At 58.5% G+C, this 57671-nt stretch carries 55 protein-coding genes and 3 tRNA genes (2 of these 58 cut by a window edge); 30 read left to right on the top strand and 28 right to left on the bottom strand.

Annotated elements, in window-relative coordinates; all coding sequences use genetic code 11:
- Both trxA and L1C91_RS07905 read left to right on the top strand, forming a co-directional pair.
- A protein-coding gene (gene trxA, locus L1C91_RS07910; RefSeq protein ID WP_234858783.1) for a thioredoxin crosses the window boundary here: on the top strand, positions 1–60 show its final stretch. The gene continues 264 nt to the left of window position 1, outside the view; 60 of the gene's 324 nt are visible here — the last part of the coding sequence; its start codon lies beyond the left edge, outside the window; its stop codon occupies positions 58–60.
- Positions 61–181: 121 nt separating this feature from the next.
- On the top strand, positions 182–1351 hold the full coding sequence (locus L1C91_RS07905) for an N-acetylmuramoyl-L-alanine amidase (protein ID WP_234858782.1): 1170 nt from the start codon (positions 182–184) through the stop codon (positions 1349–1351).
- 16 nt (positions 1352–1367) lie between these two features.
- On the opposite strand, the gene L1C91_RS07900 is transcribed toward L1C91_RS07905, so the two are convergent.
- The 7 genes from L1C91_RS07900 to rpmH all read right to left on the bottom strand — a co-directional run bounded on the left by L1C91_RS07900 (position 1368) and on the right by rpmH (position 6118).
- The gene (locus L1C91_RS07900; protein ID WP_234858781.1) at positions 1368–2528 is read right to left on the bottom strand and encodes a ParB/RepB/Spo0J family partition protein; all 1161 of its coding nucleotides are present in this window, start codon (positions 2526–2528) and stop codon (positions 1368–1370) included.
- A 2-nt stretch (positions 2529–2530) separates the two neighbouring features.
- A complete protein-coding gene (locus L1C91_RS07895) occupies positions 2531–3475 on the bottom strand; it encodes a ParA family protein (RefSeq protein ID WP_234858780.1) in 945 nt (314 codons plus the stop codon).
- 84 nt (positions 3476–3559) lie between these two features.
- A complete protein-coding gene (rsmG, locus tag L1C91_RS07890; RefSeq protein WP_046205007.1) occupies positions 3560–4195 on the bottom strand; it encodes a 16S rRNA (guanine(527)-N(7))-methyltransferase RsmG in 636 nt (211 codons plus the stop codon).
- 12 nt (positions 4196–4207) lie between these two features.
- Complete coding sequence (gene yidC, locus L1C91_RS07885) at positions 4208–5167, bottom strand: membrane protein insertase YidC (protein WP_234652915.1); 960 nt, start codon at positions 5165–5167, stop codon at positions 4208–4210.
- Between the two features lie 19 nt (positions 5168–5186).
- Positions 5187–5414, bottom strand: a complete 228-nt coding sequence (gene yidD, locus L1C91_RS07880; RefSeq protein ID WP_021012426.1) for a membrane protein insertion efficiency factor YidD — start codon at positions 5412–5414, stop codon at positions 5187–5189.
- Complete coding sequence (rnpA, locus tag L1C91_RS07875; protein ID WP_234858779.1) at positions 5415–5891, bottom strand: ribonuclease P protein component; 477 nt, start codon at positions 5889–5891, stop codon at positions 5415–5417. It lies immediately after the preceding gene.
- A gap of 83 nt (positions 5892–5974) precedes the next feature.
- Positions 5975–6118 (bottom strand): 50S ribosomal protein L34, encoded by a 144-nt coding sequence (rpmH, locus tag L1C91_RS07870; protein WP_081761677.1) that lies wholly within the window; start codon positions 6116–6118, stop codon positions 5975–5977.
- A 935-nt stretch (positions 6119–7053) separates the two neighbouring features.
- Here rpmH and dnaA point away from each other — a divergent pair.
- From dnaA to gyrB, 5 genes are all read left to right on the top strand, one after another.
- Positions 7054–8697 carry a chromosomal replication initiator protein DnaA gene (gene dnaA / locus L1C91_RS07865; RefSeq protein ID WP_234858778.1) on the top strand — a complete coding sequence of 548 codons (1644 nt, stop codon included), beginning with the start codon at positions 7054–7056 and terminating at the stop codon, positions 8695–8697.
- A gap of 561 nt (positions 8698–9258) precedes the next feature.
- Positions 9259–10437: a DNA polymerase III subunit beta gene (dnaN, locus tag L1C91_RS07860; RefSeq protein WP_234858777.1), complete on the top strand. Its 1179-nt coding sequence runs from the start codon at positions 9259–9261 to the stop codon at positions 10435–10437.
- A 13-nt stretch (positions 10438–10450) separates the two neighbouring features.
- Positions 10451–11656, top strand: a complete 1206-nt coding sequence (gene recF / locus L1C91_RS07855; RefSeq protein WP_234858776.1) for a DNA replication/repair protein RecF — start codon at positions 10451–10453, stop codon at positions 11654–11656.
- Positions 11649–12254, top strand: a complete 606-nt coding sequence (locus L1C91_RS07850; RefSeq protein ID WP_234858775.1) for a DciA family protein — start codon at positions 11649–11651, stop codon at positions 12252–12254. Before recF ends, L1C91_RS07850 begins: the two co-directional genes overlap by 8 nt.
- Positions 12255–12389: 135 nt before the next feature.
- A complete protein-coding gene (gene gyrB, locus L1C91_RS07845) occupies positions 12390–14456 on the top strand; it encodes a DNA topoisomerase (ATP-hydrolyzing) subunit B (protein WP_234858774.1) in 2067 nt (688 codons plus the stop codon).
- Between the two features lie 227 nt (positions 14457–14683).
- Here gyrB and L1C91_RS07840 read toward each other — a convergent pair whose 3' ends face one another.
- Together L1C91_RS07840 and L1C91_RS07835 are read right to left on the bottom strand one after the other, a co-directional pair.
- Positions 14684–14977: a TetR family transcriptional regulator gene (locus tag L1C91_RS07840; RefSeq protein ID WP_234858773.1), complete on the bottom strand. Its 294-nt coding sequence runs from the start codon at positions 14975–14977 to the stop codon at positions 14684–14686.
- Positions 14964–15200: a CopG family transcriptional regulator gene (locus L1C91_RS07835; RefSeq protein WP_234858772.1), complete on the bottom strand. Its 237-nt coding sequence runs from the start codon at positions 15198–15200 to the stop codon at positions 14964–14966. The genes L1C91_RS07840 and L1C91_RS07835 overlap by 14 nt, the downstream gene beginning before the upstream one ends.
- A 284-nt stretch (positions 15201–15484) precedes the next feature.
- Between L1C91_RS07835 and gyrA the strand changes: the two genes are divergently transcribed.
- The 4 genes from gyrA (at position 15485) to L1C91_RS07815 (ending at position 18577) form a co-directional block, all read left to right on the top strand.
- A complete protein-coding gene (gene gyrA, locus L1C91_RS07830) occupies positions 15485–17977 on the top strand; it encodes a DNA gyrase subunit A (RefSeq protein ID WP_234858824.1) in 2493 nt (830 codons plus the stop codon).
- The gene (locus L1C91_RS07825) at positions 17977–18333 is read left to right on the top strand and encodes a DUF3566 domain-containing protein (RefSeq protein WP_234858771.1); all 357 of its coding nucleotides are present in this window, start codon (positions 17977–17979) and stop codon (positions 18331–18333) included. Before gyrA ends, L1C91_RS07825 begins: the two co-directional genes overlap by 1 nt.
- A gap of 86 nt (positions 18334–18419) precedes the next feature.
- Positions 18420–18493 (top strand) — tRNA-Ile (locus L1C91_RS07820).
- Between the two features lie 11 nt (positions 18494–18504).
- Positions 18505–18577: transfer RNA gene (locus L1C91_RS07815), tRNA-Ala, on the top strand.
- A gap of 197 nt (positions 18578–18774) precedes the next feature.
- On the opposite strand, the gene L1C91_RS07810 is transcribed toward L1C91_RS07815, so the two are convergent.
- Positions 18775–19623 carry a hypothetical protein gene (locus tag L1C91_RS07810; RefSeq protein WP_234858770.1) on the bottom strand — a complete coding sequence of 283 codons (849 nt, stop codon included), beginning with the start codon at positions 19621–19623 and terminating at the stop codon, positions 18775–18777.
- 123 nt (positions 19624–19746) lie between these two features.
- On the opposite strand from L1C91_RS07810, the gene L1C91_RS07805 reads away from it, so the two are divergent.
- Together L1C91_RS07805 and L1C91_RS07800 are read left to right on the top strand one after the other, a co-directional pair.
- Positions 19747–20268 carry a peptidylprolyl isomerase gene (locus tag L1C91_RS07805; protein WP_234858769.1) on the top strand — a complete coding sequence of 174 codons (522 nt, stop codon included), beginning with the start codon at positions 19747–19749 and terminating at the stop codon, positions 20266–20268.
- Between the two features lie 157 nt (positions 20269–20425).
- A complete protein-coding gene (locus L1C91_RS07800; protein ID WP_234858768.1) occupies positions 20426–21007 on the top strand; it encodes a rhomboid family intramembrane serine protease in 582 nt (193 codons plus the stop codon).
- Between the two features lie 429 nt (positions 21008–21436).
- Here the strand turns inward: L1C91_RS07800 and crgA are convergent, their stop codons facing one another.
- The 8 genes from crgA to L1C91_RS07760 are packed head-to-tail and all read right to left on the bottom strand — an operon-like array spanning position 21437 to position 30581.
- Positions 21437–21700: a cell division protein CrgA gene (crgA, locus tag L1C91_RS07795; RefSeq protein ID WP_020975356.1), complete on the bottom strand. Its 264-nt coding sequence runs from the start codon at positions 21698–21700 to the stop codon at positions 21437–21439.
- Between the two features lie 29 nt (positions 21701–21729).
- Positions 21730–23766: a Stk1 family PASTA domain-containing Ser/Thr kinase gene (pknB, locus tag L1C91_RS07790; RefSeq protein ID WP_234858767.1), complete on the bottom strand. Its 2037-nt coding sequence runs from the start codon at positions 23764–23766 to the stop codon at positions 21730–21732.
- Complete coding sequence (locus tag L1C91_RS07785; RefSeq protein ID WP_234858766.1) at positions 23763–25274, bottom strand: serine/threonine-protein kinase; 1512 nt, start codon at positions 25272–25274, stop codon at positions 23763–23765. The genes pknB and L1C91_RS07785 overlap by 4 nt, the downstream gene beginning before the upstream one ends.
- Positions 25271–26674 (bottom strand): penicillin-binding transpeptidase domain-containing protein, encoded by a 1404-nt coding sequence (locus L1C91_RS07780; protein ID WP_234858765.1) that lies wholly within the window; start codon positions 26672–26674, stop codon positions 25271–25273. Before L1C91_RS07780 ends, L1C91_RS07785 begins: the two co-directional genes overlap by 4 nt.
- Positions 26671–28035, bottom strand: a complete 1365-nt coding sequence (locus L1C91_RS07775; protein WP_234858764.1) for an FtsW/RodA/SpoVE family cell cycle protein — start codon at positions 28033–28035, stop codon at positions 26671–26673. Before L1C91_RS07775 ends, L1C91_RS07780 begins: the two co-directional genes overlap by 4 nt.
- A complete protein-coding gene (locus L1C91_RS07770; protein WP_234858763.1) occupies positions 28035–29396 on the bottom strand; it encodes a PP2C family protein-serine/threonine phosphatase in 1362 nt (453 codons plus the stop codon). Before L1C91_RS07770 ends, L1C91_RS07775 begins: the two co-directional genes overlap by 1 nt.
- A gap of 1 nt (position 29397) precedes the next feature.
- Complete coding sequence (locus tag L1C91_RS07765) at positions 29398–29892, bottom strand: FHA domain-containing protein FhaB/FipA (RefSeq protein WP_234858762.1); 495 nt, start codon at positions 29890–29892, stop codon at positions 29398–29400.
- Between the two features lie 23 nt (positions 29893–29915).
- The gene (locus L1C91_RS07760; RefSeq protein ID WP_234858761.1) at positions 29916–30581 is read right to left on the bottom strand and encodes a DUF3662 and FHA domain-containing protein; all 666 of its coding nucleotides are present in this window, start codon (positions 30579–30581) and stop codon (positions 29916–29918) included.
- A 244-nt stretch (positions 30582–30825) separates the two neighbouring features.
- On the opposite strand from L1C91_RS07760, the gene L1C91_RS07755 reads away from it, so the two are divergent.
- Positions 30826–30908 (top strand) — tRNA-Leu (locus L1C91_RS07755).
- Positions 30909–30994: 86 nt separating this feature from the next.
- On the opposite strand, the gene L1C91_RS07750 is transcribed toward L1C91_RS07755, so the two are convergent.
- Together L1C91_RS07750 and L1C91_RS07745 are read right to left on the bottom strand one after the other, a co-directional pair.
- Positions 30995–32323: a cryptochrome/photolyase family protein gene (locus L1C91_RS07750; RefSeq protein WP_234858760.1), complete on the bottom strand. Its 1329-nt coding sequence runs from the start codon at positions 32321–32323 to the stop codon at positions 30995–30997.
- Entirely contained in the window at positions 32320–32742 is a 423-nt protein-coding gene (locus L1C91_RS07745) for an aldehyde dehydrogenase family protein (RefSeq protein WP_234858759.1), read from the bottom strand. Before L1C91_RS07745 ends, L1C91_RS07750 begins: the two co-directional genes overlap by 4 nt.
- 65 nt (positions 32743–32807) lie before the next feature.
- Here L1C91_RS07745 and L1C91_RS07740 point away from each other — a divergent pair, with 65 nt between their 5' ends.
- On the top strand, positions 32808–33383 hold the full coding sequence (locus L1C91_RS07740) for a gamma carbonic anhydrase family protein (RefSeq protein WP_234858758.1): 576 nt from the start codon (positions 32808–32810) through the stop codon (positions 33381–33383).
- Positions 33380–34426: a TIGR00730 family Rossman fold protein gene (locus tag L1C91_RS07735; protein WP_234858757.1), complete on the top strand. Its 1047-nt coding sequence runs from the start codon at positions 33380–33382 to the stop codon at positions 34424–34426. Before L1C91_RS07740 ends, L1C91_RS07735 begins: the two co-directional genes overlap by 4 nt.
- 7 nt (positions 34427–34433) lie before the next feature.
- Here the strand turns inward: L1C91_RS07735 and L1C91_RS07730 are convergent, their stop codons facing one another.
- On the bottom strand, positions 34434–35531 hold the full coding sequence (locus L1C91_RS07730) for an AbrB family transcriptional regulator (protein WP_234858756.1): 1098 nt from the start codon (positions 35529–35531) through the stop codon (positions 34434–34436).
- Between the two features lie 288 nt (positions 35532–35819).
- Here L1C91_RS07730 and L1C91_RS07725 point away from each other — a divergent pair, with 288 nt between their 5' ends.
- On the top strand, positions 35820–37217 hold the full coding sequence (locus L1C91_RS07725) for a dihydrolipoyl dehydrogenase family protein (RefSeq protein ID WP_234858755.1): 1398 nt from the start codon (positions 35820–35822) through the stop codon (positions 37215–37217).
- Positions 37218–37247: 30 nt separating this feature from the next.
- On the opposite strand, the gene L1C91_RS07720 is transcribed toward L1C91_RS07725, so the two are convergent.
- The gene (locus L1C91_RS07720) at positions 37248–37904 is read right to left on the bottom strand and encodes a phosphatase PAP2 family protein (RefSeq protein WP_234858754.1); all 657 of its coding nucleotides are present in this window, start codon (positions 37902–37904) and stop codon (positions 37248–37250) included.
- A 203-nt stretch (positions 37905–38107) separates the two neighbouring features.
- Positions 38108–39688 carry a GntP family permease gene (locus L1C91_RS07715; RefSeq protein ID WP_234858753.1) on the bottom strand — a complete coding sequence of 527 codons (1581 nt, stop codon included), beginning with the start codon at positions 39686–39688 and terminating at the stop codon, positions 38108–38110.
- Between the two features lie 54 nt (positions 39689–39742).
- On the opposite strand from L1C91_RS07715, the gene L1C91_RS07710 reads away from it, so the two are divergent.
- Positions 39743–40324: a TetR/AcrR family transcriptional regulator gene (locus tag L1C91_RS07710; RefSeq protein ID WP_020975370.1), complete on the top strand. Its 582-nt coding sequence runs from the start codon at positions 39743–39745 to the stop codon at positions 40322–40324.
- Between the two features lie 107 nt (positions 40325–40431).
- Here the strand turns inward: L1C91_RS07710 and mmsB are convergent, their stop codons facing one another.
- Together mmsB and L1C91_RS07700 are read right to left on the bottom strand one after the other, a co-directional pair.
- Complete coding sequence (gene mmsB, locus L1C91_RS07705; protein ID WP_419178729.1) at positions 40432–41337, bottom strand: 3-hydroxyisobutyrate dehydrogenase; 906 nt, start codon at positions 41335–41337, stop codon at positions 40432–40434.
- 27 nt (positions 41338–41364) lie between these two features.
- On the bottom strand, positions 41365–42882 hold the full coding sequence (locus tag L1C91_RS07700; RefSeq protein WP_234858751.1) for a CoA-acylating methylmalonate-semialdehyde dehydrogenase: 1518 nt from the start codon (positions 42880–42882) through the stop codon (positions 41365–41367).
- 338 nt (positions 42883–43220) lie between these two features.
- Between L1C91_RS07700 and L1C91_RS07695 the strand changes: the two genes are divergently transcribed.
- The 3 genes from L1C91_RS07695 to L1C91_RS07685 all read left to right on the top strand — a co-directional run bounded on the left by L1C91_RS07695 (position 43221) and on the right by L1C91_RS07685 (position 44828).
- Positions 43221–43562, top strand: a complete 342-nt coding sequence (locus tag L1C91_RS07695; protein ID WP_234858750.1) for a hypothetical protein — start codon at positions 43221–43223, stop codon at positions 43560–43562.
- A complete protein-coding gene (locus L1C91_RS07690) occupies positions 43559–43879 on the top strand; it encodes a YbjQ family protein (protein ID WP_234858749.1) in 321 nt (106 codons plus the stop codon). Before L1C91_RS07695 ends, L1C91_RS07690 begins: the two co-directional genes overlap by 4 nt.
- Before the next feature lie 70 nt (positions 43880–43949).
- On the top strand, positions 43950–44828 hold the full coding sequence (locus tag L1C91_RS07685) for a hypothetical protein (protein ID WP_234858748.1): 879 nt from the start codon (positions 43950–43952) through the stop codon (positions 44826–44828).
- Between the two features lie 218 nt (positions 44829–45046).
- Here L1C91_RS07685 and L1C91_RS07680 read toward each other — a convergent pair whose 3' ends face one another.
- On the bottom strand, positions 45047–48052 hold the full coding sequence (locus L1C91_RS07680; RefSeq protein ID WP_234858747.1) for an ATP-dependent RNA helicase: 3006 nt from the start codon (positions 48050–48052) through the stop codon (positions 45047–45049).
- 149 nt (positions 48053–48201) lie between these two features.
- On the opposite strand from L1C91_RS07680, the gene L1C91_RS07675 reads away from it, so the two are divergent.
- The 6 genes from L1C91_RS07675 to L1C91_RS07650 all read left to right on the top strand — a co-directional run bounded on the left by L1C91_RS07675 (position 48202) and on the right by L1C91_RS07650 (position 52594).
- Positions 48202–48696, top strand: a complete 495-nt coding sequence (locus L1C91_RS07675; RefSeq protein WP_234858746.1) for a methylated-DNA--[protein]-cysteine S-methyltransferase — start codon at positions 48202–48204, stop codon at positions 48694–48696.
- Between the two features lie 475 nt (positions 48697–49171).
- Positions 49172–49807, top strand: a complete 636-nt coding sequence (locus tag L1C91_RS07670; protein ID WP_234858823.1) for a DNA-3-methyladenine glycosylase I — start codon at positions 49172–49174, stop codon at positions 49805–49807.
- A gap of 85 nt (positions 49808–49892) precedes the next feature.
- Positions 49893–50396: a hypothetical protein gene (locus L1C91_RS07665; protein ID WP_234858745.1), complete on the top strand. Its 504-nt coding sequence runs from the start codon at positions 49893–49895 to the stop codon at positions 50394–50396.
- Positions 50397–50551: 155 nt separating this feature from the next.
- Positions 50552–51277 carry an SDR family oxidoreductase gene (locus L1C91_RS07660; RefSeq protein ID WP_234858744.1) on the top strand — a complete coding sequence of 242 codons (726 nt, stop codon included), beginning with the start codon at positions 50552–50554 and terminating at the stop codon, positions 51275–51277.
- Positions 51278–51372: 95 nt separating this feature from the next.
- Positions 51373–51720 (top strand): RNA-binding S4 domain-containing protein, encoded by a 348-nt coding sequence (locus L1C91_RS07655; protein ID WP_082091829.1) that lies wholly within the window; start codon positions 51373–51375, stop codon positions 51718–51720.
- Positions 51721–51790: 70 nt separating this feature from the next.
- Positions 51791–52594 carry a VOC family protein gene (locus L1C91_RS07650; protein WP_234858743.1) on the top strand — a complete coding sequence of 268 codons (804 nt, stop codon included), beginning with the start codon at positions 51791–51793 and terminating at the stop codon, positions 52592–52594.
- A 12-nt stretch (positions 52595–52606) separates the two neighbouring features.
- Here the strand turns inward: L1C91_RS07650 and L1C91_RS07645 are convergent, their stop codons facing one another.
- Positions 52607–53536 (bottom strand): alpha/beta hydrolase fold domain-containing protein, encoded by a 930-nt coding sequence (locus tag L1C91_RS07645; RefSeq protein ID WP_234858742.1) that lies wholly within the window; start codon positions 53534–53536, stop codon positions 52607–52609.
- A 182-nt stretch (positions 53537–53718) separates the two neighbouring features.
- Entirely contained in the window at positions 53719–55704 is a 1986-nt protein-coding gene (locus L1C91_RS07640; RefSeq protein ID WP_234858741.1) for a M13 family metallopeptidase, read from the bottom strand.
- A 19-nt stretch (positions 55705–55723) separates the two neighbouring features.
- Between L1C91_RS07640 and L1C91_RS07635 the strand changes: the two genes are divergently transcribed.
- The 3 genes from L1C91_RS07635 to L1C91_RS07625 all read left to right on the top strand — a co-directional run.
- Positions 55724–56389 (top strand): hypothetical protein, encoded by a 666-nt coding sequence (locus L1C91_RS07635; protein WP_234858740.1) that lies wholly within the window; start codon positions 55724–55726, stop codon positions 56387–56389.
- The gene (locus tag L1C91_RS07630) at positions 56386–57195 is read left to right on the top strand and encodes a PrsW family intramembrane metalloprotease (RefSeq protein ID WP_234858739.1); all 810 of its coding nucleotides are present in this window, start codon (positions 56386–56388) and stop codon (positions 57193–57195) included. Before L1C91_RS07635 ends, L1C91_RS07630 begins: the two co-directional genes overlap by 4 nt.
- Before the next feature lie 188 nt (positions 57196–57383).
- Positions 57384–57671: the 5' end (the start) of a glycoside hydrolase family 25 protein gene (locus tag L1C91_RS07625; protein WP_234858738.1), read on the top strand. Its footprint extends 786 nt past the window's final position; 288 of the gene's 1074 nt are visible here — the first part of the coding sequence; the start codon lies at positions 57384–57386; its stop codon lies off the right edge, out of view.

The raw sequence follows: 57671 nt of genomic DNA, 5'->3' as shown, positions 1-57671 counted from the left end.
CAGGTCACCGGCGTGCAGCCCAAGAGCACCATCGTTTCTAAACTTGAAAGCCTCATGTAGCTGGTAGTCTGGCCTGTTAGAAACATTAAGGTACAAGACCTAGAATGATACGGCTGTAAGCACCCGCGCACCTTGTGGGTGCTTCGTGCCCGCTTGAGCCCATGGAAGGGATGCGTCAGCAGTGACTGAGGTTTTGCGTGTTGGTGACTCGGATCCCCGAGTCGCAGAGGTTCGAGCAACCCTCGCTCGACTCGGCCAACTCGACGGATTCGACGGTGCCGACACACAGTCCTTTTCCGCCAGCGACACCCACTTTGACGCCCACTTGGCCCAAGCGTTGCAGGCCTTCCAGCAGTCCCGCGGCATCATCGCCGACGGTGTGATCGGCGAGGTCACCCTGCGTGCACTTCGCGAGGCCTCCTACACGCTTGGCGCGCGCGTCCTGCAGTACCAACCGGGCAAAGTACTGGTTGGCGATGATGTCGCTGAACTTCAAGATCAACTGCACGAACTAGGCTTCTATTCTTCCCGCGTCGACGGGCAATTCGGCCCCGCCACCCACGAAGCCGTCATGAACTACCAGCTCAACTACGGCCTGAACACTGATGGTATCTGTGGGCCAAACACCGTCCGCGCCCTGTCCTACCTGGGGCTGCGCATCACTGGTGGTTCGCCCAATGCCATCCGCGAAATGGAGCAAGTCCGCCGCGCAGGCCCCCGCCTGACCGGCAAACGCGTCGTCCTCGACCCGGGCCTGGGTGGCCAGAACAAGGGCCTCACCGTCAAGGGCCCCTACGGCGACATCACGGAAGAGGAGATCCTCTGGGACATCGCCAGCCGCATCGAAGGCCGCATGGTCGCCGCCGGTGTGGAGACAATCATGTCCCGTCCCCGCATGGACGACCCCACCTTTGAGGACCGCGCAGAAATCGCTAATGCTTTTGGCGCCGACCTGATGCTCTGCCTCCAGTGCGACCGCTACCCCAACGACAAAGCCAATGGTGTCGCTACGTTCTACTTCGGCTCCGAGAAGGGCAGCAACTCCATCACGGGTGAGAAACTCTCTGGTTTTATCCAGCGTGAGATTTCTGCCCGCACGGAATTAACGAACTGCGGAAATCATGGCCGCACCTGGGATATTCTGCGCCTGACGTACATGCCGGCGATCGACGTTGTGCTTGGGTACCTCACCAATCCCAATGACGTCGCGATCCTCACGGATCCGCAGGCCCGTGACGCTATCGCAGAGGCCATTGTTGTTGCCGTGAAGCGCCTTTACCTTCTCGACGATGACGATCAGCCGACGGGCACCTACAAGTTCTCGGAACTCCTAGAACAAGAAGTGCTTTAGCTGCCCCCTCGATCGGCTAGCGCTCGTCGCTTCCCCGGAGCAACCCGATGATTCGTTCAAAATCATCCTTATCACCGAACTCCACCACAATCCGGCCCTTACGCTTACCAACGCTCACAGACACCCGAGTATCCAAACCATCAGCCAAAGACTCCGCCGCCTGAGTGAAAAACTCCGGCGTCGGAGCCTTCTCACGCTTCGCCTTCTTCGCTGGCTCATCGCCGCGATTAATCAGCACCACAGCCTCTTCTGTAGCCCGGACCGACAAGCCTTCCGCAACGATCCTGTCAGCCAAAGCCTCCTGCGCTTGCGCACCGGCCTTCAAACCCAACAAAGCGCGGGCATGACCAGCACTAATAACACCGGAAGCGACCTTACGCTGCGCCCCCACAGGCAGCTGTAGAAGACGCAACATATTGGTGATCAACGGACGCGAACGACCAATCTTATCCGCCAACTCAGTTTGGGTAACACCGAACTCCTCCAGCAATTGCTGATAGGCGTGCGCTTCTTCCAAGGGGTTCAACTGCACACGGTGGATATTTTCCAGCAACGCGTCGCGCAGCATGTCCGCGTCATCAGTCTCACGAACAATCGCCGGGATACGCTTCAGCCCAGCCTTCGTCGCCGCCCGCAAGCGACGCTCACCCATGATCAGCTCATAAGTGCCATGCGGGGCGCGACGCACCACGATCGGCTGCATCAAACCAAACTCACGGATCGAATGGATGAGCTCCTCAAGCGCGGCCTCATCAAAAACCTGACGAGGCTGCTTTGAGTTCGGCGCAATCGCACCAATCGGAAGCTCCTCGTAAACCGCACCAAAACTATCCACGTTCGTGCCAGCCTTAGCGGCAGCCTCCGCAGCACGGCCCGAAGAAGCAGTATTCTGCGGGCCATCGCCCAATAACACACTCGCGGCACCACTACTTAAACGAGGCTTCGACTTACCCCCCGGCACCACATTGGTCATATCTACCTTGCGTTCCGAAGAAGCCGCCTTCGAAGACTGTGCTCCCCGCGCCCCCTTCGACTTCCCAGCAGATTCAGCACCAGAAGCCGCCTTGTCAGCAGCGGTTGGCGCGACGTCATTATCCACAGGATCGCCCTGAGGAATAAGCGCCGCCAAACCACGACCCAAACCACCCGTACGCTTTGCTGGACGCTTAGACGCCATGGCTACTTCTCCTCACCATCATCAGCCGAAACCGAACCCTGCGGGGCAGCACCCACAGGAGAATCACCCCTAGCCGGGTAATCACCGCGAGTCGCGATCTCCTTCGCCGCATCAAAATAAGCCATCGCACCACGCGAACCCGGGTCATATTCCAACACCGTCTGCCCATAACCCGGAGCCTCGGAAACCTTCACCGAACGAGGAATCACCGTTCGCAACACGACGTCACCGAAATGACCCTTGACCTCGTCAGCGACCTGCTCAGCCAACTTTGTGCGGGCATCAAACATCGTCAACAAAATACAAGAAATATGCAGCTCAGGGTTCAAATGCTGACGGATCATCGTGATGTTGTTAAGCAGCTGACCCACACCCTCCAGCGCGTAATACTCGCACTGGATCGGGATCAATACTTCGGTCACTGCAGTCATCGCATTAATCGTCAAGAGCCCCAGTGACGGGGGACAATCGATAAAGACATAATCGAAACCGTGGTCGCTCAAGAACTTCTCGTTTAACGCATCCGACAAGCGGTACTCGCGGCGCACCATCGACACGAGCTCGATTTCCGAACCAGCCAAATCAATAGTCGCTGGAATGCAGAACAAATTCTCATTGAAAGGGGAGGGCTGCATAGCTTCAGCCGGAGTGCACTCACCAATGAGCATCTCGTAACTCGACAGGGTGCCTGCCCGGTGCTCCGCCCCCAAAGCAGTCGACGCATTACCCTGCGGATCAAGGTCAACCACCAGGACCTTCAACCCACACACCGCAAGGCCCGCGGCGAGGTTCACCGAAGACGTCGTCTTGCCGACGCCACCCTTCTGGTTGGCCACAGTCAGCTTACGGACCTTATCGGGCCGGGGCATGCTCAAGGTATTTGACTGCACCTGGGCAGCCCTCTGAGCTGCGGCTGCGATAGGGGTGTCGTCCCAAACCTCGTCCATTAAAGCCCCTCAAAAGTGCGAAGAAGATTCATAAAGCGTACCCGTTAACCCTATCGCACATCGCGGACTAATCCACGGCCGGGGTTAACGCCTGCGCTCAATACTGATCAACGTCGTCGGCTGAGGCAACAAGCCCTCGCCAACCACAAAGATTTTGGACGCCCCCGCGCCTGCTTTCGCGATAATCGCGGCGTCACGATCCAATTCTTCCGCCACGCTTTCGCCCTTCATCGCCGTCATCCGGCCGCCAACCTTCGCCAACGGCAAGGACCAGTGCGCCAGCTTGCCCAGGGGAGCGACCGCGCGGGAGGTCACGACGTCAGCGAGACCAACCTGCTTACGGATAGCTTTGTCCTCGGCGCGGCCACGCACCACAGTCACGTTGGGCAGCTCCAACTGGTCGACGATCTCAGCCAGGTAAGTGCTGCGCTTGAGCAACGGCTCAATCAGGGTGATGTCGAGATCTGGGCGGGCGATCGCCAAGGGAATGCCCGGCAGGCCCGCCCCAGAACCGATGTCGGTGACCTTGATGCCGTGGCGCATGGCTTCCCCAATCACGGCGCAATTGAGGATGTGACGATCCCACAGTTTCGGAATCTCACGAGGCCCCATAAATCCGCGGATGTTTCCATCAGTGGCGAGGGACTCGTGATAGCGGATTGCCTTCGGGAGGTTGTCTCCGAAAATTTCTTCAGCTGCTGCTGGGACGTCTTGTTTCACGTGAAACGCTGCCTACTTCTTCTTTTTCTTGTTCTTAGCGTTCTGAGGGCGCTGACCCGGCTTCGGGGCGCTGGCGCGCTTAGCCTCACGCTTGGCTGCGAGCTCTTCTTCCTCTTCACGGTCCATCTTCGCGAAGACGTAACGCTGCTGGAAGAAGGTCCAGATGTTGTTGGAGAGCATGTAGAACAGCAGGCCGATGTGCCACACAGCACCGGTGAACAAAATCATGCCCGGCATAAACCAGACCATCATCTTGTTCATCATCTGCATCTGCTGCGCCATCATGTCATTCTGCGGCGCCTTCTGCTTGCCGCTGGCGATACGTTGCGCATTGCGGGCAATCGACATCTTCGCAACAAAGTGCGTTGCGGTAGCAGTCAGCAGAATCAATGGGCCCGCAACCATGATGATCTTCGTGCGGGTGAAGTCCACCGGCTGGAAGGCCTCATACATAGAATCCGGCATGGAGATGTAGGCCGAGAGGGGAACGCCGAAGAAGCGAGCATCCAGGAAGCTCTGCACATCAGAGGGGGAGAAGATGTAATTCGCAGTCTGACGGTTTTGCTCGATGCTCAAACCCAACTGGAACTTGCCCGTACCGGTTCGGTTGAAAGAACGCAGCACGTGGAACAGACCAATGAACACTGGCATCTGAACAAACAGCGGAAGACAGCCGGCTAGGGGATTGACACCCATTTCCTTTTGCACCTTGCGCATTTCGACCATTTGGCGCTGCTGGTCGTTTTTGTACTTGTTCTTGATTTCCGTCATCAGCGGCTGCATTTCCTGCATCTTGCGCGCTGAACGCATCTGGTTCATCATCGGACGAACCAGCAGAATACGAATAGTCCACGTCAGGAAGACGATCGACAGCAGCCAGGTCACACCCCAGTTGGGGTCAAGCACCAGCGAGAACACTTTGTGCCAGAACCACAAGATTGCGGAAATTGGCCAATAGATGAAATTAAGCACGGTAGTTCGTCAAACTCCCTTAAAGATGTTTCTGCGGTACGGGATCGTATCCGCCTGGATGCCACGGCCCGCACTTCACAATGCGAACCGCAGTCAAATAAAGGCCCACGATGGCGCCCCTACTTTCTAACGCTTCGAGCGCATAATTGCTGCATGTTGGCTCAAAACGGCACGTGGAGACCATTTTAAGGGGTGAAAGGTACTTTTGGTAGCCACGCACGGCTTTCATCAGCACAGCGGACAACATTTATCTGCCCACCCCTTGGCGTGCTTGGCGAGCACTCGTATGAGTTTTCGCGCCAAAGGATTTGTCGAAGGCTTTATCCAAAGCAAGTTCGAGTTCCCGTTGAAGCTCGACTGTTGTTAATGACGCCGCGCCTGGAAACGCACGCACGACAACGTCAATGTAGCCACGTGGTTGCCCCGCGGCGTCAATACCCAAGGCAGGATGTTCGGCCTTAACTAGGTTAAAAAATGCCGCGCGAAGTTTGCGTGCAGTGTTGTGCCGAATGACGGAATTACCCACAGCCTTGGAAATAACCAGGCCGCAGCGTGGTGCGCAAGGTGTCGCTAGCTCAACCGAAAGCCCACTAGTTTCACCCGGCAGGGTGGCTCTGGCGCTAAGAAAGTGAATCATCAGGTTGCGGGATTTAACCCGACGACCCTTTTTCATCACAGTCTTAAACTGCGCCTGTGTGCTCAAACGATGTTCAACGGGAAGCACAGCACCACCTCAAAAAGACATGACAATGCAAAACGGCCCGAGGAAACCACGGTGGGCTTCCCGGGCCGTTTAAGCGTTAGTGCTTACGCAGTGAGCGAAGCACGGCCCTTACGACGACGAGCCGAAACAATTGCACGACCCGCGCGAGTACGCATGCGGGTACGGAAGCCGTGCACGCGTGCACGACGACGGTTGTTCGGCTGGAACGTCCGCTTGCCCTTAGCCACGGTGAACACTCCTTAAAATAAAACGACGGTTTAATAGCAAAGCCAACCGCATCGGGCGATGGCTTTGTCGCGACCTACGACAATGAAACCCCGGCAAGAATGGGCTAAAAAGACCCTGTGCCAGGGGATCACCTGTAAGGCGATGCGATACGCGACAGCAACCGATGTTTAAACAAGGGCTCACTATCTGCGACAGACTCACAACAGGTTACGCGTCGGACTACAGATAAACAAATCGACACGCCGAATGCTGATTTCGGCATCCTTGCTGGCAGTGGCACAAACTGCAAGCGCGAAGAAAGCACCCCTAACTACCCCTGAAACAACACTTTTGTAATTTCGGTGCTGTTAATTTGTTCTCAAGTCCCGAAGGTTCGTGTGCAGCTTAACAGCCAACGCCGACACACTTCAGTGCTCAATACAACTAGGCAAGCCCTAAAAATGCACGCCTTGTCGGCGTGTCGCCACCGACAGCTAGCCGCAGGCGTTCGTCAACGCAAGCGATTAATCCGAACAATTCACAGCAGTTTTTCACACCCCGAAGCGCCCATAATGGGCCTCGGAAAACACGAGCCGATCAACCCAGTACACCCATGCAAACGCCTGCCTAGACACCAGGGAGGGGTTGGGGGTAAATATGTGTCTGATCCGAGCTTTGCTCACACCCTGTGAAAACACAGCGACTGTGGATAACTCTAAACTTTTACTTGAGACTTAAGGTTTAAGGTTAAAAAAATCCCAGGTCATAGGGTAGATCAAAGTTCACACAGTTATCCACAGCCCTGTGATGTCCCTGTGGATAACATGCCGGAAAGAAGTTATCCACAGGTGTGGATAAAACTGTGAAAGCCAAGGCATCGGCGTTTTTTACCTGTGGACACCACACGTGGAAAACTTTCAAAAAACGACACGAATCGACGACGAAGGGAAAACGAGTGACAACAAACAATGAGGACCTGCGCGCCACCTGGACGCAGGCGCTCGACGACCTTGTCGCACTCGGCAACAACCCCCAATCCGGAATACCGCCACTGAGCGCACAACTGCGCGCCATCGCCTCAATCGCAACACCCGTCGCCGTCATCCCCGGATTCTTCATTGTCTCCGTCCCCCATGCCTACGCACGCGACCAGCTCGAAGGCCAACTATCCCCCCACCTCGAAACAGTCCTCAGCCAACGCATGGGGCAACCCTGCGGACTCATCGTCCAAATCGCAGCAGCCGCCCAACCCACCGAGGGCTACCACCCACAACCCACCGCACAACCACACACCCAACACCCCGCAGCAGCAACACCAGTAGCGCCCACTGAACCTGCCCCACAACCCCAACCAACCCCCACACCACAACCCTCAGACGCAACAGTTAACCCTGCATACTGGGACAACCTCCCACTGCCCAATAACGACGCACCAGCACAATCAACCCACACCCCCGCACCAGAACCCACACCTGAACCGGAACAACCAACCACCCCAGACACACCCACCATCTCCACCGTCACACAAGCAACAACCCCAACCCCCGCGGCGTCAACAAGCGAAAACACACTTAACCCCAAATACACCTTCGACTCCTTCGTCAAAGGCCCCTCCAACGAATTCGCCCAAGCCGCAGCCTTTGCCGTAGCCGAAAGCCCCGCAATCAACTACAACCCCCTATTCATCTGGGGCGGCTCCGGCCTCGGCAAAACCCACCTGCTGCACGCCGCCGGAAACTACGCCCAAGTGCTCCAACCCGGCCTACGCATCCGATACGTATCCAGCGAAGAATTCACCAACGACTACATCAACTCCGTCCGCGACGACCGCCAAGAAAGCTTCAAACGGCGCTACCGCAACCTCGACATCCTGATGGTTGACGACATCCAATTCCTCCAGGGTAAAGAGGGAACCCAGGAGGAATTTTTCCACACTTTCAACGCACTCCACCAAGCTAACAAACAAATCATCCTCTCCTCCGACCGACCCCCCAAGCAGCTCACCACCCTGACTGATCGCCTGCGTACTCGCTTCGAAGGCGGCCTAATTACCGATATTCAGCCGCCAGACCTCGAAACACGCATCGCCATCCTGATGAAAAAAGCGGCCATCGACAACACCATCGTTGGGCGCGACGTCCTGGAATTTATCGCCAGCTGTTTTGCCTCCTCCATTCGCGAACTCGAAGGCGCTTTAATCCGCGTAGCCGCGTATTCCTCGCTGATCAACAAGCCCATTGACGTGGAGCTGGCAAAAATCGCTCTGCGTGACATGATTCCCGGCGTCCGCAACGTTAAACCTGACGCCGCGACCATCATGGAAGCAACAGCCACCTACTTCAAGATTTCCCCTGACGCCCTCCGTGGCACAGGCAAAACACGTGCTGTTGCGCATGCGCGACAAATCGCCATGTACCTGTGCCGCGAGCTGACCGACCTTAGCCTGCCGAAGATTGGTGAAAACTTCGGAGGTAAAGACCACACCACCGTCATGTACGCCGATCGGAAAATCCGCAAAGAGATGACCGAAAAGCGCGACACTTACGACGAAATTCAGGAAATCACCCAACAGATCATGAATCACGCGCCCTTGGGCTAGGGCCACTTGAAGCCACGAGCGCCAGCAGGACAGTACTTCCTGCTGGCGCTTTGTGCTGCAAAGGGCATGTTTTCACAGTTTCCACAGAGTTATCCACAGGATTGTAACTACAGCCGTGTAATTAAGAGATCTTGATAACTTTCCTTGTCTTTTCAAGTAGCCGTGGCGGCTGTGGATAAACCACGCAAAAAAGTGGATAAACCACACAGTGGCTGGGGAAAAAATGTGTGAAAAACAGCAGGTCAGAAAGTTATCCACAGAAGAGCAGAATTATCCACAAATAATTCACAGGTCTAAGCACAGCACGACACGCCGCGATATGCTGGGGAAATAGGCCTACATCCACAACACTCACAGGACTTACTGCTACTACCAACTAAATTTCCCTGAAAACCTTAAGAGAAACGGGGTGTGTGTAATTCTCGCCCCCGATTCTCAAGTAAGCCGCTTTTTGAGATCACTGAAATGACAACAATCGCTTCGCTGAGGTTGTCAGCCGCTGGCTGTAAACCTGTACACTTTTGTTGTTTACAAACCCATCTACGAGGAGCACGCCACACTATGGACGCACAGGCAGTCGCGTTTCGAGTCTCAAAAGACGACCTGACCAGCGCAGTTTCTTGGGTTGCACGCAACCTACCCTCGAAGCCCGCTCAGCCCGTGCTTCGCGCCATGGTAATTACAGCAACCGACGATGGACTCGAGCTCGCAGGTTTCGACTATGAGGTTTCCACCCAGGTAGCCATCCCCGCAGAGGTCTCCACCCCGGGCCGAATCGCAGTTGCCGGCAAGCTCATTGCTGAAATTATATCCACCCTGCCCAACAAGCCCGTTGACCTGCACGTTGAGGGCAGCACTGCCTACATCACGTGTGGTTCTTCGCGCTTCGAATTGCCCACCATCCCGCTGGACGACTACCCCAAACTTCCAGACCTTCCGGAAGAAACAGGGCAGCTTGATTCCAAGTTGTTCACCCGCGCTGTCAACCAAGTAGCACTCGCAGCGGGCCGCGATGAAACACTGCCAATGCTGACAGGCGTGCACATCGAAATCGATGGAAACAGCGTTTTGATGGCAGCAACCGACCGTTTCCGTCTAGCAGTCCGCCGCTTTGAATGGTCGCCGACCAACAGTTTCGTCAAAGCTAAACTCCTGGTGCCTGCAAAGACCCTCCAAGAGCACGCACGCACGCTGGATAACGTGGACACCATCCACCTCGCAGTGGGCAACGGTGAGGAAATCTCCAGCGAAGGATTGTTCGGTATAGAGGCCGAAAGCCGTAAAACGACAACCCGCATGCTGAGCGCAGAGTTTCCCAATTTCCAGCCGCTGCTTCCCAAGACCCACACGGCGATGGCCAGCGTTGAAATCGCACCTCTGGTGGACGCAATCCGCCGCGTGTCCTTGGTGACCGACCGCAATGCGCAGATCCGCATGGAATTCTCCGAAGGACAGGTTATTTTGTCCGCAGGCGCAAGCGATTCCGGCCATGCCGAAGAGGTAGTGCCCTGCGCCTTTTCTGGCGAGCCGCTGTTGATCGCCTTCAACCCCGGATACCTGAAGGAAGGTCTCGGCGTCATCAACACTGATCGTGTTGTTTTTGGTTTCACCCAGCCGTCGCGCCCTGCAATCCTCATCCCCGAGCCCGAGGAATTCCCCGTCGCTGGCGACGATGGTGTGTTTGCTACCCCGGACACTGACTTCACCTACCTGCTGATGCCCGTGCGCCTGCCGGGCTAGGTCCGAAACCCGCATGCACCTGCGTAAACTCGAGCTAAGAAACTATCGATCCTGGAGGGAGCTCAACCTAGAGCTCGCCCCAGGCGTCACCGTTCTCGTTGGCCGCAATGGTTTCGGCAAGACTAACGTGGTCGAAGCCATCGGCTATCTGGCTCACCTGTCTTCGCATCGCGTTCATAATGACGCCCCCTTGGTTCACGCAGGACACACTGCCGCCCGAGTGTCAGCAACAGCTGTCAATGGGGATCGAGAACTCACTGCGCATTTGCTCATCAAGGCGCAGGGAGCGAACAAGGCGCAAATCAATAGGACAAAAGTGGGCTCGCCCAGGGAAATCCTGGGAATTGTGAAGTCTATTCTGTTCGCGCCTGAAGACCTCGCCTTGGTTCGAGGTGAACCCGAGCAGAGGCGGCGCTACCTCGACGAGGTTATTGCAACCCGATCGCCCAGGTTGGCTGGGGTGAAGGCTGACTACGATAAGGTTTTGCGCCAACGAAACGCACTTTTGCGCAACGCCTCCTATGCATTGCGGCGCGGCTATGAGGATGCCGATGGTCAGGCTGCTTTGACTACCCTCGATGCGTGGGATTCCAGGTTGGCCCAGCTAGGTGCCCAGGTGATAGCTGCGCGACTGAATGTGTTGAGTGAGCTTGAAACCCACATTCATTCGAGCTACGCCCGTTTGGCACCGGAATCGCGGCCGGCAAGGGTTCACTACAGTTCGAGTGTGCCGCTGGATGATGCAACCGATGCGGCGTTGATAGAGGCTGCGATGCTTACAGAATTATCTAAGCAACGACGTCGCGACATCGAAAGGGGAATGAGCACTGTCGGGCCCCATCGCGATGATGTCATTCTTTTGCTGGGTGATCATCCGGCTAAGGGTTTCGCAAGCCACGGGGAAACGTGGAGTTACGCGTTGGCCTTGCGTCTAGCGGTGTTTTTCTTGCTTCGCTCGGAGGGGATAGACCCCATTTTGATTCTCGATGATGTGTTCGCAGAGCTCGATGCTCAACGCCGTCGCAAACTTGTAGACATTGCGCTGGAGGCAGAGCAGGTCATCATTACCGCCGCAGTGGGGGAAGACATTCCCGACACGTTGAACCCAACCGTGCACACGGTGCTAACGGAAACGGACAATGATGGCCGTTTTTCACTTCTTGGTGACCAAGTAGAAGCCGCTGTTGAAGCTCAACCGGAAGAAGGTGCTGATGAGTAGTGACACCGGCAGCGTGGATAACAACCAACAGCCTGAGCAAGATGGTGTGTCCGCAGCGTTTGCGCGTTTGATGCAGCAGGCCCAAGCGAAACGAACAACGGATAGTAAAACAGCTGGTGGAACGCAGCAGTCTTCAACACCTCGCGCAATGAAGGTGATGAAGGCGAGGAACGTAATGGATGCGGCAGCGGGTCGCTCGAGGCGCAGGCCCACGGGTAAAGATGGTCGAGCGTTGCCGTATCGACGTGATCCCCTGGTATTTGGTGTGACCCTTGAGCGGGAGATTAAGCGTCGCGGATGGAAAAAAGACATAGCGGGTGGTTGGGTGCACGCCCACTGGGATGAGTTGGTGGGGGAGAAAATAGCCCAGCACACGCGCGTGGAGATGCTTAAAGATAAGCAATTATTTATCACCTGTGACAGCACCTCGTGGGCCAGTAACCTGCGCCTTATGCAGCGTCAGATTCTTCAGGCGATCGCTGAAAAAGTCGGCTCGGATGTGATTGTGGAATTGAAAATTTTCGGCCCTAAGGCTCCTAGTTGGCGCAAAGGTCCGTTGCACGTCAAAGGGCGTGGCCCGCGGGATACTTACGGATAGCCGACCTGGGACAATCCACGAGATCCCCTATGAGAGGCCCGCAGACGCGCTCAAGTGCCTACCATGTGGGGGGTTATAGGGCGTGTACTATGGAGGGGTCTATAAACACTTAAGATTAGGAGTGCTGCTTCAATCGTGGCTGCAGAAAATTCTGAACACGCATATGACGCCTCATCGATCACAATCCTCGAGGGCCTCGAAGCTGTCCGTAAACGTCCGGGCATGTACATCGGCTCAACCGGTGAGCGTGGTTTGCACCACCTCATTTGGGAGGTCGTCGACAACTCGGTTGACGAAGCGATGGCGGGTTATGCAACCAAGGTTGACGTCACCCTACTAGAAGACGGCGGCGTCGAAGTTGTTGACAACGGTCGTGGTATCCCCGTGGAGATGCACCCCAGTGGTGCACCCACCGTGCAGGTGGTCATGACTCAGCTGCACGCCGGCGGCAAGTTCGACTCTGAGTCTTACGCAGTGTCTGGTGGCCTTCACGGTGTGGGTATTTCCGTGGTTAACGCGCTGTCTACTCGCGTTGAGGCAGACATTAAGCGCGATGGTCACCACTGGCTGCAGAACTTCACTATGGCTGTTCCGGATGAACTGATTAAGGGTGGAAATGCCCGTGGAACAGGCACGACGGTGCGTTTTTGGCCGGATGGCGACATTTTTGAAACCACCACTTTCAAGTTCGACACGATTGCGCGTCGTCTACAGGAGATGGCTTTCCTTAACAAGGGCCTGACCATCACTTTGACGGATAAGCGTGTAACCGATGAGGAGCTCGAGCTTGAGGCCTTGGCTGAAGCAGGGGAGTCCGCCGAGCTGATCGGTGGGGATTCTTTTGATGACGCCGCGGTGGATGCTGCCGACACTGATGCTGAGGCTGATACTAAGAAGGCTGCCAAGCGGGAAAAGAAGAAGGTTTTCTACTACCCGGATGGTTTGAAGGATTATGTCCGCTCGCTGAATAAGTCCAAGCAGGCAATTCACCCGACCATCATTTCTTTCGACGACAAGCGTGACGTTGAAGAGGTTGAGGTGGCAATGCAGTGGAATTCTGGTTACAGCCAGTCCATGCATACTTTTGCTAACACGATTGCGACGATTGAGGGTGGTACGCACGAGGAAGGTTTCCGCGCTGCGCTGACTTCTTTGATGAACCGCTACGCGCGCGACCACAAGCTGCTGAAGGAAAAAGAGCCCAACTTGACCGGTGATGATTGCCGCGAGGGTTTGGCGGCTGTTATTTCGGTGCGTGTGCGTGAGCCCCAGTTTGAGGGTCAGACCAAGACCAAGCTCGGAAACACCGAGGTCAAGGGCTTTGTTCAGAAGGCTGTTAATGAGCACGTGGGTGCTTGGTTTGATGCTAACCCCGCGGAAGCTAAGGCCATTATCAACAAGGCTGTGTCTTCTGCTCATGCTCGCCAGGCTGCGCGTAAAGCACGTGATTTGGTCCGACGTAAGTCGGCTACTGACTTGGGCGGGTTGCCGGGTAAGCTCGCCGATTGCCGTTCCAAGGATCCTTTGAAGTCCGAGCTTTACATCGTGGAGGGTGACTCTGCGGGTGGTTCCGCAAAGTCCGGCCGTGACTCCATGTACCAAGCTATTTTGCCGTTGCGTGGCAAGATCCTCAACGTGGAAAAGGCACGCTTGGACAAGGTATTGAAAAACAATGAGGTCCAGGCGATCATCACTGCCCTGGGTACCGGCATTCATGATGAGTTCGATATCGACAAGTTGCGGTACCACAAGATTGTGCTCATGGCCGACGCTGATGTCGACGGTCAGCACATCGCAACCCTGCTGTTGACTCTACTGTTCCGCTTCATGCCGCAGCTGATTGAAGACGGATATGTGTACTTGGCTCAGCCGCCGCTGTACAAGTTGAAGTGGCAAAAGGGCACTCCTGGGTTTGCGTATTCCGACCGCGAGCGCGATGAGCAACTTGAAGAAGGCTTGGCTGCTGGCCGCCGCATCAATAAGGATGATGGCATTCAGCGTTACAAGGGTCTGGGCGAGATGAACGCTAAGGAATTGTGGGAGACCACGATGGATCCGAGCCACCGAGTGCTGCGCCGGGTGACGATGGAAGATGCACATCGTTCCGATGAGCTGTTCAGCATTCTGATGGGTGATGACGTCGTGGCGCGTCGCTCCTTCATCACGCGAAATGCGAAGGACGTCCGCTTCCTCGACGTTTAGGACGTCTAAGACGTTTAAGAGCAACAAAAAGTGTGGGCCCAGGAAGTTTTCCTGGGCCCACACTTTTATATCGACTGTGGTTGCGATTCTTCCGCCACAGTAACAGCACCTACTCAACTGAGTTAACAACAGTCACTGTAATCACAACAGCCCCAAATTTAACACGCGTAACATTTTGGGGCAAACAGCGCTAACACTAAATGGGGGTAAAAGCTTACACCTCGTCGTTAAACCTCATCATTAATCCTCGCGAAAACTTCCCCAGCGACACGCGCAAACACTCGATTCGCGCCGCTTAAAGGCTCCAGCAACACAATCGCCTGCTCTAAAGCTTTTCGCGCAGCCCGCACTGATTGAAACACAGGAACACCATCAAACTGGGCACCAGTAACAGCGGCAGCTGCAGCAACAAATCCATAGTCAACAACACTGACTCGTTCACTGCGGCAGACCTCATCAGCGATCAGCAATAATTGCTCAGCTGACAGGCTGCGTAAAGGCGACACGCTAAAAGAATCCATCGTCACCACCCCCGCCCTCAGCCGCACGCAAACGCCGATCCATCACGGAATAACCCGGAACCAATTCACGGGCAAGATCAGCAATCTGCGCATCCTCAAGCATGCGAGTCGCCTGAGCAACAATCGAACGCACAACAGCCTCATGCTTACTCGTGCCCATTGACTGAGCTAACAAAGCCAAAGCCCGTTCCTGCGATGCAGACAACCTCAACGTCATAGCCATAGTCGCCAGACTACCCCCAACAACCGCAACAGTGATACCACGGTGATACCAACGCGGCGTCATAAATTAAAAAATTGGCCTATAAAAGGCTACATGCCCCCTCAGAGCCACTGAAGCCACCCACAACAGAGTAGAATCGACCGGGTACACGCGGGCCTACCAAGCGGCAGCACACTGCCGCCACCCACAGGTCCGAGACAACAAAACCAGAAGGGAATCGCGTGAGCGACAACACCTCCGATTCACTCTTTGACCGCATTGAACCCATTGACATCAATGAGGAGATGCAGTCCAGCTACATCGACTACGCCATGAGCGTCATCGTCGGCCGTGCACTACCCGAGGTCCGCGACGGCCTCAAGCCCGTGCACCGCCGCGTGCTCTACGCCATGTACGACAACGGCTACCGCCCCGACCGCTCCTACGTGAAGTCCGCGAAGCCCGTTGCTGACACCATGGGTAACTATCACCCCCACGGCGACAGCGCCATCTACGACACCCTGGTGCGCATGGCTCAGCCATGGTCGATGCGCTACCCGCTGGTCGACGGACAAGGTAACTTCGGCTCCCGCGGTAACGACGGCCCCGCCGCCATGCGTTACACCGAGTGCCGCATGACACCCCTGGCCATGGAAATGGTCCGTGACATCCGCGAAAACACTGTCGAATTCCAACCCAACTACGACGGTAAAACCCAAGAGCCCACCATTCTGCCCTCGCGCGTACCCAACCTGTTGATGAACGGTTCCGGTGGTATCGCCGTCGGTATGGCCACCAACATTCCCCCGCACAACCTGCGGGAATTGGCCGACGCTATCTTCTGGATGCTCGAAAACTACGATGCTGATGACGCCGCGGCGCTCGAAGCATGCATGAAATACATCAAGGGTCCCGATTTCCCCACCGCCGGACTCATCGTCGGCGACCAAGGGATCAAGGACGCCTACACCACCGGCCGCGGTTCCATCCGCATGCGCGGTGTGACCTCCATTGAGGAGGAAGGCAACCGACAAACCATCGTCATTACCGAGCTGCCCTACCAGGTCAACCCGGATAACCTCATCCACAACATTGCTGACCAGGTCAACCAGGGCAAGCTTGCAGGTATCGCCAAGATTGAGGACGAATCCTCCGACCGCGTCGGCATGCGCATCGTCGTCACCCTGAAGCGTGACGCAGTTCCGCGCGTGGTGCTCAACAACCTGTACAAGCACTCCCAGCTGCAAACCAGCTTCGGCGCGAACATGCTGTCCATCGTCGATGGTGTGCCCCGCACCCTGCGCATCGATCAGATGATTCGCTACTACGTGGCGCACCAGATCGACGTCATTATTCGCCGCACCCAATACCGCCTGGATGAGGCCGAAAAGCGCGCCCACATCTTGCGTGGTTTGGTCAAGGCCCTGGATATGCTGGACGAGGTCATTGCTTTGATCCGTCGTAGCCCTACCGTGGACGATGCTCGCGCCGGCCTGATCGACCTTCTTGATATTGACGACATTCAGGCAGACGCCATTCTGGCAATGCAGCTGCGTCGCCTCGCAGCCCTCGAGCGCCAGAAGATCGTTGACGAGTTGGCGGAAATCGAGATCGAAATCGCTGACCTCAAGGACATTCTGGCCCGTCCCGAACGCCAGCGTTCCATCGTTCGAGATGAGCTTGCAGAGATCGTGGAGAAGTACGGCGATGACCGTCGCACTCAGATCGTTGCAGCCTCAGGTGAGGTCACCGAAGAAGACCTCATCGCCCGCGAGAACGTCGTCGTCACCATCACCTCCACCGGTTACGCCAAGCGCACCAAGGTGGATCTCTACCGCAACCAGAAGCGCGGCGGCAAGGGTGTGCGTGGTGCAGAACTGAAGCAGGATGACGTGGTCCGCCACTTCTTCGTTTGCTCGACACACGACTGGATTTTGTTCTTCACCAACTTCGGTCGTGTTTACCGACTCAAGGCGTACGAACTACCCGAGGCCTCCCGAACAGCTCGTGGCCAGCACGTCGCAAACCTGCTGGAATTCCAGCCGGGTGAGCAAATCGCACAGGTTATTCAGCTGCAGACTTATGAAGACGCCCCCTACCTGGTGCTGGCCACCGCGCAAGGTCGCGTCAAGAAGTCCCGCCTGTCCGACTACGACTCGGCTCGTTCCGGTGGACTCATCGCCATAAACCTCAACGAAGGCGACTCGCTCATCGGTGCGGTTTTGTGCTCTGCCGACGACGATTTGCTGTTGGTCTCTGAGGAAGGCCAAGCAATTCGCTTCACTGCTAACGACGACACTCTGCGCCCCATGGGTCGCTCCACCGCGGGCGTTAAGGGTATGCGTTTCCGCGGCGAAGACCAGATGCTCGCCATGAGTGTTGTTCGCGAAAACTCCTACCTACTGGTTGCAACCTCCGGCGGTTACGGCAAGCGCACCGAACTGTCCGAGTACCCGGTCAAGGGACGTGGCGGCCTCGGTGTCGTGACCTTCAAGTACACCCCGAAGCGCGGAAAGCTCATCGGCGCAATTGTCGTGTCCAATGACGATGAGATCTTCGCAATTACCACCGCCGGTGGAGTGATCCGTACCGAAGTTAACCAGATTCGACCCTCTTCCCGTCAGACAATGGGTGTTCGCCTGGTCAACCTCGAAAAGGGTGTTGAACTTCTCGCGATCGACCGCAACGTTGAGCAGGAAAGCGAAGAAATCGAAGCCGAAGTAGCTGGCGTCGAGCAGGCCGCAACGCTAGACGGTGCTGCTGAGGCGAAGGACGCCGATGACAAGGGTGACGCTTAATGGCAACCACCCAAGTACTCGTGCGGCGCATTGCACCTGTCTCAGCCTTCAGGACGGCCTTAGCGCTGTCTCTGGCAGGGTTAGCGGCGTGGATGATCTGTGTCGTGCTGCTGTACTTCGGCCTCGATGCCGCTGGAATCTGGGCGAAGGTGAATTCCATCATTGGTGGTACCGGTGGCTCTCAGGTGGTGGGCTTCGGTGTGGTCATCAGCGTCGCAGCCATCCTGGGTGTGCTGATGTCGGTGTTGTTCATTGTGTTGGCCCCCCTGACAGCGATCATGTACAACGCCATCGTCGACCTGTTCGGTGGCGTGAGCGTGACACTGTCAGAACAACCGCGACGTAAACGCCTTTAAGCGGTTTGAAAAGCTTTAAAAACCATCCACTAGCAGGCGATTTGCTTTATATAGTGGATGGGGTTTAAAGTAATATCTCGTTCCCAGGGCCTATAGCTCAGTCGGTTAGAGCGCATCGCTGATAACGATGAGGTCGCAAGTTCGATTCTTGCTAGGCCCACGCAGGGACAAGGGGCATTAGCTCAATTGGTAGAGCATCTGCTTTGCAAGCAGAAGGTCAGGAGTTCGATTCTCCTATGCTCCACAGAATGAAACCGGTCTATCTTCTAGATAGGCCGGTTTTTTCATGCCCTAACATCCGTCGTGCCGAACAAGCGCGGAGTGAAAAAGGCAGCGTCGCCCACGATGATCTACTCCGTGAAGCATAAAAAATCCCAGCCCCGTGAAGGGACTGGGATTTTCCTCTACCTACCGGCTTAGCCGGAAGACAGCGCTAAAGAATTACTTAGTGTTCCTCTTAGCCTGCTGGGCCTTGTTCTGAGCCTGGTTCTTAGCCTGCTCGGCCTTAGCGCCTGCCTTGTCAGCCGCGTCCTTGACTTCAGCGGCCTTGTCAGCCGCTTCCTTCTTGACCTCTTCAGCCTTGTCCTTTGCGGCGTCCGCAGCGTCGGAAGCCTTGTCCTTCAGCTCCTCGGCCTTTTCGGCGGCAGCTTCTTTGACTTCTTCAGCCTTGTCGGCAGCCTTATCGGCAACGTCGTTGGCCTTCTTCTTCAGGTCGTCGATGGTCGGCGGCTCCTTCTCGATGGAGATGTCCTCGCGGAAGAAGAAGTAGTACACAGCTGCACCGACACCGGCGAGCAGGATCAGCCAGGACAACACTTTGCCGAAGCCGCCCTTGTCCTTACCCTGGGCCTTCAGGGCCTTTTCAGCGCGCTTCTGCAGCTTCTTAGCCTTGCGTTTGCTGCAGCAGCCACGCTTCTTAACGTTCTTGGTGGCCTGCTTCTTAGCCTTGGCAGCAGCCTTGCGGGCCTTCTTGGCTTCGCGGCGGGATAGCTTCTTGGCTTCTTCAGTGCGTTCCTGTGCGAGTTCACCAATGCCGGCACCGAACTCTGCGGCCTTGGTCGACAGCTCTTGTGCTTTTTCGGAGGCCTTGTCGCTGACGTTAGATGCTGCGTTTGCAGCATTCTTCATCAGGTCAGAGTTCATGGCCTGTTCTGCCTGTTCGCGGGCGGAATTGAGGGCCTGCTCGAAGACATCACCGTAGCGGTTCTTGAGGTCCTTGTAGGTATCTTTGCTGGACTTCTTGTATGTCTTGACGGCTTTCATGCCGAGTTTCAGTAGATCAGAGTTCATGCACACCAGGGTACCTGTGCTGCGAAAAACCTGCAGAAAAGTTGGCGGTCCTGGCGGAATTATCCGTAAGCCATGAGCGAACATCACAACCATTACCTGCTCGGCGTTGGTAGCATGGCGTTTATGACTTTGAAGACTGCAACAGCGATCATGCACACCAATGTTGGTGACATTGAGATCGAACTTTTCGGCAATCACGCACCCGAGACCGTCGCTAACTTTGTTGGCCTGGCGGAGGGCACCAAAGAGTATGTCGAAAACGCTAATGGCACCAACTCTGGCCCCTTCTACGATGGCGCCCCCTTCCACCGCGTCATCGATGGTTTCATGATTCAGGGCGGTGACCCCACCGGTACCGGTCGTGGCGGCCCCGGCTACCAGTTCGCTGACGAGTTCCACCCGGAGCTCCAGTTCGACCGCCCCTTCCTGCTGGCTATGGCAAATGCGGGCCCCGGCACCAACGGTTCCCAGTTCTTCATCACGGTTGCTCCGACCCCGCACCTGAACAACCGCCACACCATCTTCGGTGAGGTCACCGCTGAGGATTCCCAGAAGGTCGTTCAGGCAATTGCGTCTACCGCTACGGATCGCTACGACCGTCCGGTCGAGCCGGTCGTGATCACCTCCATCGAGATCAAACAGTAGTTCCTCTTCCCAGGTTGTACTGCAGGCGTCATGGGCTGATTTCAGCTTCATGACGCCGCGTTCACCTTCTGGTGGACGAGTTGCTAGGCGTCGCAGTGTATGCGGCGCCTTTTTCGTTGGGGGAGTTGTATCTGATGAGGCCCTAAGATGGGCGGCTATGAGCTACTACGGCACTCCATCATCGCCCTATGCTGACTTCTTCCGCACAAGGAAGGTCACAACGGCCTTGAGTGTGCTGATCATCGCCTGCTATTTCGTTCTTAAACCGTCGTGGGCGGGTTTTTCCGCCTATGCGTTGGACAGCGGCCACTGGTGGGTGCTGGTGACGAACTTTTTCGCCCATTTCAGTCTCGATCACTTGTTGCTTAACGTGATGATGATTGTCTTCGTCGGTGGGGAAATCGAGCGGGTGTTTGGCCCGGGCGCGATGCTATTGACGTTCTTCCTGGGTGGGTTTGGTGGAACCCTCGCGGTGTGGGCGTTCGATCCTTATAGTTTGACCGCTGGCGCGTCGAGCGCAGGTTACGCGGTGATGGGTGTCCTGTTGGTGATGAGTCGGGACAAGCGTGGGCCGGCTGTCTTGCTTGGCATCAATATTTTGTATTCGTTTTTCCCGGGGGTGTCCATGTGGGGCCATATCGGCGGCCTAGTTGGTGGGTTTATTGCGGCGGGGATTATCAAAGTGATGTTTCGTCGGCAGCAGGCGGGCAGCCGGGGTGCTCCGTGGAGCATGGGGTAGGGCAAAACTGGTGGCTGTCTAGTTGTCAATTTAGGCCGCTTCGGTGGGTGCACCGGGGCGGCTTTTTGTTGTTCTGGTGTTGTCCCAGGTGGCTGTTTACGACACGCCGGTTGAGCTGCATTGTGTGGACGATTGTGGACAACTGTGGATAACTCTAGTTTTTCCACAGGGTTTATGCACATTGTGGATAACTACAGTTTTGTAATTTTCTAACTGTAAGAGCAAAACACCAGCTAAAGCGCTGAAACCCCAGTACACAGGCATGTGGGAAGAAGTTATCCACAGGATGTGGATTAAACGGTGGATAACGTGGCGAATCCCACGTTGTGAACAAGTTATCCCCAGGGGAGACACGAAAAAAGGAGCCCCTACAAGGGGCTCCTGAAACAGTAGTTTTAACAGCCGAGAATGGCTACGAGGTCTCCAGCGCTAACGCCAGCCGGTGGTCATCAACAAACCCATGATGAACAAACCGAAACCGATCAAGTAATTCCAGGCGTTGAGCTTAGCCATCCAGGCGATCTCGGGGCCGAAGATGTACTGCACAACCAACCACAGCAAGCCGGCGAGCATAAGCCCAAACATGATGATCTTGTACCATAGTGGGGTGCCACTGGAGTTGATCTTCACCGGGGTGCGGTTAGCCGGGGTGGTGGACACCGGGGCGTTCTTCGTTACCTTTGCCTTAGGCATGTGTTCTCCTTAAAAGTCCTTTGCCCATCTTAGGGCAGCAGATCGAAAACGTACACCTGGACGGTGACGGGGGCGTCTTTAATCAGTGGTTGACCCGCTGCTGGGGTCTGCCCGGCGATCTTGCCTTGGTCGAGCAGCACAGGGGTTTTCACCTGTTCCACAACAAGTGCGCTATCGGGTGCGGACCAGCCGACGCCCCGCAGCGTGGCCAACGCTTGGGTGGAGACCAACCCGGTCAGGTCGGGCATGGTGATTCGGTTGCCGCGCGACACCTTCACCGCGACGTCAGAACCCTTAGGTAGGTCACTGCCTTCGCCCTCTGCGCTGACGACGGTGCCTTCGGGCTGGTCGGAATCGATGTACTCCAGGACCGGCACGAAGCCCAGGCTGGTGAGGTTGCCTTCCGCGCGTTCCCACTTCAAGCCGGTGATGACAGGTACGCGTACCTCGTCGACACCAGTGGACACGGTGATCGCGACCTTCGTGCCCTTGGACACTTGGTTGCCGGCCCGCGGCGACTGTTCGATCACGGCGCCCTCTTTCACGGTGTCGGAAGGCTGTTCCTTAACCTGACGATCAAGCTCAAGGCCTGCAGATTCGAGGATCTTTGCGGCCTCTTCCGTGTTGCGGCCAGTCAGATCCGGCACCTCGGTGATTTCTTTACCGGAGGACACAATGAGGGTGACGGTGCTGCCCTTCACAATCTCCGACCCGCTGGCAGGGTTGGTGGCGATGACCGTTCCCCGCGGTGCTTTCGGGTCGGCCTGTTGGCGTACATCGACGGTGAAGCCGGCGTCGCGTAGGCGCGTGGTAGCTTGTTCTTCGCTCATTCCGCTGACCGAGGGGATCGCCACGGTGCTGGCGGTGCTAGTGCTGGACTTGCCGGTGACATAGTCGTAGGCGAAAACCCCGCCGACACCAATGAGGACTACAGCCAGCAACCCCGCCAACACAGCTGGCCAGCGGGAGCCGCGCTCGTCATAGTCGTCGTAGTCATCGAAATCATCACGGGTGTTGACGTCGCGTCCCGCCGGCCTGGGCGCAACCTGTGCGGGTTGGCGGTGGATGTCCGCCGCTTGGGCGGGCTGGTAGGTGGAGGTAGCGGGGTAGGCCTGCGGGGCCGGTGCCGGTGTGGCGGGGATAGTGGTGGTGGGGGCTTCGTGCAGACCGGGGCGCGCGTGTGCCCCGCGGCTTTGGGATTGTTGTGGGGCGACGTGTGTGCGCGCCGCATTAGCAATCGTGTTGCGTGCGACACGGCCTAGGTCATCGGCCATTTCCGTGGCGCTTTGGTAACGGTCAGCTGGGTGCTTGGCCATGGCGGTGAGCGTCACGGCGTCAATATTTAGTGCCTCGGTGGGGGTGAGTCCAGAGATGAATTCCGACGGCGGGGTGGGGTTGTCGTGAACGTGCTGGTAGGCCACGGCAACGGGGGATTCCCCTTCGAAGGGCGGGCGCCCGGTGATCACTTCGTAGAGGACACAGCCCAAGGCGTACACGTCAGAGGCGGCCTCTGCTTTTTTCCCGCGGGCTTGCTCAGGCGAGAGGTACTGGGCTGTGCCAATGACGGCCGCTGTCTGCGTCATCGCCGCGGTGGAATCGTTGACGGCGCGGGCGATGCCGAAGTCCATCACCTTCACCGCACCGGTGTTGGTGATCATGATGTTCGCAGGTTTGATATCGCGGTGGATGATGCCGGCGTCGTGGCTGACCTGCAGCGCCTCGCACACGGGGATTAGGGTGCTGGCGGCCTGGGCGGGCCTCATGGGGCCCTGCTCGCGCACGATGTCGCGCAAGGTGCGCCCATGCACTCGCTCCATCACGATGTAGGGCACCCCCTCCCATTCGCCGGAATCGTACACAGCAACGATGGTCGCGTGGTTAAGCTTGCCGGCGTTGGTGGCTTCCCGACGGAAGCGCTCGCGGAAACTGTCGTCGCGCGCCAACTCTGCACGCATCACCTTCACCGCGACACCGCGACCCAAAAGGGTGTCGGTAGCTGCGTAAACATCCGACATGCCACCGGTGCCGATGACCTCGCCGAGTTCGTATCGGTCTGCAAGAATCATGGTTGGGGGCTCGTTTCGTTCGTGTCGTCTACAGTGCCTGCGGGCGGGGTGTTGCCGGAATCGCCAGTATTACCGTTGGTGGTCGATTTATCTGCATCACCCGGGGTGGTGCCGGTGTCGCCACCAGGCTGATCAGCATCAGAGGGAGTCCGTGGAGTGGTGGTCGTCCCAACGCGGGGGCTCGGCGGCGTATCAGCATCACGGCCGTCATCAGGCTTATCTACAGGCGTGGAGGTGGTGGTTGTCGATTTTGTTGTTGACGTCGGCTCCTCCCGCGGCGTCGTCGGTTCAACAGGACGCGGTGCGGGCGCCCGCGTCGGTTCCGCAGGCACCGTGGTGATCTGGGTTTCGGTTACGACCGTCGGCGTCGGTTTCGGGGTGGTGCCGATCAACCCGAAAGCGTTAGCCAAGATAAACGCCGTCGCACCGATCAAGGCGGTGACCAGCACACCCACCAAGATCGGGATGGCCTTGGACTGCTTCTTCCGCGGCTTAGCTTGGTTGAGGGTCTGCGGACGACGCTGGGCAGCAGCACCAGCACCAGACTGGGCAGCAGTAGCATCAGGGCCCGCGCCGATCGCCTGCTGCAAATGCGTCGTCGCATGCGGATCCACAAAACCACCCGCAACCGGAGCCTGCGAAGGCAACACCGTGGTCGGGGCGTCATTAATCATCCGGGGCGCCGGCGGCCACTGCCCACGCCGAACCGCAGCGATAGCCTGCGCAAACTCCGCACCATCGGCATAACGCGAGGCCGGATCCTTGCGCAACGCAATGCTGATGAGCTCTCGCGCGGCGTCAGAAATCGGAGCATCAATATGCGGCGGGGCCTGGCTAATATGCGCCAACGCTACCGACACCGACGAATCCCCACTAAACGGGCGGGAACCCGACAACATCTCAAAACCCACCACACCCAGCGAATACACATCCGATGCTGGGGTGACATCAAAACCCTGGGCCTGCTCCGGGGACACATACTGGGCGGTACCCACAACCATGCCGGTGCGCGTCAACGCCACCGACTGCGCCGCCTTCACAATCCCAAAATCCGTAATCTTCACAATCGCGCCACGCGCCGGGTCCCCCACAGAGGTGCCGGAAGAATCACGCAACAACAAATTGCCGGGCTTGATATCGCGATGCACCAAACCGGCGTTGTGGATCGCCGCCAAACCAGATGCGGCCTGCTCCAAAATGTTCAGCGCGTCATCCTCAGCCAAAGGCTGCCCACTACCCAGATTCGACAACAAATCCGCCAAAGATTGGCCCGGCACATACTCCATCACCAGGGAAGAATCCTGGTAATCATAGGTGCGCACCACATGCGGATTGTCGATCTTTAACGAGGATTCAGCCTCGGTGCGGAAACGGTCCACAAACTCAGGGGCCGCCGAAAACTCCGGGCGGAGGATCTTCACAGCCACCGGACCCTGCTCCGTGTCCGCCAACCACACGGTGGACATGCCACCGTGGCCAATAACCCTGTTCAAGCTGTAGTGCATCATTGGGCTGCCTCGATTACTGCTCGTCCGATAGGTGCCGCAACAGAACCACCCGTTGCGGCCTGTCCGCGGTCGCCACCGTTTTTCACAACCACAGCTACCGCAATGTCCTTGCCGGGGGCAAAAGCGATGTACCAGGCGTGCGGATTAGAGTTGCGGGAATCCTGCCCGTGCTCCGCCGTGCCCGTCTTGGAGGCAATCTGCACCGAACTATTACCAAGTGTGTGGCGTTCGCTCGACAACATCATCTCCGTCAACTGGGCGGCAATGCCCGGATCAATCCCATCAACCTGCTTCGGCTTCGTCGTGCGCAGAACCTTCAGATCAGGGGCCGTCACCGTCGACACCAGATACGGCTCCATACGCTTGCCGCCATTCGCGACCGTTGCGGCGACAACAGCGTTTTCCAACACGCTCATCGTCACGTCGCGCTGGCCGATAGCAGACTGCCCAAGCGAGGCCTGATCAGCAAGATCACCCAGGGTGCCCGGGTCCATCGGCAAGCCAATGTCGTAGGTGTCCTGCAGGCCGAAATGCTTAGCGACGTCGCGGAGCGGGTCAGGCCCCACGGCCATCGCCATCTCAGCAAAAGCCGTATTGCAGGACAGGGTGAACGCATTCATCAACGTTGTCTGATCCCCGCCGCCACAACGCATACCGTCATAGTTTTCCAACGTCGTCGTCGTGTTCGGCAAGGTGATTTCGGGTGACGCGGTCACGGTGGAATCAGCATTCCACCCCTGGCTTAGCGCCGCAGCGGTGGTAATCACCTTGAACGTCGAACCAGGCGGCAGAGTCTCTTGCGTCGCGTGGTTGAGCAAAGGCGAGGCAGGATTATCCACATAGCCAGCCCACGTCTGCTCCGACGTCTCCGGGTCGACGATCAACGCCGGATCGTACGACGGGGTAGAGGCCATCGCCAAAATTTCTCCAGACGACGGGCGGATAGCAACCACCGCGCCGTCATAATTCTTGTCAGCCAACTGGTGGAACGCCACATTTTGCAGCGCAGGCTGCAACGTCAAATCAATGTTGGCGCCCGCTGGCTTCTTGCCCATCAGACGCTCCGTCAGCGAAGCATTAAACACCGCAGACCCATCCAACACATCGTTATAGCCAAGCTCAAGGCCGGACAAGCCGTAGGTCTCGCTCAAATAACCCTCGACCGGGCCAAACACCAAAGGATCAGTGGGGTAGTGGCGGCCGTTCTCATCCGAGGTAGCCAACACCAAACCTCCCGCGGAAATCTGCCCACGGGGGGTATCCAGAGAGCGATAATAGGTGCGCTTGTTACGCGGATCGTCCGCATAGCCCGAAAAGACCTGCACATACTCCAGGTTGACCAGCAGCACCACACTCATCAGCAGCGTAAACAGGGACGTCAAACGGATAGAACGATTCATCGTGCACCTCCAGCCGCGGCTGATACCTGGCCTGCAGTAGCCCCCGCTGGCGAGTGAGAACCGGAACCCGAGTGTGCGGCAGGGGAGTTCGCGGCGTCAGAAATCCGCAAAATAATCGCCAACAACACGTAGTTCGCCAACAAAGAAGAACCACCCGCCGACATAAACGGAGTAGTCAAACCGGTCATCGGAAGCAAAGCCGAAATACCGCCGACAACCACAAACACTTGGATGGCAATCGTCAAGGACAAGCCCGAGGCAACCAACTTCCCGAAAGAATCACGGCACTGCAACGCCACACGCATACCGCGCGTAATGAAAATGGCGAACAGCATCAAAATGGCCGCCAAACCCACCATGCCGAGCTCCTCGCCCACCGCCGCCAAAATGAAATCCGACACTGCGACGGGAACCTCATTGGGATAACCCTTGCCCAAACCCGTGCCAGACACCCCACCAAAATTTAGACCAAACAAGGCCTGAGACAACTGATAACCAGCAGAATCATAATTGTCGAAAGGATTGATGAAGTTCTGCACGCGAGCCTGAATCTTCGAAGAAATCTGATACACGCCCGTGCCGCCAATAGCGACCAGCACAACACCAATCAGCAACCACGACACTCTGCCAGTAGCTAAAAACAGCATGCCCAACACAGTGCTGAATAACAGCAAAGCCGGGCCGAAATCATTTTCCCCAGCCATGATCATCAAAGCCAAAGCCCAAACCAACAAAATCGGGCCCAAGTCCCGAAGACGCGGAAACTCCATACCCATAAAGTGATAGCCAGCTACCGTAAACAATGCGCGCTTATTGACCAACAATTGGGCAAAAAACAGCAGCAGCAGAATCTTGGAAAACTCACCCGGCTGCACCGAAAATGGGCCAATCGAAATCCAAATATTGGCATCCGCATCCATCGACGTCGGCCACACCATAGGCAGCGCCAACAGCACCAAACCAAGCAGGCCAAGAATATAAGAAAAACGCCCCAAACTGCGATGATCACGCAAAATAAACAACAGCACGACCATCATCACCACAGCAAGCAGCGCCCACATCACCTGCTTAGCCGCCAAATTAGGATTCAGGCGATAAATAATCACCAAACCCAAAGCATTCAACGCAGCAGCCACCGGCAACATAATTTGATCTGCCCGAGGCGCCACAAAACACAACGCCACATGCGCCAGAGTAAACACCCCGATGTAGCCGCCGATCACCCACCCAAACATCTTGAAGGACTCAATATCCAAATTGGATAAAGTAATCGCCAACACCACAGCAGACAGAAGTAACAGACGAAGCTCAGCCCACCGTGGTTTAAAACTCACACCGCGGGACTCATGCTTGGCAGACATCAGCCCACCTCCCGACAATTCTTACCCGGACTATTCAAATCACCCGAGCCTGACGCCGCGGAATCACGCTTGACACACACCGGCAACGCCTCAGAACCCAAACGCTGCAACTGGCCCAGCACATCGTCATAACCAGACTCCGGCAAACCCTCAATGCTCGAACGCACCGACTCTGGCAAAGCACCAACCGTAAACGGAACACAAGCGCGGGAATCCTCTTCCAGACTCACCACAGACACCCGCTTCTGCTCCGACAAACACGCCTTCTGGAAAGGCTTATGCAAATCGATACCAACAACAGAGGATTTAAACCCCTGCTCAACGATCACGCGGTCGCCATCAACCGACACAAAAAAGTTCTTCTTCGACGCGTGATTCACCCACCCGGCGGCCACCACCAAAGCAATAACCACCAACAAAGAAACAATCAACGGCCACACACGCAGCCGCTTAAAAAAACCAGTCTTAGCCCGACCAGAAGGCTGCTCAGCAGGCTCAATAGTACGAATCAACGCCGCACGACCAGCAGCAGTATCCGGACGCGGATCCTCCACACCAGCATTCAATGTACCCGCAACAACCGGATCCACCGGCAACGCAGCAGCCTCAACGCCCCCCGCGGCGTCATCACTATCAAGCCCAACAACATCGGCAACAACAACCGTCACATTGTCCGGACCACCAGAACGCAACGCCAAATCAATCAACTTACGAGCAGCCTGAGCAGGGTCCCCCACACCCAAAGCCTCCTCGATCGTCGAAAAACTCACCGGATCCGACAAACCATCACTACACAACAACACCCGATCCCCCGGGCGAGCCTCCGACGACCACACCGTCGGCTCCACCGGACGACCAGTACAAGCCTTCAAAATCAGGGAACGCTGCGGATGCGTCGACACATCCTCCGGATCCAACTCGCCCCTGTCGACCAGCGACTGCACAAAGGTGTCATCCACAGTGACCTGCTGCAACACACCATCACGCAGCACATAACCACGCGAATCCCCCACATGGCACCAATGCAACTGTGCGCCATCAAAAGAGACAGCCGTCAGCGTCGTGCCCATGCCCTCTGTCTCCGGACGCACACGAACCTCCTCCGCAATGGCCTGATTACCAGCAGTAGCAGTATCGGCCAACAACTCCGGCGACACCACCCCAGCATCACCAGCCGCAAGCGAGGCATCCAGATCACGGAACTCAGTCACCATCAACTGGCTCGCAACCTCCCCCGCCGCATGGCCACCCATACCATCAGCCAACACCAACAAACGAGGGCTCGCATACGCCGAATCCTCATTATTCTGGCGAACTAACCCGCGATCGCTCGCGGCCGTGAAATTAAGCGCGAGTTTCAACTCAAACCATCCTCAACGCCGTCTGGCCCACAGTAATAACATCCGACACACGCTCCGGCTGCTCCACACGCCACTGGCCAACAAAAGTGCCATTACGAGAATTCAAATCCTCAACAAACCAATCCCTCGAACCCGGACGACGGAACAACCGAGCATGACGAGACGAAGCAAAATCATCCGCAATCACAATGTCGCACTCCGGATGCCGACCAATAACCACCTGATCAAAACCAGACAAGTCATACGCCGGGCCACCAATAACCTCCAACACATCAGCACCAGAAGAACCCGGCACCGACGAAGAAGCTGCCGTGGCAGCACCCTGCACGCCACCAGCAGACGGAGACGGAAGCGCAGACGCTGACCCCCGCGCCGTCATCACTGGAGCCGCAGGCGCCCCACCCACACCCGACAGATCACGGCGCAACTCACGCAACACCGCAAAAACAAACACCCACAAAACAACCAGCAGGCCGATGCGAAATGCGAGCTCCATCAAAAACTCCCTCGTGGACGCACTCAGCGCCCCGTAATCCGAACCTCTAGCTGAGAATGCCCAACAGTAATAACGTCGCCATCACCCAACAACCAATTATCAATTTTCATGTCATTAACAGTCGTGCCATTCGTCGACTGCAAATCAACCAACACAGCATCACGGCCGTCCCACGTCACCTCAGCATGCTGACGCGACACACCAGTATCCGGAAGACGGAAATCAGCCTGCTGACCACGGCCAATAATGTTCGAACCCTCATGCACCGCATACGTGCGGCTCGAACCATCCTGCAACAACAACGTCACAGTCTGAGGCTGAGCCTCCGAAGAAGAACTCGTCTTCAACTGGCCAGAACGCAACGAAGAATCCTCAACCAAATCCACACGAATAGGGCCCGGAACAGACCAACCATTATTACGGCACAAACGCGTCATACGATCCGCGAAATCCACGGCCGCCTCATCCGGAATGCCACAAATATCCTTAGAAGACAAGGACACGCGGAACACATTCGGCACCTCAACCGTGCCCTCGTACGTCTTCGTGACGTTGTCCTCCGCCTCCTGGCGCAGAGCCTCCTCGATCTCAGCGGGAACAACCTTTCCGCCAAAAACGAAGGCGAAACTGTTGTCAAGGCCACGCTGCAAAGAACTATCAAGCTTGGCCATCTTGCCCAGCAACGACATCCTCGAGCCTCCTGTAGTGCGTCAATAAGTCACGCGCCAGTCGGTCCGGCGGCTTACAGCTATCAAACTGGTTATAAAACTGCATATAACCTGGCAATCTGGCATTCGAAACACCATAATCGCTTGTCAATGTTGCCAGTATAGTCACATCAATTAGTGTTTGGGCAGCGTGCGGACCAGATTTGTATAAACGCAGCTGCGGGTTTATTATTTTGAGAGTCGCTTCACGCGGCCATCTGCACTCGGGCGAGTGGCGGAATGGCAGACGCGCTGGCTTCAGGTGCCAGTGTCCTTCGGGACGTGGGGGTTCAAGTCCCCCTTCGCCCACAAAACCCCAACGGGGCCCAGCTTAACGGCAGGGCCCCGTTTTTTCGTGCGGCGGCCTGCCTGTGTCTGGGCCTGTGCACACCCCGCTAGCCCTTGACCTCCTCGTAGCGGGCGAGGGCCTCCAAACGCTCCTCGGCGTGATCCACGATCGGCGCCGGATAATCCGCAGGAAGCTGCCGCATCTTGTGAATATCCTTCGCCGAACACAGCTCCAGCTCGGGCACCCAGCGCTTAATATAACGCGCATCCGGGTCGAACTTTTCGCCCTGAGTCATCGGATTAAACACCCGGAAGTAAGGGGAGGCGTCCGTGCCGGTGCCCGCACACCACTGCCAGGAATGCTGATTGATCGCCGGGTCGAAATCCACCAACACGTCGGCGAAATGCTTAGCGCCCACCTGCCAAGGCATGTGAAGATCCTTCGTCAAAAAGCTCGCCGCGATCATCCGCACCCTGTTGTGCATCCACCCGGTCTTGGCCAGTTGGCGCATGCCGGCATCCACGATCGGGTAGCCGGTGCTGCCTTCCTGCCACGCGCGGAAGCGCTCGTCGGGTTGGTCCCAGTTGAAGTGCTCGAAACGGGGGTTGACGTCTTCCCACATGCTGTTTGGCTGATGGTAGACGAAGTCCCCGTAGAATTCCCGGAACGCGAGCTCCCTGATGAATGCGGCGGCATCCGCGGCCCGAGCAGAATCGTTGCCGCGCACATCGGGCTGTAGGGAACGGATGAGGGTGCGGGGGTGCAGCGCGCCAATGGCCAGGTAGGCGCTGATTTGTGACGTCGCGGGCTTGTCCGGCCGGTCACGCTGCGTGCAGTAACCATCGAGCCGTTCCGTGCGGAACGCTTCCCACTTATCCCAGGCCGTCCACTGCTGGTACTTTTCATCGGGCAGTGTTGTTGCCGCAGCCGCGAGTTCTGCAGGCTCCAACCATGCCTTATAAAAAGATGTGAATACTTTGTAGTGCCCGCCCGTGGTTGTGGTCAGTGTCCCCGGGGTGACTGTGTAGGGGTCACCTACGGCGACCAAAGCGTTGTCTTCGTTGAGCTTTCGCAGCGCCTGCTCTGTTTCTTTGTCCCGGCGCAGCCCCAGCGGGGTGTAATCAGCGCTGACATAGACAGTCGTGGGGGCGGGAAGGTCCTCGACGTAGTTGGCGATCAAGTCCGCAGCGCTGGCGCCGAGGTGCTCGTCTTTCCGGATGACGTCAATCGGGCCAAGATGCTCTTGGAGTTCCGCGAGAGTCTCGTCAAGCAATTGTGCTCGGAACGGGGACACGGTGCGTGGGTAGACGAACACGCGGTGTAGGTCGCCGCGGTTGGGGGCCTCGGCTGTTTCTTGCTGGGCTGCCTCGAGGGCTGGGTGGTCGAAGGGGCGCAGGTCGTGTCGTAGCCACAGGACAGTGCTGGTGGTGCTCATGAGCCTAAGGCTAGCGGCGGGGTCAGAGGAAGCGCTTGCCGAGCTTTAGCAGCCTGCCCATCGTCTCCGGCCCCAACGCCGCAGAGATCTCCGAAATGGTTGCCACCCGCTGCTGAGCGATCGTGCGACTCTGGGTAAATTTCAACAAGCCAACATCGCCATGGCGGCGGCCCACCCCACACGCTTGCATTAAGCCCGTACTCGGTATCGTTCGCCAGGGCGATAGCCTCCGCCATCGTCGACGCAGATTGCAGATATACCACCGGGCCGAAGACTTCCTCTTTAAACAGCCGGGCATCAGAAGGCACGGCTTCTAACACAGTGGGCGCATACAGGCGCCCCTCCATGCCCTCCACCGGGGACGGCAGCGTGAAACCGCCAGTGAGAACGCGTGCGCCGCGCCCCACGGCGTCATTCATGCACACCAGTGTAAAGGTGCGCGTAGGCGTGGCGGCGCGGCCGGTGGGGCGCTAGCCTAGTTGTCATGCAGCCCGGACATTCGCCCAACCAGCCGTTGATCATCCCCATCAACGGGCACACCCCGAAAATTCACCCGACCGCGTGGATCGCCCCCAACGCCACCATCATTGGAGATGTTGAAATCGGCCCCGATTCCAGCGTGTTCTACGGATGCGTGCTGCGCGGCGACATCGGCCCCATCAGAATCGGCGCCCGCACGAACATTCAGGACAATTCCACCATGCACGTCGACGCAGACGCCCCCTGCATTCTGGGCGATGACGTCACCGTCGGGCACATGGCATTGCTACACGGCACCACGGTGGGCAACGGCACTTTGGTGGGTATGAAGGCCACGTTGTTGTCTCACAGTGTTGTGGGCGAAGGTGCCCTGGTGGCGGCGGGCGCGGTCGTGCTCGAGTACGGTGAAGTTCCCGACCGTACGCTTGCCGCTGGGGTGCCGGCGAAGGTCCGCAGGGAGCTCAGCGACGAAGAATCCCAGGCGTTCATCCCGCACGCCGGCCGCTATGTGGAGACCGCACGGATGCACGCCCAACAGTTGGCCGACATGGCGTCGGGTGTTCAGGAGGTAGAGCAGTGAGCATCGTTGCCGACGGACGTGAAAATGTTGGGGGCGTGACGTTGCGCCCCATGGAGGTATCCGATCAGCCGTTGCGCCAGCAGGCCATGGAACGCAACAATGACCTGCGGGAACGTCCTTTTGGGGAGGAGGAGGTCGCTGGGTTTACGGCCTTCGTTCCTCAGAGGGGCGACTATGGTTTCGTGGCGTTATCGGGTGATGACGTCGTGGGGGTTGCGTGGGTCACGTTCGGCCTGGCGCATGGGCGGTCCGGGTCTGCACAGCGCATGCCCGATTTGGTGACCCATGTGGACGAGGCATTTGCCGAGCGTGGGATTGGCAGCGAGCTAGCGGACGCTATTGTGCAGCATGCCCGCGAGGTAGGGCTGCCCGGTGTGCGGATTGCGATCGAGGAGACCAATCGGGCCCGCCGCTACTATGCGCGCAAGGGCTTCGAGTCCACCGAGGCAGAGACCATGGTCTTGTATGTTCGTACCCCGATTTCTCGGGTGGCTGTGTACTGCGGCAGTGCCCGCGGCGCCCGCGGTGATTATTGGGATACGGCGGAATCTTTGGGCCAGCAGTTGGCCGACCGGGGCATCGAGCTGGTGTACGGTGGCGGCGGGGTTGGTTTGATGGGTGCCGTCGGTACCGCCGTCGTCGATGCCGGGGGAGTTGCCTACGGTGTGATGCCCCGCGAGCTCGTCGACCGAGAGATGGCCCACCCCCAGCTGACTCGCCTCGAAGTGGTGGAATCCATGGCTGAGCGCAAGACCCGTATGGAGGAGCTTGCGGACGCGTTCATCGCATTGCCCGGCGGCGTGGGCACCTTGGAGGAATTCTTCCAGGCCTTCACCGGCCAAATGCTGGGTCAACATCAGAAACCAATGGCGCTGATCAATGCGTCCGGTTTCTACCAGCCGCTGATTGATGCGCTGCAACGCATGGTCGACGAGGGCTTCATACAGCAAAAATACTTGGATTGTTTGATCGTGGAATCGACTATTGACGCCGTGTTCGAACGCCTGGAAGCATGGCGCGCGCCGGGCACCAAGTGGGACTAGGTGGGGTCTAGTTGCGTGTGCGGGTGATTGCCCGGATGATCTGCGGCAACCACCCTGCAATACCCAGAACTCCGATCAGGCGGATCACCTGAGTGGCTGCAACGACAGCCCCGGACTGCGCCTCGTCAGAGAGCGCCAGTACGGTCTCTAACCCGCCGGGGGAGGTTGCGAGATACGCATCGAGGAAGCTGATCGACAACCACTGCGACAGTACCCAGGCGGTCGCCGCACAGCCTGCCATCAGCACCGCGATGAACAAGAAAATCGCCGGAAGAAGCCGGGTGATGCGGCGCAAAGCCTGCATGTTGAGCCCGCCGCCAGCCATCCAGCCGATACTCATAAAAGCGAGGATGCGGATGGGCTGGGGGATAGTCACACTGAAGGTTGCTGTGTCACCACCGTTGAGCGCAGCGACAGTCCACGCGATAGCCACTGTGAGGAACATCGGGCCAAGGATGGCGGGAGCCGGCAAACGTAAGAGCTTGCCCAAGGGTTCACCAACTGAGAGAACAACGGCCAGAACCACCAGCCCAGCGACAGTGGGTGCGGGGTGAGTACGCCCCGCGACGTCATGAGTCAATCCCATCAGAGGTGCCAACAGCGGCAACGAAATCGACACCGTGAGCAGCCGAAGATACTGGGTGAGCAGCACAAAGTTGACGTCCGCGCCGAGTTCTTTCGCCAGTGGTGGCATGAGGGATGCGCCGCCGGCAAGCATCGACAAAATGCCGGACTCTTGGCTGACCTCCGGGTGGGTGCGGTGCAAAGCCAAGCCGCCGACCACGCCGATCGACAAAGCCACCACCGTCGCGAAAATTCCGGGGAGGATGAATTGCAGCAGGTCACCGGGGGCGGACTCCACGATCGGTTGAGCTGCGATGACAGCGATGATGCTGCGGACGAAGGTGAAATAGTGGCGGTTTTGCTCGATCTCGCGGTGGGTGATGGCCGCGACTAATGCGGAGGCGATGATCGCCGCCAGAATCCACGCGGCGGGAACGTGGAGGTGCTGCAACACCAGGCCAAACAGCACCGACAGGGCCAGGATGACGCCCCACATCCCAGCGCTACGCATGAGGCGTGCCGGGTGCAGATCGTCGGTCATATCGCGGGGCTCCTGGTGTTGTCTGTGTGGGATTGAAGATTCATGGACAATGAGTCCATTGTTACAGGAATAAGCGTTGGGGCTCACTTTCATCAGTGAGGACGTCACTTGTATCAGTGAGTCATCAGTGAGGACCGAAATTCATACTCGGGACGATGTCTAGGGGACTCTTGGGCAGGGCCGTGAGTGACGGTGGGAATAACTGGGTGCGGGGATGCGTTAGAACTTGTAGACATATCGACAAAAGTCGATGGCTTCAACACCACATATATAGGAGCAGCAACAACTATGAGCAGCACCCCAAGCAACACTGCCGAGCAAACCTACGACGTCATCATCGTGGGCTTCGGCAAAGCCGGCAAAACCATCGCCATGAAGCGCGCTAAGGCCGGCGACCGCGTCGCACTCATCGAACGCGACCCCAACATGTACGGCGGCACCTGCATCAATATCGGTTGCGTTCCCACCAAGAAGCTCCTCACCCAGGCACACGCGCATGAACTCGTTGTCGAAGCCACTGGTGAGAGCAACCATGCGGACGCACTGAAGTCCGCCGAAGACGCACGCGACGCCTTCATCGCTAAACTCAACGCGGCGAACCTCAAGATGGCGGAAACCGCCGGCGTCACAGTCATCACTGGGCAGGCCCGCTTCACCGGCCCGAAGCAGGTGGAAGTCACAGGCGGCGACGATCGGCTCGGGCTCAGCGCCGAGACCATCATCATCAACACCGGCGCCACCACCTTCCTGCCGCCCATCCCCGGCATCGATGGCCCCCGCGTGCACACCTCCACCAGCATCCAGCACATCGATCGCCCCGACAGCCTTGTGATCGTCGGCGGTGGCCCTATCGGCATGGAATTCGCCACCCTGTTCAGCGCCTACGGCACCAAGGTCACCGTCCTCGACGGTGCCGAGCGCGCCTTCATCCGCAATGACGAAGACATCGCGGAAGTCGCAGCGCAGATCATGAACGACCGCGGCGTCACCATCACCGCCAACGCACAGGTCGAAAAACTCGAAGACACCGGGAACGGTGTGGCCGTGACCTACCGCGACGTCACCAATGATGCGAACGAAACCATCAACGCTGACGTCGTGCTGGTTGCTGTTGGCCGCAAGCCCGCGACCGAAGGCCTCGGCCTGGAAGATTCAGGCATCGAGCTGACTGAACGCGGCGCCGTGAAGGTCGACGAGCACTGCCGCACCAACATCGACGGCGTCTACGCTACGGGCGACGTCAACGGTGGGCCGCAGTTCACCTACATTTCCTTCGACGACCACCGCGTCATCATGCACGACCGTTGGGGCGTCGGCCCGGCACGCACCACCGAAGGCCGCATCATCCCGACCACCACGTTCATGGAACCGCCGCTGGCGACCGTAGGCATGAGCCTCAAGGAAGCCAAAGACGCTGGCCGCGAACTGAGCGTGCGCACCAAGATGATCGCAGACATCCCGATCCTGCCCCGCCCGAAGATCGTCGGCCAGCCGGCAGGCATTGCGCGTCTGATCGTCGACGCTAACAGCGATGAGATCCTTGGGGCCAGCCTGCTGTGCATCGACGCTCAGGAACTCATCAACACTGTGGCTGTGGCGATGCGCGCCGGAATGACTGCCACTGAGTTTGTTGAAGGCATCTACACGCACCCCGCGACGAGCGAAGTGTTCAACGCCCTGGGGTAAAGGTCCTTCAACGTCAAAGTTGCCGCTTCGCTATGCTCGATTTTTGATAGCGAAGCGCGCAGCTGACTTTGACCGACGCCGTGCCCGCCGCAGCAATGCGCGAACACCGTAGACAGTGAGTACAGTGCCGATCCCGACAACCGCGCCGGCCAGGGTGTCGCTGAACCAATGAACACCCAAATAGAGGCGATCAACCATAGCTAGCACCACCGCAGCCACACCAAGAGTGCAGTTGATCGCATAACCCACGAAACTGATGGTGGCTTGCCGGGCACGCATGACAGCAAAGATCCACGCGGTGACAATAGCGGCAACCCCTACGACGTGACCCGAGGGCATCGAGCCGTTCGTTTCAACCACCAGTTGCGTGGCTAGCGGTGGGCGCTCCCTGCCAAACAATGCCTTCAGCAGTGGGCTAAGAAGTTGCGCCGTGCTCACGGCAATCACCAGCCACGCGGCCTCAGTCCAACGCGGTTCGGTAGAAGCAATGCCTGCTGTGCCCTCCGTGCGTGTCGGGTTGGCGGTGTGGGTGATGCGGCGGGAGTGGATGTAGGCCATGACGAACCCACTGAACAGGGCAGCCAGCCACACATTGCGCGGCTGTAACAGGTGGTGAAGGGCAGTGAAGATGGTGGTGGCGTGGTCGTTGCGGTGGTGTACGAACCACTCGTAGATTGCGGTGTCCACGCGCACCTCCCGGGGATGATTGCCGGCTTGTCGAAGCCGTGCCGCTTGTCACTTTGACGTCCACCCTACCCGGGTATTCCATGCGTTCACCTTTAGCAGTGTGCACAAATTTCGGCACAGAGGTCCTTTAAAAAACGCCGACCTGCGAAAACAATGACGCCGCGTTGCTCCCTGCCAAAATTTGTGCACGCGCCCGGCAAAAACTACCCGCTGAGTCCGAGCAGGTAGAACCCGCCGAGAAGGATCGACAAAGTCAGCAGGGGTGTGACAACGGTGACGGCGGCGATGTCCTTGTAGGACTTCTTGTGAGTCATGTTGCACACCAGCAGCATGGTCAGGATCGCGCCGTTGTGGGGCAGGGAGTCGAGGCAGACGGACGCCATAGCGATCAGACGGTGCAGGGTTTCAAGGCTGATGCCCTGCTCGACAGCCATGGTGGATAGCTGGTCGGCGAAGGCTTCGAGCGTGATGGATAGGCCGCCGGAGGAGGATCCGGTGATGCCGGAGATCACGCCGGTTGCGGCAATACCCACCAGGAGTGCGTCGCCGTCGATGGAGAACATGCTGGACTTGATCGCGGTGAACACAGCCAAGGAGGCGATGACGGCACCGTAGCCGACCTCGCTGGCGGTGGTGAAGCACGGCAGGATGGCGTTTTTCGCGCCGTCGGATAGCTCGTTGAACATGTTGCGCACCATCTTGGGTCGCATGATGAAGATCAGGATGATGGCGGTGACGATTGCAACCACCACGGACCACACGCCGATGACGGAGGACAGTTTGGTGGCGCCGAATTTGTCGTCGGCGAGGTAGTCGAAGTTCATGTGGCTGGCGATCCAGTGCACGAACACGTAGTTCATGCCGATCACCACGGCGATGGGTAGCAGGCCGAGTAGGCCGCGGATTTTCCAGTTGTCGGGTGTTGACGTCGCGACTGCCGCACCGCCCGCAGCAGGTGCGGCGTGGGTGACCACCGCGGCGTCATGACTGGTGGTGTCGGTGGGGAGGGGGGAGTCGAAGTGGGAGGTGGTGCTGGTGTGGGTGACGACGTGTCCGGCAGGTAGGTGGGGTTCTTGGTCGACGCTGGGGTCGACGAAGGGCTCTTTGCTTTCGTCGGGGCCGAGGTCGGTTTCGCCTTCGGGCAGGTAGAGTTCACCGGCGGCTTTGAGTTGGCGGATGCGGTATTGCAGCCAGGCCATGCCCATGGTGAACATCATGGCGGTGCCGATGAGTCCGATGAAGGGGGCGGCGTAGGTGTCGGTGCCGAAGTAGCGGGTGGGGATGACATTGTGCACCTGGGGGCTGCCGGGTAGGGCTGCGAGGGCGAAGGTGATGGTGCCGAATGCCAGGGCGGCGGGCATGAGGCGTTTGGGGATGCCGGCTTCGTGGAAGAGCTCCATGGCGATGGGCACGATGGTGAAGGCTACGACCCAGGCACTCACGCCACCGTAGGTCAGTAGGGCGGTGGCCAGGACGACGGACAGCATGGCGTGCTTGGGGCCGAAGAGGCGGCTAATGCCTTGGGCGAGGTCGGCGGCCAGCCCGGAGGAGGACATGAGCTTGCCGAAGATGGCGCCGGCGATGAAGAGGGGGAAGAAGCTGACGATGAACTTCCCGAGTGCCGGCATGAAGATTTGTGTGTAGGTGGCCAGTAGCGGGGCGCCTGACATGACGGTTGCGACGAGTGCGGCGATGGGGGCGACGGCGACGACGCTGTGCCCGCGGTAGGCGAGCACGAGCAGTGTTGCGAGGGAGAGGATGATTCCTAGTACTGGGATAAGCATGGGGCCTTCTCATTGTGTGTCCGGGTGGCGGCTGTGTCCCATACACTGGTGTGTATGAGTGAATGTGCCACGGGTGAGCAGGGGGTGGGTTCGACGCGTGAACGGATTGTCGAGTGTGCCAGGCAGTTGTTTAGCCAGAATTCTTTTTCGGCTGTGTCTATTAGGGATATTGCGGATGCGGCTGGGGTGAGTCCTTCGTTGGTGGTCAAGCACTGTACGAGTAAGGAGCGTTTGTTTGAGCTGACGTTGGATTTTTCTGATTCTGCGCGGGCGTTGTTCGCGGGGCCTTTTGATCAGTTGGGGCGGACGGCTGCGCGTGAGACGTTGTTAGCTCCGGTTGATTCGCCTTACTCGATGGTGCGTATTTTGACGGTTGCTGGGGGGTCGGATTCGACGTTGCAGGCGATGGGGCGTCGTGTGGAGGAAGATATTTTGTCTGTGGTTGCTGAGCGGATTTCTGCAGAGGCTCCGGGTGCGAGTCCGTCTCCGCGGTTACGAGCGCAGCAGGTTGTGGCGTTGTTGACTGGGTTGTCGTTTATGCGCAGGGTGGGTGATCCGGGGTTTGATGCGTATGAGCGCGAGGAGTTGGTGGATCACTATGGCAGTGCGTTGCAGCGCTTGCTGGATGGGTGTTGACGCTGCGACGGTTGCGGTTGTGGTGTGTGGTGTGGGGTTTTAGGGGGTGTCGCAGCCCGCTTGCTCGGGTTCTTGGGACTGCGGCACGTCTAGGTGCAACGTGTTTTTTAGTTGCGGTCTTTGAGCTCGTCGAAGATGACGGAGCAGTCTTTGGCACCTAGTCCGTCGACTTGCAGCTGGCTGTAGATTTGTGCTGCTAGGCGGCCTAGTTGTGCGTCGGTTCCGGTGGCTTCGACTGAGTCCATCGCCAGGTTGAGGTCTTTGACGATGAGGTCGGTTGCGAAGCCGGGGGTGTAGTCGTTGTCGGCGGGGGCATTGCCGAGGACTCCGGGTGCGGGGCAGTTGGTGGTCAGTGCCCAGCAGGATCCGGTGGAGTTGGACACGACGTCGAAGAACGCTTGGGAGGTCAGTCCTAGGCGCTGGCCCATGACGAGGCCTTCGGCGACGGCGATTTGTTGGACGCCGAGGATCATGTTGTTGCACAGTTTGGCGGCCTCGCCGGTGCCGACGGGTCCGCAGAGGGTGATGGAGCGGCCCATGATGTCGAGGAGGGGACGGATGGTGGCGAGGTCTTCTTCGCTGCCGCCGACCATGAAGGCGAGGGTGCCGGCTGCGGCGCCTGCGACGCCGCCGGAGACGGGGGCGTCGAGGTAGCGGTGGCCGCGGGCCCCGACGAGTTCGGCGTTGGATTGGGCTTCGCCGACGGAGATGGTGGAGCAGTCGACGAAGGTTTTAGCGTTGTCACCGACGGCGTCAACAATGTCGGTGAGGACCTGTGCGACGAGGCCGCCGTTGGGCAGCATGGTGATGATGATGTCGGCTGCTTGTGCTGCGTCGACGGCGGTGTCGTGCACGGTGACGCCTGCGTCTGCGGCCTTGGCTTTCGCAGCGTCAACAACATCGAAGCCGTGAACGCTAACGCCTGCTTGTGCGAGGTTGGCGGCCATGGGGCCGCCCATGTTGCCGAGGCCGATGACGGCTACGTTGGGACGTGTCATGGTGTGTCTCCTTATTGCCTGGCGGGTGTGGGGTTGGGTGGGTTAGTCCATGACCGGCATGCTGAAGTCTGCGCCGGTGGCCATGCGGGGCCAGCGGGAGGTGACGGTCTTGGTCTTGGTGTAGAAGCGGAAGGAGTCGGGTCCGTGCTGGTTGAGGTCGCCGAAGCCGGAGGCCTTCCAGCCACCGAAGGTGTGGTATGCGATCGGGACAGGGATCGGAACGTTGATGCCGACCATGCCGACCTGGACGCGGGATGCGAATTCGCGGGCGGCTTCACCGGAGGCGGTGAAGATGGAGACACCGTTGCCGTAGACGTGTTCGTTGGGCAGGGCGAGTGCTTCTTCGAAGCTGTTGGCTCGGACGATGCAGAGCACGGGGCCGAAGATTTCTTCGGTGTAGATGCTCATGTCGGTGGTGACGTTGTCGAAGAGGCTGGGGCCGATGAAGAAGCCTTCGGTGAGGGATTCACCGTTGAATTCTGCGTCGGTGGCGCCGTGCTCACGGCCGTCGATGACGAGGTCTGCGCCTGCTTCTACGCCTTCACCGATGAGCTTGTGCACGCGGTCGAGTGCGGGCTTGCACACCAAGGGGCCGTAGGCGGCGTCGGGGTCGAGGGAGTGGCCCACCTTGAGGCTCGGGATGCGCTCTTCGAGCTTGGCGCGGAGGTTGTCGGCGGTTTCCTTGCCGACGGGGACGGCGACGGAGATGGCCATGCAGCGTTCGCCGGCGGAGCCGTAGGCGGCACCGATGAGGGCGTCGGCAACGAGGTCGAGGTCGGCGTCCGGGAGGATCAGCATGTGGTTCTTAGCGCCGCCGAAGCACTGAGCGCGCTTGCCGGTGGCTGCGCAGCGTTCGTAAATGTACTGCGCGATGGGGGTGGAGCCGACGAAGCCAACGGCCTTGATGGTGGGGGAGTCGAGGATGGCATCGACTGCTTCCTTATCACCGTTGATGACGTTGAAGACACCCTTGGGGCCGCCAGCTTCGATGAACAGTTCGGCGAGGCGCAGCGGGACGGAGGGGTCGCGCTCGGAGGGCTTGAGAATGAAGGCGTTGCCGGATGCCAGTGCGGGGCCGGCCTTCCACAGCGGGATCATTGCCGGGAAGTTGAAGGGGGTGATGCCGGAAACGACGCCGAGGGGCTGCCGCATGGAGTAGGTGTCGATGCCGGTGCCGACGGACTCGGAGTATTCACCCTTGAGCATGTGGGGTGCGGACAGTGCGAATTCGAGGACGTCGACGCCGCGGATGACGTCACCCTTGGCGTCTTCGAAGGTTTTACCGTGCTCGAGGGAGAGCATGGTGGCCAGTTCATCCATGTTGGCGTTGATGAGGCTGATCCACTTCATGAGGATGCGGATGCGCTTTTGGGGGTTGGTGGCAGCCCACTTGGGTTGGACGGATGCGGCGAGTTCGATGACCTCGTTGACTTCCTCGGTGGACGCCAGGCTGACCTGTGCCTGGACCTTGCCGGTGGAGGGGCAGAGTACGTCTGCGGTGTGGTTGGGGTTGCCGGGGGTGCGCTCGCCGTTGATGAAGTGGCCGATTAGGTTGCTCATGGGGTTTCTCCTAAAACCTGCGACATTGGGTTGGGATGTAGGGGGAGATTCATTTTTCCGTAAACGTGTCGGCGCTCACGGGATTAGCGGCGAGCGTAACGCGCGCCACAGTCTTGCGCAAGGGTTTGTGTGATGGTGAACACTGTTTACCCCCTCAGTTAAGAATGCAAACGCCCCCTAGCAGCACTGTTAATGCGCACGCTAGGGGGCGAAAGGGGGAGTCCAGACCAAGCCACGGATGAAGTAACTAAGAGGAGAAGAAGCCTCCGCCAGAACCCGGACGCCCAGGCTATTCAGGCTGCACCGGGCGAGCAGACTGGCTAGGACCACTCGGGGTAGTGGGCGCGCCGGGAACGGTGACCCCCGCGACGTCATCAATGGGAGTGGTTGGTTGCTGGGCGTTACCGCCCACCCCGCCGGGCGATTCCGATGGTGAGAATAACAATGACGCCTGTGTTCCGGTGAAGCCGAAGAGCAAGCTGATCCTCAAGAAGAAGATCATCGACAGCGCAACCGGCGACGAAATCCAGACCGACGACGTCAATCAGTTCAACCTGTCTGCGGGTACGCACACTTATGTGGTGACTGTCCCGCTGACTATCACCGCAGACCCGGAGACCGAGGAAGGCAAAGAGCAGCCTAAAATAGAACAAACCCCCAAGCACAGGAGCCCACCATGATCGTCACAACCACCAACAGCGTCGAAGGCCACACCATCAGCCAATACCTCCGAGTCGTCGCCGGCGAAACCATCACCGGCATCAACGCCTTCAAAGACCTCGGCGCAGGCCTCCGCAACATTGTCGGCGGACGAAGCGCAAGCTACGAAGGGGAAGCAGTCATGGCCCGCGAAAACGCCCTCGCCGAAATGGTCACCCGCGCCCAAGAACTCGGCGCAGACGCAATCGTCGGCGTCGCGCTCGACTACAGCACCCTCGGAGCCAACGGCAGCATGCTCATGGTCACCGCCTGCGGCACCGCCGTCAAACTCCAATAAGCCCCAACCCCATCCACAACACCGCACAACAGCGCAGCCCGCGCGCAACAACACTAGAGAAAACATCCACGTGAACAAAACAAAAACACACCAACGACGCCGCGTCGCCACCGCAATCCTCGCAACCCTCGGCGTCGCAGCTAGCGTACTGACCGCACCCCAAGCACATGCCCTCACCATCGACCCCGGAACAGTGCCTGGCCGCACTACGGTCGCCATCCACAACGACAACGGGACCGAATACGACACCCCCGGTGCACACGCACAAGGCCCTGCTGAATCCCTCGCCAAACTGCTGCTCGCACACTGGGTGCTGCGGCACGGCGTACCAGCGGACAAAGCCCTAGTAGACCCGATGATCCGCCTCAGCGACGACGGCATCGCCACCCACCTCGACCACACCTACCCCAACGCCATCCGAGACGTGGTCAACGACTACCACCTCACCGAAACAACCCCCGGTGCCTACTGGGGAGCCACCAGCACCAGCATGCACGACATTGCTCGCTTCGTGCAGGAACTCCGCCGCGACCCCGGAGCCGCACCCATCATCAACGCGATGGCAGGCGCAGCACCCGTCGCCAGCGACGGCTACGCACAAAACTACGGCACCGCCACCATCCCCGGCGTGTGGGCCACAAAGTTTGGCTGGGCCGACGACGGCAGCATCAACACAACAGTCAGCATTGGCCCCGACTACGTGATCGCTGCCCGCACCTACGGCCCCGCCCACCAGCTGACCGACGACCTCGCCGGGGTTCGAGCAGCCGCAGCCGGTGGTGCCGTGACGGCCGCCCCGGGTGCTGTGGGTGGCGCGCCGTCGATCAATGTGGGCTCCTCCAGCGTGCCTGGAATATACGGGTCTGAGTTGAAGGCCCGCTTGGCGCCCAGCGACCCGTTGGGTTTGCGCAACGCGATTCCTGACGCCGCGATCCTCCCACGGTTCTAACGGGTTTTTGTATGTGGATCACTGACAAAATCGGCGGATCGTTCCTCATCGCTGATCCTACAAATAGCGGCTTAGTGACCCTACGAATCACCGGTTAGGAACCCTACAAATATCGGCCTAGAAACCCTACAAATCCCGATTAGCGCTGGTCAAATGATATTTTTGAACAGTGAGTTTAGGTTGATCATCGCGGGCACCGGGGGCCGACCGCCGCCCCTCTATGTGCGCCCTTCGAGGCGTTTTTTGGTTAATGACGTCGCGGTGGCCGCCCATGGATCTTCCGGCCAGGGATGCTTGGGGTATCTGCCGCGCATTTCGGCTCGGACTTGCGAGTAGGGGCCGTCCCAGAAGCTGCGCAGGTCGCCAGTGATAGCTAGGGGTCGGCCGGCGGGGGAGAGCAGCTCGAACAGCACGGTCTGCCCGCACAGCACTGGTGATTCCGCAAGGCCGAAGCATTCCTGCAGCTTGCAGGAGACTTTGGGTTGGGTGGGGTCGCTGTAGTCGACGCGGTGGGTGTTGCCGCTGGGCGCCCGCCACCGTTCGGGTGCGAGTGTGTCGAGTTCGGTTGCTTGTGGCCAGGGGAGGAGTCGGCGGAAGGCATCCAGCAGGTCGATCTTTTTCACGGGGGTGCCGTCGGCGATTTTTTGTAGTTCGGGTGCGAGCCATTCCTCCACCGTGCCAACCCCGCCAATTTCGCCGGCACCGTCGTTAAGCTCGCTGACGTCTGGCCATGCGCCGTGGTGATGCCCCGGTAGCGCCTCTTGGTTAGCCTGGATGAAGGCCATTCGCTCGCGCAGTTTTTGGGCGGCATCACTGAGCGGCTCGAACAGCCCAAGCCCGTGCGTTCGGATCGCTGCCGCTACCGCTTGCGCAGCCTCGTCGGGCTGTAGTTGGACGCGTGTTTCGTTGAGGATGATCGCCCCAACTCGTCGCTCGCGGATACCTTGCAGGCGCCCCGCAGTCGAGTTGTATTCTGCTACAACTTCTTCGCTGAGCATGCCGGTCTGCTCCGCCACCCACAGTGCTTCCTTTTCGCTTAATGACGCCGCGGACCTCACTGTCGCAACTGACGTCACCGACCCGTCACCCCGGCCCGCCCCACCCCGGCCAGAAGGGTTGTGCGCGTTCGACAGGGATACTTCCACGACCGCTAGCCACTCACGGTCAACCAGATTGCTGAAACCTTGATCGCCTGTGGGCAGGCGTACCCTCGTGCCGGAAGCCAATAGGTACTCTGTACCGTCGCTTCCTTTGATCAGGCGTGCCAACTGGCCAGGGTAGGCAAAACCACAGGCCAATCCGGCGCTTACCTCGATTCCCTGTTCGTCCTGCTTACCGACCACCGTTTGTGCACCGGCCGGCACATTAGCCTGATCTCTTCTGCTTATTTGCTGCTTACGTACTAATGCTTCGAACCGCTGTTGGGTTTTGTCGATCCGCTTGCGTTCCGCGGCGGACGCCGGCACCCACCGCGCAACATCTCCCGACGGTTGCGCTGTCAACACTGCCGCCCACCTGGCCGCATCCGTACCCAAGGACAACAGCGCCCCGGCAATCCGTGGATCCGCAGGGATCGCCGCCATGCGCCTCCCCCGCGACGTCACCACTAAATCCGCATCGGAGCCACCCCCAACACCAGAGCCATCGCTATCACCGCCGGAGTCACCCCCAACACCAGCATCATTTTTGGCGGCCAACGCACCTAACGACACCAACAATGCCTCCGCCTGCTGCCACGCAACCTGCGGCGGCGTATCAAACCATTCAACCGGCCCCCAACAGGCCACCTGCAGGCGCGCATCCGTCAGGTCACGCGTGCTGATCTCAGGAGAATTAAACGCCGCAGCCTGCGCATATTCCGCCTCCGACATGCAGCGCACCACACGCCCTGATGCCTCACGTCCCGCACGTCCGGCCCGCTGGTCCATGCTCGACCGCGCGGCCGACAACGTCACCAACCCCGACATTCCGCGCCCCGCATCCCGCCGCGGCACACGCGCCAACCCACTGTCCACAACTGTCCGTACCCCAGGCACCGTGACCGAGGATTCAGCTATTGACGTCGCGACAATCACCCGCCCCACCGCGCCATCTTGCCCGCCTGGGCGTAGCGCAGCATCTTGCTCCCGTGAAGACTGCCGCCCATGCAATGGAACTACACGCGGACCACTTTGCTGCAAACTGGCTGCGCCCCCGTGCCCGCCTGTCCGTGCCCCGCCGTTCTGCAGCTCGGCGTCAACCAGTGCGCACACCGACTCCACCTCGCGTACCCCAGGGGCGAACACCAGAACGGAATGCTGTGGGTCGGCCATCAACTCTCGCGCCGCCACCTTCGCGACATGCGCCCAGAACTCCCGCCGATCCCCGGAAACTCGCCCCGGGTGGGGCGCATACTCCACTTCGACCGGATAGGTTGCGGCTGCCACAGAGATCACTGGCGCCTCAAGAAAGGACGCAAAGCGCGAGGCATCAATCGTCGCCGACATCGCTACCAGTAGAAAATCCTCCCGCAGCAGCGCAAGTTCCCGCAGCATCGCCAGCAGCACATCCACGTCCAGTTGACGCTCGTGGACCTCATCCAGCACGACCGCCCCGACGCCGTCCAATTCCGGGTCCGCAAGTAGCCTTCGCAGCAGCACGCCGGGGGTCACGAACTCCACGCGCCGCCCCGCCTGCGTTTCCCCACGGATCGCGTAGCCCACATCCCGGGCCGAACCGCTCCCCGTTGCCTGCGTTTTCGCCTCAGAATCTTTTGCTGGCCCAGAATCTTCCGCCCCATAGTTTTCCGCCGCAGAATCTTGCTTCTGCCCGGGGTGATTTTCCTTAATGACGCTGCGATGCAACTGTTGCAATCGCCCTGCTGCTGAGCGGACGGCGACGCGCCGGGGCGCAACCACCACAACCTTCTTAGCCTCGTGGCTGTTGGCTGGGTTTTCCGTCCGGGCGGCCAGGATGTTCGCGAGCAGTGGGGGAATCAGTGTGGACTTACCGGTGCCAGGGGGAGCTTCCACCACAATGGTCGGATTGGTGGCTGTGGCGCGCAGGAATTCGTCGACGCAGTCTGCGACCGGAAGACCATTGCCGATATGCTTCAGGTCGAAGGGGAACGACCTCACCCCACCCGAGCCCCCGTCCTTGCCTCCACTGGTGGCTACGCCTTTCACCGGGTTGCTGTCATTGTCGGGCTGTGGTGTGTTGTTCGCCTGCGCTTTCGCCGTGTCCACCCGCATCAGTGTACCGGCCGAGTTCGGGGTTTCGTGGGGTAGCTGAGTGGCGGCGCCGTGGGGGTGCAGTATGGCGGCCGTGTGGTGGTTGGGGTGGTGCCAGCGCGGTGTCATCGTGTGGGGTGTTGCTGCCGGATACACTAAAACCCATGCTGAGCGGCAATACTAGGGCGCTTTACGGCACGGTTGTGGATACTCCGATCGGGCCGTTGAGTGTGCATGCGTCGGAGCGGGGCGTGTGCACCATTGATTTCGGCACGATTTATCGCGGGGCGCGCAGCCACCCCATTGTTGATGCTGCCACTACTCAAATCCGCGAATATTTCGCTGGTGAGCGGCGGGTTTTTAGTGTTCCGATTGATGACGCCGCGTGGAACGACGGTGGGTTTGCGGCGCGCGCTCTGCATGCGTTGCGGGGGATTGGGTATGGGCAGACGTGTAGTTACGGTGCATTGGCGGGATTGGCGGGGAGTGCTGCGGCGTCGAGGGCGGCGGGGACAGCGTGTGCGATGAATCCGGTGCCGTTGTTGATTCCGTGTCATAGGGTGATTCGATCGGATGGGAGTTTGGGGAATTATAGGGGTGGGGTGGGGGCGAAGCGGTTGTTGTTAGAGTTGGAGCAGACATATCGGTCATACCGGTAGGCGTGGCGGCACCTTAGTGAGGTGTGGCCCGGAGCCCTTGTGTCAGTGATTCACATACAAAACGGGACCAGGTTGTGGTCTTTTGCAACAAAGGGGTTCCAGCGGTTGGCTGCGTTCGTTGGATTTTACGAGTGAATGCTGCCGCTAGGGGTAGTTGTCGAGGCCGCGGGTTGGTACATCTGTTCGGTTTTTTAAAAACTTAAAACTTCCCCTACCGGCTACTATATCGATTCTATTCGATTTTATTCGAATGTTTGACTGTATCCACCCTTTCTAGCGGCTGCGCTGTCCGGTCGGTTTTATAGAGTGATAGCAAACCAAAAAGTTGGTTGTATTTTTACTCGGGATTGATCATTTGACCTGTGGGTTTTCCACAGAAGAAGGGGTGTTTTAAATGTACGGAAAAGTTATCAATATCAGTAGCCAGCTCGATAGGTTCGAGGATGTTTTCGACGAAGGCTCTTATGATGATGCTATGCCTGGAGTCGATGAGGGGCCTGTTGGGTTAGCTGAGGGTCTTGTGCTGTGTTCGGATGGGCGAGTGCGGCCTAGTTGGGCTGCTGCTAGTGGATTGCTTTGCGATTATTACGACACAGAGTGGGGTCGGCCTCTGCCGGATGACCCTATCTTGGCGGAAAAGGACTTATTTGAGCGCCTTTCGCTGGAAGGGTTACAAGCTGGGTTGTCTTGGTCGTTGATATTGCAGAAGCGCGAGATTTTCCGCTTGGCGTTGGCTGATTTTGATCCCGAGGTTCTCTCGCTGTGGGATGAACGGGATTTAGAGTTTGTTCTTGAGTGCCCGGGCATTATCCGCAATCCTTCGAAAATTGGCGCGGTGTTGAGCAACGCGCGGGCCACCATCGCACTGCGCGATGAGCCTGGTGGTTTGGTTGGTTTGGTGCGTTCCTTTACCCCTGAAGCACAGCCTCTTCCTTTGTCGTCGGCGGATATCCCTACCTGGACGGAGGAGTCGAAGCAGCTTGCAAAGGCACTGCGTAAGCGTGGTTTTAAATATGTGGGCCCGAAGACAATGTATGCGCTGATGCAGGCGATTGGCCTGGTTGACGACCGCATTCTTGGCGCTTCACCGTTGATTGAGCCGATGTACTGATCTACCAACCAGAGACTTTTAGGGGGTGCTGCTATGCCACTACCACCACAAGCGGAATGGCGATAGCCGTAAGCGCGGTTGGTCTATGTGTACAGCGCCCGACGGTCGGATCGGATGCGCGGATCCGCACGGTCGTTTCATCACAAACGGTGAGACCCTCGCGGACCATTCGAACGCAGCGAAACTGCACAAGGAAGCCCTAGAACAAGGCCTGATTAATGCAGTCGAGGTGGAGGAATGGGATAGGAACACTCATGGGGTTCTTCCGAAAGACATCAACGACGGTCCACGGATGGGTGATTGGTGGGACAACTATCAGCGCACGCAATCTGCCGGTGATGATCAGGATGATTCCGGTTATGAGGGAGATCTGTCGGACGCGAAGCCACCAGCAGCGCGCTACGGAACTTGTGAACCACTCTTGACAATGGATCAGCTCGACGTAGACGACAAATGGGGAGATGGTGAGCCGGTGTGCACGGTGACGCGTGTGGGCAGCGCTGCACGAGAGCCGCAAGCAACCTACGATGAGCCGAATTGGTTCGACTTCCCGCCCTACGAACCTGACGTCGGTGACCCGCCCTTCTAAGCTGGCGGCGCTTCCGAAGCTGCTTGTATGTGAATCACTGACAAAACACCGCCTCGCCCACCACCGCACCCCACATTGTGATTGTATGGAGTACGTCACGCGCCCCACCTCGGGCTGCCCCGACCCACCACCCACTTCGAGGAGGAACAACCGACATGACCACCCAACTCCCCACCACCCAGGGAAAAATTGCCGTAGTGACCGGCGGCTCCACCGGCATCGGCGAAGCGAGCGCCCGTGCCCTCGCTGCTGACGGATGGCACGTGATCGTTGCGTCTCGCAGCGTCGACAAGCTGACTGCCATCGCGGAGGAGATTGGGGGGACCGCGCTGCCCCTCGACGTCACTGATTCTGATTCGGTTGCAGAATTTGCGGCCGCGATTGATCGTTGCGACCTGCTTGTTAACAATGCTGGTGGCGCTAAGGGGCTTGATAGTGTTGCTGATGCTGATTTGGATGATTGGCAGTGGATGTACGACACCAACGTGTTGGGTACGCTGCGGGTCACAAAGGCGTTGCTGCAGAAGCTGATTGACGCGGAGGGGCAGATCATCAACATTGGCAGCATTGCGGCTCGCGTGCCTTATGTTGGTGGTGCTGGTTATAACGCGGCGAAGCATGGTGTGGCTGCGATGACTCGGGTGTTGCGTCTTGAGTTGCAGGGGGAGCCGTTGCGTATTTGCGAGTTGGATCCGGGCCGTGTGAAGACTGAGTTTTCTTTGAAGCGCTTCAAGGGGGATGCTGCCCGCGCGAATAAGGTGTATGAGGGTCATTTGAATTTGACTGCGGAGGACATTGCGGAGGCGGTCCGGTGGGTTGCTAGTTTGCCGGCGCATATGAATATTGATGCGATGACGATTATGCCGCGCGACCAGGTGTAGTCGGCTGGTTGCGGCGGGGTGCGTGACTGCTGCTGTTTTATCGGGGCCGTTGCAGTTTTAGCGGGCCTGTTGGCTTGTGCCATAGACTGTGTTGCATGCACCCTGTTGATGTGGAGATCCGCGACACGACGATTAAGCTCGGCCAGTTGATCAAGCTTGCGAACCTGGTGGAGACTGGCGGCGAGGCGAAGGCGTTGCTGGCTGAGGGGGCTGTGTCGGTGAATGGGGAGGTTGATTCGCGTCGGGGGCGGACTGTTCGGGTGGGGGATGTTGTGGAGGTGGCGGTGGAGCCGTCGCCGGTTGCGGTGCGGGTGGTTGCTGCGGGTTCTGCGGCTGCTAGTGATGACGTCGCGGGGGTTGCGGCGGAGTGGGCGCCTGGGTTCGATCCGAGCGTTTTGGGCAATTTGGATGAGATTCCGATTGCTGGCGGTGAGGATGCCTAGTGCGGGCCTGTTGTGGCTGTGACGCTTAGACTGTCTTAAAACCCAAAATTATTAACTGAAAGCGAAGCTTATGCCTGCATTTATGGCCCAGCACGGGATGCCTTATTGGATCGACTTGATGAGTAGCGATGTCCGCAAGTCGGCGCATTTTTATTCGGAGTTGTTGGGGTGGGAGTTTGAGGAGACGGTGCCGGGGTATCGTTTGGCGCGTTGCCAGGGTTTGCCGGTGGCTGGGTTGATTGCGCAGCCGGAGGATTCGAACGCGGCGGATATGTGGGTGACGCATTTTTTGGCTGATGATATTGAGGCGACGGTTGCGCAGGTTCGTGAGTTGGGGGGTGCGGTTTTTGCTCCGCCGACGGAGGTGCAGTTGGGTTCGATGGCGTTGTTGGCGGATCCGGCGGGGGCGTTGTTTGGTGTGATTGAGCCGCATAGTGAGGAGGCTTTTGTTGCTGGTGGGGAGCCTGGCACTGCGGTGTGGCACGAGTTGACGTGCACTAATCATTATGGGGAGGCTGTGGAGTTTTATTCGGAGTTGTTTGGTTGGGCGACTGCGAGTATTGAGGGTGCGCAGTATACGACGGCGTTGGCGGATGGGGCGGCTTTCGCTGGGGTGTGGGGTGGCCCCGAGTCGCATGTTCCGAGTTTTTGGAGCACGTATGTTGGTGTGAAGGATGCGGGGGCTGCGTGTGAGAAGGCTGTGGCTTTGGGTGGGGAGGTTGTGCGTGAGCCTTGGGACAGTGAGTTTGGTCGGATGTGTGTGGTTGCAGATTCGACGGGTGCGGCGGTGACGTTGTGTGAGGTTGATGAGCCTGTTGTGGAGGGTCATGAGGGTGATCCTTTGGCGGGGATCGACCTGAGTAATTTGTCCTGACGTCGCGGGGGTTTAGGCGCGTAGGTAGGTGGCGGCGTCGCGGTGGCGGCGTCGTGCTTCGGTGGGGACGATGATCATGTGGTCGGCCACGTAGGTTTCGACGGTGATGTTGGCGTTGGTGGTGTTAGGGTGGAGTTCGGCGTAGGGCTGTACGCGTGTGTCGTGGCTGCCTTGTTGGATGAGGGTTGTGGGCCAGGTGTCGGGTTGGAGGATGGTGACGTCGCGTCGGTAGCTGTCGGGTAGCCCGTCGAGGGTGAGCAGGGGGCGGGTGGCGACGAGGCGGTCTTGTGGTTGGGCTGAGGTGAGCGCGAGGGCTGCGCCGGCGGAGGCACCGTACCAGGCTAGCGGGGTGCTGTTCTGGTTTTTTGAGCTAGCTGAAACTTCAGAACTATTCCGCCCACTATTTGTGCTTTGTTCGCGTGCCCATGCGGCTGCCTCCCGTACGCGTTCGACGGCGTCATTTAGTGGGGTGGGGTAGAGGGGATAGTCGACGTCGAGGATGGTGATGCCTGTCAGTTGTGCCAGCGCCGCGACTTCGGGGTGCCATGCGTGGTCGCGGGATGCGCCGTTGCCGCGCCAGAAGCCACCGCCGTGGAGGGCGATGCCCCAGCGTCCGGTGGGGGTGGCAGCAATGGTGCCGGATCCGGTGGGGGTGAAGACGGTGCCGTATGGGCTGGTGGTGGCGGTGATTCCGTCGATCCAGGCGTGGCCGGGCATGGTGTGGTCGAGGGCGGAGCCGAGGAGCATCATGGCGGTGTGGGTGAGGCGGTCGGGCAGGCGCGCGGCCCACTGTTCTAGCTCCCCGGCGGCCTGTTCTAGCTCCTCACCATCCTGCTGCCGGCCCCAGGGCGCGGCGGCGTCCGGCTGGGGGTGGTGCTCCCCGAAGTACCACTGCAGTTGGGACAGCTGTTCCTCATCGTTCAAGGCGTGCTCGATGCTCATGCTTGACCATCGTAGATGCAACCAGCTCGACAATGTATCCCGCGGCGGCGAGAATCATCGGCAGCCCAACCCCGACCCATAGTATGGTGTGCCAGGTTTTGGGTTTGATGGTGCTGGCCTAGGGTCCGATCATGCGGGTGACCTGCTGCAGCTCCAGTACCGGTGTGCTCATGGTAGAAGTTCTACCAGATTGTTAGTCGGCGCTCCGGATCAATCCACATAGGGCTGGATTTATCTGTATCGGGGAAGGCTTCGTAAAACTCCGGAATGTTCGCCGCGATCACATTGCAGCGGAACTCCGCAGGGGAGTGAGGATCCATCGCTAGCAACTGCGCAGCCATCTCCGGACGGACCTTATTGCGCCACACACGCGCCCAGGAATTAAACAGCTCTACATAGTTCGGCTGCTCGCCCCGCTCCTCCATCAGGTTTCGGTACGCCACCACAGCAATACCCAAACCGCCCAGGTCACCAATGTTCTCGCCTAGCGTAAAGCGACCGTTCACCCCAGCCGACGCTGCGTCAGTGCCCTCAGCGTCCGCAGAACCCTGCAACGCCAACGGAACCAGCCCATCAAACTGCTCCACCAGCACCTCAGTCAAGGACTCAAACGCGGCACGATCCTCATCCGACCACCACGAATTCAAATTCCCGACCTCGTCATACTTCGAACCCTGGTCATCAAACCCATGGCCAATCTCGTGACCAATCACAGCACCAATCGCGCCGAAGTTCGCGGCCGGATCCGCATCAACATCGAAGAAGGGCGGCTGCAGAATTGCCGCAGGGAACGTGATGTCATTGACCACCGGATTATAAAAAGCATTCACCGTCTGCGGGGTCGTCACCCACTCATCACGATCCGCCGGCTTGCCAACCTTCGACAAAGAATAATCATGATTCCACTCACTACCAGCACGAACATTGGCCACCACGTCCGCACCCGACGCGGAAAACTCCAAACCCTCATAATCAATCCACGTCTCGGGGTAGCCAATCTTGGCCTTAAAGCTTCCCAACTTCACCAACGCCTTCTCGCGCGTCGCCTCAGTCATCCACCCCAACTGGCTGATCCGCTGGCGGTAAGCATCCAGCAGCTGCTCAACCAACCCATCCATCGCAATTTTTGACGCCGCGGGGAAATGTCGCTGCACAAACTCCTTGCCGATCGAAAAACCGACCAGGTTCTCCGCCAAACCAACAGCACGCTTCCAACGATCCCGCTGCTGCGTCGCCCCCGTCAGCTGGGTGCCAAAGAACTCAAAGTTCGCCTTCGAAATCTCATCCCGCAGCAAACCCGCACGCGAGGCAAGAATGTTCCACTTCGCCGCCAAAATAAAATCAGGCAAGCGCTCCTCAGTAAGCAAACCATCAAGATGCGTCAGATAATCCGGCATCGCATTATTAATAGGCCAATCCGCCTGCGCACCCATCGCCAACAACAACGTCTGAGCGCTGCCCGGCAAGTCAGCAACCGTACCCGGGTTAAAACGAGCCTCCGCGTCGCGCGCCGCAACCACATCCACATGGCCCCGCGCCAGATCAGTCTCTAGGGCAATAATGCGATCCGCTAACACAGCAGCCACCGCGGCGTCATTATTTTTTGTTGCTCCATTATTTTCTGTGGAGTCATTATGTAACGCAGCCCCATCAGCATTGCCTGCAAGCTCACGCTCCGCCGACGCCCACTCGCCCGCCAAAAACTCCTTCGCAAACGGCAACATCCGAGCAATATGCGCACGATACGCCTCCAACACCGGCGCATGCGAAGCCTCCCGATAATAAGCCTCATCCGGCAACCCCAACCCCGACTGATACACATACAAAACAACCTGCTCATCAGCCGCCGACTTCGCTACATAACACGCCACCGGCCCCCCAACCCCCACACGATCCAGCTGACCCGCACCCCGCAAGAAATCCGCAACCGACGCGACGTCAACAAGCGAAAAATCATCCGCCAACGCCTCCACCCCCGGAATCGCCGACTCATCCATAAAACTCCGGTACAACGCGCAAGCTAAACCATCCCCCTCGCGCACAATCGCATGAACCTGCTCTTCCGCCTGGTCACGCAACTGATGAAAATTACCATCCGACGCCCGATCCGCCGGAATCTCATGAGTATCCAACCAACGGCCATTAATTGAGCGGTAAAGATCATCCATGGGCGGTACTTTAGTGGGTATGTATCAACTGAGGCCAATTGTGCGCTACCCACTGTGGTCCGCCGTCATCGGCATATTTATCGTCGTCATGGCGCTACCTGCAGTCCTCGTGCACAGCCACAAAAACCCCACCACATACAGCGAAGTTGAAGTGGGCGCCGGATTCTACGACCTCCCCGCCATCCCTATCGTCAAACCCGACGGCAAACCCCTACGCTGCGAAGACGGCCCCATGGACATCGGAAAATCCTGGCTGTGCGAAGACACATTCCTCACCGGCTACATCGTCGAAGGAATTGAAGATAATGACGCCGCGAAGGAACTGGCCATCAGGCGCCTCACCCGTGGGCTGCGGGATGAAGCCGCCGCCGCAAGCAACGGACCCGACGTACCCGTCGGCGGTGTGTACACCCAACAAGGCCCAGCCCTCATCCTGGACAACGAAGACAATGAGGAACTGACCGCCATGATCCCCTACACCCACATCAACCCCGACGTGCTCACCCCGGAACAAAAAGAAGAAATCGACAAACCAGACTCCGACCTCGCTAAAGCCTGGCTCGTCGCCTACGTCCAAGGTGACGCCCCCTACAGGGAACTCGTCGCACAAACCTTCGCCGGCGCAGGCATCCTCCCCGACGACGCCGACCTGCCCGCGATCCCCGACACCGAGGTGAAAGCATGAGCAAAATATCCTTCTGGTCCCTCTGGATCACCCTGGCCATCGGCACCATCGTCGGCATCGGGGTCATGCAATCCTGGTCCGCCGTCATGCTCGGCGTCGCACTCTCAGTAGTTGAAGTATCCCTCTTTGTCCTATTGCTGCGCCTGCTACCCCAATGGCCCCAAGGGAAATCGTGGTGGCTACTACCCGCACTACTCTGGGGCGGGTTCGCATCCATGGTCATCATCTTCGCCACTGGAATGAGCGCCTCCACTCTCATGATCATGTACGGGCTCGACATGTTCGAAGCCTCCATGGGCGGCGCCTACCCCGAAGAAGCAGTCAAAGCACTCGGCGTATTCCTAGTCCTGACCGCATACCGCAACTTCAACCGCCCGTGGCACGGACTTGTGGTCGGTATCGTCGTCGGCATCGGCTTCGAAGTCGTCGAAAACACCCTCTACGGTGGCACAGGCGCTGTGCTCGACCCAGTTTCTGACGTCGCGGGAACCCTCAGCATGTGGGGCATGCGCACCATTTATGGCCCCGGCATCCACGGTATGCTCAGCGGCATCGCCGGATGGGGCATCGGCCTAGCATTGTTCAGTGCCCAACGCGGCGTCATCTGGCGGCTTAGTCAAGTATGTGGGTGGCTGTTTCTCGCGTTTGCATGCCACTTCACCTGGAATATTCAATGGCCATCGGAAGACACATCGGTCATGGTGATGGTGGGCGTCGGGGTCGTTATGTACAGCACCGTCATTGGTATTGTTGCGTACTCGTGGAAGAAGGCGAAGCAGCCGGACTTTGCGATGGTTCAGTACTGAGCGCAGTGTGCGGTTCTACCTGAGTGCAGCGTGGGGTGCTGCGTTGTTCGTGCGTCTATTTCTGGGGACTGCACTGCGTGCTCATTCGCAGGGATTGCTGGGGCAAATTACAAAAAATGTGGCAAATGTGGTCAATGTTACGCGTGTTAAAGGTGTGAAAGTTGTGTACTCGTGCTACGTTGGTGGGCATGAACTTTTCGCTCCGGCTCCGAACAACACTCGCGCTAGTGATGTCCGCCGTCGTCGCTGTCGTCGCACTCGTCAACGTCAAAGCCGACGCATTCGGCATCAACTCCCCCTCAGGAATTGACGTCGCAAGCTGGCAACACCCCGGCGGCGCACCCATCAACTGGAACGCTGTCGCAGCCGACGGCCAAAAGTACGCCTTCATCAAAGCAACCGAAGGCGTCGGGTACCTCAACCCCCACTTCCTAGAAGACACCAAGGGTGCAGCAGCCGCCGGCATGCTCGTCGGC

The sequence above is a fragment of the Corynebacterium argentoratense genome (assembly GCF_021491455.1).
Classification (GTDB): Bacteria; Actinomycetota; Actinomycetes; order Mycobacteriales; family Mycobacteriaceae; genus Corynebacterium; species Corynebacterium argentoratense_A.
This window is presented reverse-complemented; position numbering and strand designations above follow the sequence as displayed.

Bases quoted from the DNA above. Each gene is read 5' to 3' on its own strand.
- pknB (WP_234858767.1), bottom strand. From the start codon at position 23,766: ATGATTCTTGCAGACCGATACGAACTCGGCGAGGTCATCGGCACCGGT.
- L1C91_RS07810 (WP_234858770.1), bottom strand. From the start codon at position 19,623: ATGAACTCTGATCTACTGAAACTCGGCATGAAAGCCGTCAAGACATAC.
- L1C91_RS07645 (WP_234858742.1), bottom strand. From the start codon at position 53,536: ATGAGCATCGAGCACGCCTTGAACGATGAGGAACAGCTGTCCCAACTG.
- L1C91_RS07730 (WP_234858756.1), bottom strand. From the start codon at position 35,531: ATGACCGACGATCTGCACCCGGCACGCCTCATGCGTAGCGCTGGGATG.
- L1C91_RS07825 (WP_234858771.1), top strand. From the start codon at position 17,977: ATGGCAACCACCCAAGTACTCGTGCGGCGCATTGCACCTGTCTCAGCC.
- yidD (WP_021012426.1), bottom strand. From the start codon at position 5,414: ATGTTGTCCGCTGTGCTGATGAAAGCCGTGCGTGGCTACCAAAAGTAC.
- L1C91_RS07665 (WP_234858745.1), top strand. From the start codon at position 49,893: ATGTGTACAGCGCCCGACGGTCGGATCGGATGCGCGGATCCGCACGGT.
- L1C91_RS07785 (WP_234858766.1), bottom strand. From the start codon at position 25,274: ATGATGCACTACAGCTTGAACAGGGTTATTGGCCACGGTGGCATGTCC.
- L1C91_RS07745 (WP_234858759.1), bottom strand. From the start codon at position 32,742: ATGAATGACGCCGTGGGGCGCGGCGCACGCGTTCTCACTGGCGGTTTC.
- L1C91_RS07835 (WP_234858772.1), bottom strand. From the start codon at position 15,200: ATGGCTATGACGTTGAGGTTGTCTGCATCGCAGGAACGGGCTTTGGCT.
- L1C91_RS07750 (WP_234858760.1), bottom strand. From the start codon at position 32,323: ATGAGCACCACCAGCACTGTCCTGTGGCTACGACACGACCTGCGCCCC.
- L1C91_RS07715 (WP_234858753.1), bottom strand. From the start codon at position 39,688: ATGCTTATCCCAGTACTAGGAATCATCCTCTCCCTCGCAACACTGCTC.
- crgA (WP_020975356.1), bottom strand. From the start codon at position 21,700: ATGCCTAAGGCAAAGGTAACGAAGAACGCCCCGGTGTCCACCACCCCG.
- L1C91_RS07765 (WP_234858762.1), bottom strand. From the start codon at position 29,892: ATGGAGCTCGCATTTCGCATCGGCCTGCTGGTTGTTTTGTGGGTGTTT.
- L1C91_RS07740 (WP_234858758.1), top strand. From the start codon at position 32,808: ATGCAGCCCGGACATTCGCCCAACCAGCCGTTGATCATCCCCATCAAC.
- dnaN (WP_234858777.1), top strand. From the start codon at position 9,259: ATGGACGCACAGGCAGTCGCGTTTCGAGTCTCAAAAGACGACCTGACC.
- L1C91_RS07700 (WP_234858751.1), bottom strand. From the start codon at position 42,882: ATGAGCAACCTAATCGGCCACTTCATCAACGGCGAGCGCACCCCCGGC.
- L1C91_RS07895 (WP_234858780.1), bottom strand. From the start codon at position 3,475: ATGGACGAGGTTTGGGACGACACCCCTATCGCAGCCGCAGCTCAGAGG.
- L1C91_RS07660 (WP_234858744.1), top strand. From the start codon at position 50,552: ATGACCACCCAACTCCCCACCACCCAGGGAAAAATTGCCGTAGTGACC.
- L1C91_RS07850 (WP_234858775.1), top strand. From the start codon at position 11,649: ATGAGTAGTGACACCGGCAGCGTGGATAACAACCAACAGCCTGAGCAA.
- L1C91_RS07670 (WP_234858823.1), top strand. From the start codon at position 49,172: ATGCCTGGAGTCGATGAGGGGCCTGTTGGGTTAGCTGAGGGTCTTGTG.
- L1C91_RS07840 (WP_234858773.1), bottom strand. From the start codon at position 14,977: ATGGATTCTTTTAGCGTGTCGCCTTTACGCAGCCTGTCAGCTGAGCAA.
- L1C91_RS07800 (WP_234858768.1), top strand. From the start codon at position 20,426: ATGAGCTACTACGGCACTCCATCATCGCCCTATGCTGACTTCTTCCGC.
- L1C91_RS07640 (WP_234858741.1), bottom strand. From the start codon at position 55,704: ATGGATGATCTTTACCGCTCAATTAATGGCCGTTGGTTGGATACTCAT.
- L1C91_RS07780 (WP_234858765.1), bottom strand. From the start codon at position 26,674: ATGAATCGTTCTATCCGTTTGACGTCCCTGTTTACGCTGCTGATGAGT.
- L1C91_RS07725 (WP_234858755.1), top strand. From the start codon at position 35,820: ATGAGCAGCACCCCAAGCAACACTGCCGAGCAAACCTACGACGTCATC.
- L1C91_RS07760 (WP_234858761.1), bottom strand. From the start codon at position 30,581: ATGTCGTTGCTGGGCAAGATGGCCAAGCTTGATAGTTCTTTGCAGCGT.
- L1C91_RS07650 (WP_234858743.1), top strand. From the start codon at position 51,791: ATGCCTGCATTTATGGCCCAGCACGGGATGCCTTATTGGATCGACTTG.
- L1C91_RS07690 (WP_234858749.1), top strand. From the start codon at position 43,559: ATGATCGTCACAACCACCAACAGCGTCGAAGGCCACACCATCAGCCAA.
- L1C91_RS07655 (WP_082091829.1), top strand. From the start codon at position 51,373: ATGCACCCTGTTGATGTGGAGATCCGCGACACGACGATTAAGCTCGGC.
- L1C91_RS07630 (WP_234858739.1), top strand. From the start codon at position 56,386: ATGAGCAAAATATCCTTCTGGTCCCTCTGGATCACCCTGGCCATCGGC.
- L1C91_RS07635 (WP_234858740.1), top strand. From the start codon at position 55,724: ATGTATCAACTGAGGCCAATTGTGCGCTACCCACTGTGGTCCGCCGTC.
- L1C91_RS07805 (WP_234858769.1), top strand. From the start codon at position 19,747: ATGACTTTGAAGACTGCAACAGCGATCATGCACACCAATGTTGGTGAC.
- L1C91_RS07675 (WP_234858746.1), top strand. From the start codon at position 48,202: ATGCTGAGCGGCAATACTAGGGCGCTTTACGGCACGGTTGTGGATACT.
- gyrA (WP_234858824.1), top strand. From the start codon at position 15,485: ATGCAGTCCAGCTACATCGACTACGCCATGAGCGTCATCGTCGGCCGT.
- recF (WP_234858776.1), top strand. From the start codon at position 10,451: ATGCACCTGCGTAAACTCGAGCTAAGAAACTATCGATCCTGGAGGGAG.
- L1C91_RS07900 (WP_234858781.1), bottom strand. From the start codon at position 2,528: ATGGCGTCTAAGCGTCCAGCAAAGCGTACGGGTGGTTTGGGTCGTGGT.
- L1C91_RS07710 (WP_020975370.1), top strand. From the start codon at position 39,743: ATGAGTGAATGTGCCACGGGTGAGCAGGGGGTGGGTTCGACGCGTGAA.
- L1C91_RS07775 (WP_234858764.1), bottom strand. From the start codon at position 28,035: ATGTCTGCCAAGCATGAGTCCCGCGGTGTGAGTTTTAAACCACGGTGG.